General features: G+C 43.3%; 60 protein-coding genes (1 of these 60 running past the window's edge). 52 read left to right on the top strand and 8 right to left on the bottom strand.

Annotated features, from left to right (window positions below):
- Positions 1-622, bottom strand: partial view of a cardiolipin synthase gene (gene cls / locus Q4550_RS10430; protein ID WP_303532451.1) — the 5' portion only. It extends 566 nt beyond the left edge of the window; only the first 622 of its 1188 coding nucleotides appear in the window; its start codon is at positions 620-622; its stop codon lies beyond the left edge, outside the window.
- 241 nt (positions 623-863) lie between these two features.
- Between cls and Q4550_RS10425 the strand changes: the two genes are divergently transcribed.
- From Q4550_RS10425 to Q4550_RS10380, 10 genes are all read left to right on the top strand, one after another.
- Entirely contained in the window at positions 864-2972 is a 2109-nt protein-coding gene (locus Q4550_RS10425; protein WP_303532449.1) for a (Fe-S)-binding protein, read from the top strand.
- A gap of 146 nt (positions 2973-3118) precedes the next feature.
- Complete coding sequence (locus Q4550_RS10420) at positions 3119-4297, top strand: acetyl-CoA C-acetyltransferase (RefSeq protein ID WP_303532447.1); 1179 nt, start codon at positions 3119-3121, stop codon at positions 4295-4297.
- A gap of 14 nt (positions 4298-4311) precedes the next feature.
- Positions 4312-5166: a 3-hydroxybutyryl-CoA dehydrogenase gene (locus tag Q4550_RS10415; protein ID WP_303532444.1), complete on the top strand. Its 855-nt coding sequence runs from the start codon at positions 4312-4314 to the stop codon at positions 5164-5166.
- A gap of 20 nt (positions 5167-5186) precedes the next feature.
- On the top strand, positions 5187-6329 hold the full coding sequence (locus Q4550_RS10410; protein ID WP_303532442.1) for an acyl-CoA dehydrogenase: 1143 nt from the start codon (positions 5187-5189) through the stop codon (positions 6327-6329).
- 236 nt (positions 6330-6565) lie between these two features.
- Positions 6566-7708, top strand: coding sequence for an acyl-CoA dehydrogenase (locus tag Q4550_RS10405; protein ID WP_303532441.1), 1143 nt, complete (start codon positions 6566-6568; stop codon positions 7706-7708).
- A gap of 8 nt (positions 7709-7716) precedes the next feature.
- Positions 7717-8676: a methylmalonyl Co-A mutase-associated GTPase MeaB gene (meaB, locus tag Q4550_RS10400; RefSeq protein ID WP_303532440.1), complete on the top strand. Its 960-nt coding sequence runs from the start codon at positions 7717-7719 to the stop codon at positions 8674-8676.
- A 17-nt stretch (positions 8677-8693) separates the two neighbouring features.
- Positions 8694-9308: a TetR/AcrR family transcriptional regulator gene (locus tag Q4550_RS10395; RefSeq protein ID WP_303532831.1), complete on the top strand. Its 615-nt coding sequence runs from the start codon at positions 8694-8696 to the stop codon at positions 9306-9308.
- 13 nt (positions 9309-9321) lie between these two features.
- Positions 9322-12585 carry a fused isobutyryl-CoA mutase/GTPase IcmF gene (gene icmF / locus Q4550_RS10390; RefSeq protein ID WP_303532439.1) on the top strand — a complete coding sequence of 1088 codons (3264 nt, stop codon included), beginning with the start codon at positions 9322-9324 and terminating at the stop codon, positions 12583-12585.
- 295 nt (positions 12586-12880) lie between these two features.
- On the top strand, positions 12881-13372 hold the full coding sequence (rpoE, locus tag Q4550_RS10385; RefSeq protein ID WP_194218359.1) for a DNA-directed RNA polymerase subunit delta: 492 nt from the start codon (positions 12881-12883) through the stop codon (positions 13370-13372).
- 420 nt (positions 13373-13792) lie between these two features.
- Positions 13793-15406 carry a CTP synthase gene (locus Q4550_RS10380; protein ID WP_303532438.1) on the top strand — a complete coding sequence of 538 codons (1614 nt, stop codon included), beginning with the start codon at positions 13793-13795 and terminating at the stop codon, positions 15404-15406.
- Positions 15407-15461: 55 nt separating this feature from the next.
- Here the strand turns inward: Q4550_RS10380 and Q4550_RS10375 are convergent, their stop codons facing one another.
- Positions 15462-15992: a DUF2529 family protein gene (locus Q4550_RS10375; protein ID WP_303532436.1), complete on the bottom strand. Its 531-nt coding sequence runs from the start codon at positions 15990-15992 to the stop codon at positions 15462-15464.
- A 254-nt stretch (positions 15993-16246) separates the two neighbouring features.
- Between Q4550_RS10375 and Q4550_RS10370 the strand changes: the two genes are divergently transcribed.
- The 9 genes from Q4550_RS10370 (at position 16247) to Q4550_RS10330 (ending at position 24618) form a co-directional block, all read left to right on the top strand.
- Positions 16247-16615, top strand: a complete 369-nt coding sequence (locus Q4550_RS10370) for a response regulator (protein ID WP_194218362.1) — start codon at positions 16247-16249, stop codon at positions 16613-16615.
- A gap of 291 nt (positions 16616-16906) precedes the next feature.
- A complete protein-coding gene (gene fba, locus Q4550_RS10365) occupies positions 16907-17770 on the top strand; it encodes a class II fructose-1,6-bisphosphate aldolase (RefSeq protein WP_159786369.1) in 864 nt (287 codons plus the stop codon).
- A gap of 188 nt (positions 17771-17958) precedes the next feature.
- Complete coding sequence (gene fsa / locus Q4550_RS10360; protein ID WP_194218363.1) at positions 17959-18612, top strand: fructose-6-phosphate aldolase; 654 nt, start codon at positions 17959-17961, stop codon at positions 18610-18612.
- A gap of 113 nt (positions 18613-18725) precedes the next feature.
- Positions 18726-20015, top strand: coding sequence for a UDP-N-acetylglucosamine 1-carboxyvinyltransferase (locus Q4550_RS10355; protein WP_194218364.1), 1290 nt, complete (start codon positions 18726-18728; stop codon positions 20013-20015).
- A gap of 93 nt (positions 20016-20108) precedes the next feature.
- Positions 20109-21077: a class II fructose-bisphosphatase gene (gene glpX, locus Q4550_RS10350; RefSeq protein WP_303532430.1), complete on the top strand. Its 969-nt coding sequence runs from the start codon at positions 20109-20111 to the stop codon at positions 21075-21077.
- Between the two features lie 504 nt (positions 21078-21581).
- Positions 21582-22847, top strand: a complete 1266-nt coding sequence (rho, locus tag Q4550_RS10345; protein ID WP_194218366.1) for a transcription termination factor Rho — start codon at positions 21582-21584, stop codon at positions 22845-22847.
- A gap of 150 nt (positions 22848-22997) precedes the next feature.
- Complete coding sequence (gene rpmE, locus Q4550_RS10340; protein ID WP_303532428.1) at positions 22998-23204, top strand: 50S ribosomal protein L31; 207 nt, start codon at positions 22998-23000, stop codon at positions 23202-23204.
- A gap of 302 nt (positions 23205-23506) precedes the next feature.
- Entirely contained in the window at positions 23507-24124 is a 618-nt protein-coding gene (locus Q4550_RS10335; RefSeq protein ID WP_194218368.1) for a thymidine kinase, read from the top strand.
- A gap of 119 nt (positions 24125-24243) precedes the next feature.
- Positions 24244-24618, top strand: a complete 375-nt coding sequence (locus Q4550_RS10330) for a hypothetical protein (RefSeq protein ID WP_303532426.1) — start codon at positions 24244-24246, stop codon at positions 24616-24618.
- A 37-nt stretch (positions 24619-24655) separates the two neighbouring features.
- Here the strand turns inward: Q4550_RS10330 and Q4550_RS10325 are convergent, their stop codons facing one another.
- Positions 24656-25990 (bottom strand): CoA-disulfide reductase, encoded by a 1335-nt coding sequence (locus tag Q4550_RS10325; RefSeq protein ID WP_303532424.1) that lies wholly within the window; start codon positions 25988-25990, stop codon positions 24656-24658.
- 148 nt (positions 25991-26138) lie between these two features.
- On the opposite strand from Q4550_RS10325, the gene prfA reads away from it, so the two are divergent.
- The 5 genes from prfA (at position 26139) to Q4550_RS10300 (ending at position 30506) form a co-directional block, all read left to right on the top strand.
- Positions 26139-27209: a peptide chain release factor 1 gene (gene prfA, locus Q4550_RS10320; RefSeq protein ID WP_194218371.1), complete on the top strand. Its 1071-nt coding sequence runs from the start codon at positions 26139-26141 to the stop codon at positions 27207-27209.
- 7 nt (positions 27210-27216) lie between these two features.
- On the top strand, positions 27217-28062 hold the full coding sequence (gene prmC / locus Q4550_RS10315) for a peptide chain release factor N(5)-glutamine methyltransferase (protein ID WP_303532830.1): 846 nt from the start codon (positions 27217-27219) through the stop codon (positions 28060-28062).
- Between the two features lie 93 nt (positions 28063-28155).
- Positions 28156-28761, top strand: a complete 606-nt coding sequence (spoIIR, locus tag Q4550_RS10310) for a stage II sporulation protein R (protein ID WP_303532423.1) — start codon at positions 28156-28158, stop codon at positions 28759-28761.
- 84 nt (positions 28762-28845) lie between these two features.
- Positions 28846-29277, top strand: coding sequence for a GNAT family N-acetyltransferase (locus Q4550_RS10305; protein WP_303532422.1), 432 nt, complete (start codon positions 28846-28848; stop codon positions 29275-29277).
- A gap of 188 nt (positions 29278-29465) precedes the next feature.
- Positions 29466-30506, top strand: a complete 1041-nt coding sequence (locus Q4550_RS10300) for an L-threonylcarbamoyladenylate synthase (RefSeq protein WP_303532828.1) — start codon at positions 29466-29468, stop codon at positions 30504-30506.
- A 38-nt stretch (positions 30507-30544) separates the two neighbouring features.
- On the opposite strand, the gene Q4550_RS10295 is transcribed toward Q4550_RS10300, so the two are convergent.
- The gene (locus tag Q4550_RS10295) at positions 30545-30811 is read right to left on the bottom strand and encodes a DUF2533 family protein (protein ID WP_194218375.1); all 267 of its coding nucleotides are present in this window, start codon (positions 30809-30811) and stop codon (positions 30545-30547) included.
- A gap of 143 nt (positions 30812-30954) precedes the next feature.
- Here Q4550_RS10295 and Q4550_RS10290 point away from each other — a divergent pair, with 143 nt between their 5' ends.
- On the top strand, positions 30955-31512 hold the full coding sequence (locus Q4550_RS10290; protein ID WP_303532421.1) for a manganese efflux pump MntP: 558 nt from the start codon (positions 30955-30957) through the stop codon (positions 31510-31512).
- 110 nt (positions 31513-31622) lie between these two features.
- On the opposite strand, the gene hflC is transcribed toward Q4550_RS10290, so the two are convergent.
- Positions 31623-32552, bottom strand: a complete 930-nt coding sequence (hflC, locus tag Q4550_RS10285; protein ID WP_194218377.1) for a protease modulator HflC — start codon at positions 32550-32552, stop codon at positions 31623-31625.
- Complete coding sequence (gene hflK, locus Q4550_RS10280; RefSeq protein WP_194218378.1) at positions 32545-33510, bottom strand: FtsH protease activity modulator HflK; 966 nt, start codon at positions 33508-33510, stop codon at positions 32545-32547. Before hflK ends, hflC begins: the two co-directional genes overlap by 8 nt.
- Before the next feature lie 154 nt (positions 33511-33664).
- On the opposite strand from hflK, the gene Q4550_RS10275 reads away from it, so the two are divergent.
- The 15 genes from Q4550_RS10275 to Q4550_RS10205 all read left to right on the top strand — a co-directional run bounded on the left by Q4550_RS10275 (position 33665) and on the right by Q4550_RS10205 (position 45445).
- Entirely contained in the window at positions 33665-34294 is a 630-nt protein-coding gene (locus Q4550_RS10275) for a low molecular weight protein arginine phosphatase (RefSeq protein WP_303532827.1), read from the top strand.
- Positions 34295-34296: 2 nt separating this feature from the next.
- Complete coding sequence (rpiB, locus tag Q4550_RS10270; RefSeq protein ID WP_303532420.1) at positions 34297-34740, top strand: ribose 5-phosphate isomerase B; 444 nt, start codon at positions 34297-34299, stop codon at positions 34738-34740.
- A 13-nt stretch (positions 34741-34753) separates the two neighbouring features.
- A complete protein-coding gene (locus tag Q4550_RS10265; protein WP_303532419.1) occupies positions 34754-35326 on the top strand; it encodes a TIGR01440 family protein in 573 nt (190 codons plus the stop codon).
- 137 nt (positions 35327-35463) lie between these two features.
- The gene (glyA, locus tag Q4550_RS10260) at positions 35464-36711 is read left to right on the top strand and encodes a serine hydroxymethyltransferase (RefSeq protein ID WP_194218381.1); all 1248 of its coding nucleotides are present in this window, start codon (positions 35464-35466) and stop codon (positions 36709-36711) included.
- Between the two features lie 208 nt (positions 36712-36919).
- Positions 36920-37549, top strand: a complete 630-nt coding sequence (gene upp / locus Q4550_RS10255; RefSeq protein ID WP_303532418.1) for a uracil phosphoribosyltransferase — start codon at positions 36920-36922, stop codon at positions 37547-37549.
- A 377-nt stretch (positions 37550-37926) separates the two neighbouring features.
- Positions 37927-38157: an AtpZ/AtpI family protein gene (locus Q4550_RS10250; RefSeq protein ID WP_303532825.1), complete on the top strand. Its 231-nt coding sequence runs from the start codon at positions 37927-37929 to the stop codon at positions 38155-38157.
- On the top strand, positions 38158-38526 hold the full coding sequence (locus tag Q4550_RS10245) for an ATP synthase subunit I (protein ID WP_303532417.1): 369 nt from the start codon (positions 38158-38160) through the stop codon (positions 38524-38526).
- 19 nt (positions 38527-38545) lie between these two features.
- On the top strand, positions 38546-39256 hold the full coding sequence (gene atpB, locus Q4550_RS10240; RefSeq protein WP_303532416.1) for a F0F1 ATP synthase subunit A: 711 nt from the start codon (positions 38546-38548) through the stop codon (positions 39254-39256).
- A gap of 64 nt (positions 39257-39320) precedes the next feature.
- Positions 39321-39533: a F0F1 ATP synthase subunit C gene (gene atpE, locus Q4550_RS10235; protein ID WP_048311363.1), complete on the top strand. Its 213-nt coding sequence runs from the start codon at positions 39321-39323 to the stop codon at positions 39531-39533.
- Between the two features lie 103 nt (positions 39534-39636).
- Entirely contained in the window at positions 39637-40146 is a 510-nt protein-coding gene (gene atpF, locus Q4550_RS10230) for a F0F1 ATP synthase subunit B (protein ID WP_303532410.1), read from the top strand.
- Positions 40143-40697 (top strand): F0F1 ATP synthase subunit delta, encoded by a 555-nt coding sequence (locus Q4550_RS10225; RefSeq protein ID WP_303532407.1) that lies wholly within the window; start codon positions 40143-40145, stop codon positions 40695-40697. Before atpF ends, Q4550_RS10225 begins: the two co-directional genes overlap by 4 nt.
- A gap of 19 nt (positions 40698-40716) precedes the next feature.
- The gene (gene atpA / locus Q4550_RS10220) at positions 40717-42225 is read left to right on the top strand and encodes a F0F1 ATP synthase subunit alpha (protein WP_303532404.1); all 1509 of its coding nucleotides are present in this window, start codon (positions 40717-40719) and stop codon (positions 42223-42225) included.
- A 49-nt stretch (positions 42226-42274) separates the two neighbouring features.
- A complete protein-coding gene (locus Q4550_RS10215; RefSeq protein WP_303532401.1) occupies positions 42275-43138 on the top strand; it encodes a F0F1 ATP synthase subunit gamma in 864 nt (287 codons plus the stop codon).
- Between the two features lie 311 nt (positions 43139-43449).
- Complete coding sequence (atpD, locus tag Q4550_RS10210; protein WP_194218389.1) at positions 43450-44859, top strand: F0F1 ATP synthase subunit beta; 1410 nt, start codon at positions 43450-43452, stop codon at positions 44857-44859.
- Positions 44860-45043: 184 nt separating this feature from the next.
- A complete protein-coding gene (locus Q4550_RS10205; protein ID WP_303532396.1) occupies positions 45044-45445 on the top strand; it encodes a F0F1 ATP synthase subunit epsilon in 402 nt (133 codons plus the stop codon).
- 57 nt (positions 45446-45502) lie between these two features.
- On the opposite strand, the gene Q4550_RS10200 is transcribed toward Q4550_RS10205, so the two are convergent.
- Both Q4550_RS10200 and Q4550_RS10195 read right to left on the bottom strand, forming a co-directional pair.
- Positions 45503-46063 (bottom strand): DUF1697 domain-containing protein, encoded by a 561-nt coding sequence (locus Q4550_RS10200; protein WP_303532394.1) that lies wholly within the window; start codon positions 46061-46063, stop codon positions 45503-45505.
- Positions 46064-46166: 103 nt separating this feature from the next.
- Positions 46167-46640, bottom strand: coding sequence for a YbgA family protein (locus Q4550_RS10195; RefSeq protein WP_303532391.1), 474 nt, complete (start codon positions 46638-46640; stop codon positions 46167-46169).
- Positions 46641-46760: 120 nt separating this feature from the next.
- Between Q4550_RS10195 and Q4550_RS10190 the strand changes: the two genes are divergently transcribed.
- The 12 genes from Q4550_RS10190 to Q4550_RS10135 all read left to right on the top strand — a co-directional run bounded on the left by Q4550_RS10190 (position 46761) and on the right by Q4550_RS10135 (position 57472).
- Positions 46761-47138 (top strand): NADH-quinone oxidoreductase subunit A, encoded by a 378-nt coding sequence (locus Q4550_RS10190; protein ID WP_226615730.1) that lies wholly within the window; start codon positions 46761-46763, stop codon positions 47136-47138.
- On the top strand, positions 47129-47647 hold the full coding sequence (locus tag Q4550_RS10185) for a NuoB/complex I 20 kDa subunit family protein (protein WP_194218394.1): 519 nt from the start codon (positions 47129-47131) through the stop codon (positions 47645-47647). Before Q4550_RS10190 ends, Q4550_RS10185 begins: the two co-directional genes overlap by 10 nt.
- Positions 47644-48771 carry an NADH-quinone oxidoreductase subunit C gene (locus Q4550_RS10180; protein WP_303532384.1) on the top strand — a complete coding sequence of 376 codons (1128 nt, stop codon included), beginning with the start codon at positions 47644-47646 and terminating at the stop codon, positions 48769-48771. Before Q4550_RS10185 ends, Q4550_RS10180 begins: the two co-directional genes overlap by 4 nt.
- A gap of 2 nt (positions 48772-48773) precedes the next feature.
- Positions 48774-49874 (top strand): NADH-quinone oxidoreductase subunit D, encoded by a 1101-nt coding sequence (locus Q4550_RS10175; protein ID WP_303532380.1) that lies wholly within the window; start codon positions 48774-48776, stop codon positions 49872-49874.
- Positions 49874-50881 carry an NADH-quinone oxidoreductase subunit NuoH gene (gene nuoH, locus Q4550_RS10170; RefSeq protein WP_283153347.1) on the top strand — a complete coding sequence of 336 codons (1008 nt, stop codon included), beginning with the start codon at positions 49874-49876 and terminating at the stop codon, positions 50879-50881. The genes Q4550_RS10175 and nuoH overlap by 1 nt, the downstream gene beginning before the upstream one ends.
- Before the next feature lie 19 nt (positions 50882-50900).
- The gene (nuoI, locus tag Q4550_RS10165) at positions 50901-51320 is read left to right on the top strand and encodes an NADH-quinone oxidoreductase subunit NuoI (RefSeq protein WP_194218398.1); all 420 of its coding nucleotides are present in this window, start codon (positions 50901-50903) and stop codon (positions 51318-51320) included.
- Entirely contained in the window at positions 51317-51835 is a 519-nt protein-coding gene (locus Q4550_RS10160; protein WP_303532374.1) for an NADH-quinone oxidoreductase subunit J, read from the top strand. The genes nuoI and Q4550_RS10160 overlap by 4 nt, the downstream gene beginning before the upstream one ends.
- The gene (gene nuoK, locus Q4550_RS10155; protein WP_194218400.1) at positions 51832-52146 is read left to right on the top strand and encodes an NADH-quinone oxidoreductase subunit NuoK; all 315 of its coding nucleotides are present in this window, start codon (positions 51832-51834) and stop codon (positions 52144-52146) included. The genes Q4550_RS10160 and nuoK overlap by 4 nt, the downstream gene beginning before the upstream one ends.
- A gap of 16 nt (positions 52147-52162) precedes the next feature.
- Entirely contained in the window at positions 52163-54004 is a 1842-nt protein-coding gene (gene nuoL / locus Q4550_RS10150) for an NADH-quinone oxidoreductase subunit L (protein WP_303532369.1), read from the top strand.
- A complete protein-coding gene (locus Q4550_RS10145; protein ID WP_303532366.1) occupies positions 54004-55503 on the top strand; it encodes a complex I subunit 4 family protein in 1500 nt (499 codons plus the stop codon). Before nuoL ends, Q4550_RS10145 begins: the two co-directional genes overlap by 1 nt.
- A gap of 3 nt (positions 55504-55506) precedes the next feature.
- A complete protein-coding gene (gene nuoN, locus Q4550_RS10140; RefSeq protein WP_303532363.1) occupies positions 55507-57033 on the top strand; it encodes an NADH-quinone oxidoreductase subunit NuoN in 1527 nt (508 codons plus the stop codon).
- A gap of 205 nt (positions 57034-57238) precedes the next feature.
- Positions 57239-57472, top strand: coding sequence for a DUF1146 family protein (locus Q4550_RS10135; protein ID WP_098445370.1), 234 nt, complete (start codon positions 57239-57241; stop codon positions 57470-57472).
- The last annotated feature ends 199 nt before the right edge of the window (positions 57473-57671 follow it).

Below are 57671 nucleotides of genomic sequence, written 5' to 3'. Positions count from 1 at the left end.
TATCCTTATTAAGAGGGGAATGACTCTCTTCCCAATCAAGGAAAAATTGATCTTGAAGTCCTTGCACGGCTTCGCCAGTCACGCGAAGGTGATAATCTCGCCAATATCCAAACTTAGGATCCTTCCCTACATATTCGTTTCCAACGTTAAAGCCACCAACGTAGCCAATCTCTCCATCAATAACAGTGATTTTTCGATGATTACGCTCATTTATGGAAGTGAAAAATCGTGGGAAAGAAATTTTTCTGGAATAGGAAAAAATGATGCCACAGGAGGTCATTTTTCTTATGGTGGCTTTCTTTAAGCTGTGACTACCTCCATAGTCCACGAGTAAATAGACAGAGACGCCAGAGGTTGCTTTTTGACAAAGATGCTCGATAACCATATGTCCCGTGGGGTCATCTCGAAAAATATAAAACATCATATGAATTTGATAGACTGCAGCATCAATATCATTTATTAGTGCTCTAAAAAAATCATCTCCATCATTGATGAAAGTCAGGTTTCCCGTCATTTTTTGATGTGAAGAGGAAGGGGCGAATTTTCTTTTCTTATTGCCTGTATGAAGGTCGGTTATTAACCATAATATGAGTGCGAGTAGGACTGTTAAAAAGATCTCCACGATTTTCCCCTCCTTTCAATAGTTACTGTTGACTTAGTTTGTCCTAAACTTAAAAAAAGTAAAAAAAAATCTCTGACTGAATGCTCATTCAGTTATTTATGTGTTATACTGAAGTCAGAAAATTACTTTCATTCTGACTTAAAAGCGTTTTCGTAAATTGTTTGAACTGTCGGGGAGCATCTTTGTTCAAGCATCACGAAGCGGCTAAGAAGGAATGACACGAAAGGAGAGGTTTGCCAGCATGGATGTTTTATTGATCGCTAACTGGATTGCTTTCATTCTTGTAACCGCTTACGCGTTGTTTTTGTTTGGGTACGTTGTAAAGACTCGATATGAATACATTAAGCTTGGAAAGAAAGCCGAATTTGATCATTCCATGAAAGAACGACTAGAAGCAATTGTAGTCAAAGTGTTTGGGCAAAAGAAATTACTTAAAGATAAGAAGAGTGGAACCATCCATGTGATGATGTTCTACGGTTTCCTTCTCGTTCAATTCGGTGCAATCGATATGATTGTGAAAGGTCTATCACCGGGGTCGCATCTTCCTCTTGGACCGCTTTACCCAGCGTTTACGTTTTTCCAGGAGCTCGTGACGCTAATGATTTTAACAGCGGTTGTGTGGGCATTCTACCGTCGCTATATTGAGGCGATCGCTCGTTTAAAGAAAGGTTTTAAAGCGGGACTTGTACTATTGTTCATTGGACTTTTAATGATATCCGTTCTTTTTGCAGGCGGTATGGAAATTATCTGGCATGATGCTGGTTATTCATGGAGTGCGCCAGTTGCTTCGGGAATTGCTTTCTTATTCTCATGGATTAATGAAACAGCAGCAATTGCGCTATTCTTCTTTTTCTGGTGGATTCACCTGCTCGTGCTTCTTACGTTCATGGTGTATGTACCGCAATCCAAGCACGCTCACTTAATTGCAGGACCAGTCAACGTTTTCTTGGGTCGTACAAACAAAGTAGGACAGCTTGCATCTATTAACTTTGAAGATGAAAGTCAAGAAACTTACGGCGTGAATACGATTGAAGATTTCAATCAAAAGCAGCTTGTTGATTTGTATGCCTGTGTGGAATGTGGACGCTGTACGAATATGTGTCCGGCAACGGCAACAGGAAAAATCCTTTCTCCGATGGATTTGATCGTTAAGCTTCGTGATCACCTGACAGAAAAAGGCGCAGCCGTTACATCAAGAACACCGTGGGTTCCTGCATATGCATTTTCTAACACAGCAGGAAATCAAATTGCTTATCAATCACGTGCTCAGCAGGAAACAGCTGCAGCAGCTGAAGGGCTTGTGAGCGATGGATTAATTGGTAACGTGATTACAGAAGAAGAAATTTGGGCTTGTACAACGTGCCGTAACTGTGAAGATCAATGTCCAGTTGAGAACGAGCACGTTGATAAAATCATCGATATGCGTCGTCACCTTGTCTTAATGGAAGGGAAGATGGATAGCGATGTACAGCGTGCGATTACGAACATCGAACGTCAGGGCAACCCGTGGGGGATTAGCCGTAAAGAGCGTGAGAACTGGCGCGATATGCGTGATGATATCGTTGTTCCAACAGTAAAAGAAAAAGAAAAAGCAGGCGAAGAATTCGAATATCTCTTCTGGGTTGGCTCGATGGGCTCTTACGATAATCGTAGCCAGAAGATTGCCGCTTCCTTTGCGAAGATCATGAATGAAGCTGGCATTTCGTTCGCTATTCTTGGTAACAAAGAAAAGAACTCTGGCGATACACCACGACGTGTAGGAAACGAGTTCTTGTTCCAGGATCTTGCACAGAAAAATATTGAAACGTTCCAAAAGCATAATATTTCAAAAATCGTTACAATCGACCCTCATGCTTATAACTCACTTAAAAATGAGTATCCTGAGTTTGGACTTGAAGCAGAGGTTTATCACCATACCGAATTATTGTATGACTGGATCAAAGAAGGAAAACTGAAGCCGAAACACGAAGTAAACGAGAGAATCACGTATCATGATTCCTGTTACCTCGGACGTTACAACGAAGTATACGATCCGCCACGTGAAATTCTTCGCAGTATTCCTGGCGTTGAAGTGATCGAGATGGACCGCAACCGCGAAAATGGTATGTGCTGTGGCGCAGGGGGCGGTTTGATGTGGACGGAAGAAGATACAGGGTCTCGCATTAACGTAACGAGAACGGAACAGGCACTTAGCGTGAAGCCATCCGTTATCGGAAGTGCGTGTCCTTACTGCTTAACAATGATGAGTGATGGTACGAAAGCGAAGGAAGTAGAAGAAGAAGTAGCAACACTTGATATTGTAGAGATTTTAGAACGCTCCATTGTCCAAAAAGAAGCTGTTCTCCAATAGACTGTTTGGCAAAGGGTTAGCTTATGCTGTTTTTTACGACCGGCATGAGCTCTTTCCTTTGTTACTTTGTCGGCAAGGTGAGCGAGCGTTCAGTCGCATTTTAAGAAAAGATGGTAGCGTTTTCAAAAATGAGAGGAGAGATTTTTGTGGGCAAAACGGTCATTGTTAGCGGTGTGAGAACGCCGTTTGGAAAATTTGGTGGGGCTCTTAAATCAATCGAAGCATCTAAGCTTGGTGGAACAGCGATTAAAGAAGCTTTGGTTCGCGCTGGAATTGATCCTGCGGATGTAGGAGAAGTGATTATGGGGTCTGTCCTTCAAGGTGGTCAAGGTCAAATTCCATCTCGTCAGGCAGCAAGACACGCTGGTATTCCTTGGGAAGTAAAGACGGAAACGATTAACAAAGTATGCGCTTCAGGTCTTCGTAGTGTGACGCTAGCTGATCAAATCATTCGCTCTGGTGATGAAGAAGTCATTGTTGCCGGCGGAATGGAATCGATGAGCAATGCTCCATATATCATGAAGGATGCGCGTTGGGGCATGCGAATGGGCGACAAACAAGTGGTTGATCTCATGGTGCATGATGGCTTAACTTGCTCGTTTGATGGTTGTCACATGGGCGTTTATGGAAACACGACAGCGGAAGAGTATGAGATATCTAGAGAAGAGCAGGATCGCTGGGCGACAAGAAGTCAGGAGCGTGCTGTGAAAGCGATGGAAGCGGGGATTTTTGCAGAAGAAATTATCCCTGTTAACGTGCCACAGCGAAAAGGAGATCCTCTCGTCGTTGAACATGATGAAGCACCTAGAAAAGGCACAACAGAGGAGCAGTTAGGAAAGTTAAAGCCAGTCTTCGGTGCCGACGGAACGATTACAGCTGGGAATGCACCAGGTGTAAATGATGGAGCTGGGGCGCTTGTCCTTATGTCTGAAGAACGTGCTTCAAAAGAAGGCAAAGAAGTCATAGCTACAATTCTTTCTCATACAGCAATTGCTGTTGAAGCAAAGGATTTTCCTAAGACGCCGGGTCTCGTGATCAATGAGCTATTGAAGAAAACAGGAAAATCAATTGAAGAAATTGATCTATTTGAAATCAATGAAGCGTTCGCAGCTGTAGCGCTAACGAGCGGAAAAATTGCCTCACTCGATGAAGAAAAGGTCAATGTGCACGGTGGTGCAGTGGCGCTTGGGCATCCAATTGGAGCAAGCGGTGCACGCATTTTAATAACACTTATTCATGAATTGAAGCGACGCGGCGGTGGCATCGGAATAGCAGCGATCTGCAGCGGCGGTGGTCAAGGCGACGCTATTATGGTTCAGGTATAGAAGGGAGCATGATGATGGAAATCAAAACAATTATGGTGATTGGTGCAGGACAAATGGGAGCTGGAATTGCACAGGTGTGTGCAGCTTCTGGTTATACCGTGTATTTAAATGATTTGAAGCAGGAGTTTCTTGATAAAGGACTTGAAAGAATTGAGAAAAACCTCTCGAAACAAGTTTCCAAAGAGCGGATTATGCAGGAAGATCTAAGCGGAACGATGGAACGTTTGAGAGCGACGACAGATCTGCAGGATGCAAAGCATGTAGATATCGTCATTGAAGCAGCTGTTGAGAACATGGAAGTGAAGTGTAACCTTTTCGCACGGCTGGATGAAATTGTGCAAGATCATACGCTTCTTGCAACGAATACATCCTCTCTTCCAATTACGGAAATTGCAGCATCAACAAAGCGCCCTGAGAAAGTGATTGGTATGCACTTTATGAACCCGGTGCCTGTCATGAAGCTTGTTGAAATTATTCGCGGTCTAGCAACAACAGACGAAAGCTACCAGGCCGTTGAAAAGCTAGCTGTGGATCTCGGTAAGACAGCGGTTGAAGTAAACGACTTCCCAGGATTTGTTTCCAACCGAATTTTGATGCCAATGATCAACGAAGCGATCTACACCGTATATGAAGGTGTGGCATCCCCTGAGGATATCGATAGCGTGATGAAGCTCGGCATGAATCATCCAATGGGACCATTAACTCTCGCAGATTTTATCGGTCTTGATACGTGTCTTTATATTATGGAAACACTTCAAGAAGGATTCGGCGATGATAAATACCGCCCATGTCCGCTATTACGTAAATATGTAAAAGCTGGCTGGCTCGGACGTAAGACAGGAAGAGGCTTCTACCAATACCAGGATTAACACCACGAGGAGGAACGAGCATGGAGCTTGTATTTACGGAAGAGCAGAAGATGATGCAGAAAATGGTGCGTGATTTTGCGGAAAAAGAAATCGCGCCAATCGTTGAAGAAATGGAAGAGACGGATCGTTTTCCACGCGAAGTGATTAAACGAATGGGCGAGCTTGGTTTAATGGGGATTCCGATTCCAGAAGCTTATGGCGGAGCGGAAATGGATTATACGTCATACATCATTGCAATCCATGAGCTCTCAAAAGTGAGCGCCACGGTCGGCGTGATTCTATCGGTTCATACATCCGTTGGGACACTGCCGATACTAGCGTTTGGTACAGAAGAACAGAAAAAGCGCTACATTCCGAAGCTAGCAACCGGAGAATACCTTGGTGCGTTTGCGCTGACGGAACCGAGTTCAGGATCAGACGCAAGCAGCATGAAAACGCGCGCTGTCCGAGATGGAGATCACTACATTTTGAACGGCTCAAAGATTTTCATTACAAACGGCGGCGAGGCGGATACGTATGTTGCCTTCGCAAGAACAAATCCTGAGGAAAAAGGAAGCAAAGGCGTAACTGCTTTTATTATCGAACATGACATGCCTGGATTTAGCGTTGGGAAGAAAGAAAAGAAAATGGGGCTAAACGGCTCGAATACGGTTGAAATCATTTTCGAAGATTGCCGTGTGCCAGTTGAGAATCGTCTCGGCGAAGAAGGTCAGGGATTCAAAATTGCGATGGCAAACCTTGAGAGCGGCCGCATCGGGATCGCGGCACAGTCACTAGGAATTGCTGAAGCGGCGCTAAACTACGCGACGGCTTACGCGAAAGAGCGTCACCAGTTTGGTAAGCCGATCGGGCAAAATCAAGTTCTCGGTTTCAAGCTTGCCGATATGGCAACAGAAGTAGAGGCAGCGAAACTCCTAACCTATCGTGCGGCTGACCTGAAAAACCACGGGATCCCTTGCATGCAGGAAGTCTCGATGGCGAAGCTCTTTGCATCGAAAGCAGCCGTGAAAGCCTCGATTGAAGCGGTTCAAGTCTATGGCGGTTACGGTTACACGAAAGATTACCCAGTAGAACGCCTATTCCGAGACGCGAAAGTATGCGAAATCTACGAAGGAACGAGCGAAATCCAGAAAATCGTCATTAGTCGGAACTTGATGAAATAGAGAAAAGTGGAAGTGACCGTTTAGACCCGTTAGGCACTGGGGGCTTCCAAACCGAACACGGTTTTTGTGATCGAGTTGGAAGGTGAAGTGACAGAGGGTCTGGTCACAGCAACTGGATCAGAAAAGCCAGGGATATCCGTTTTATTGTCCAAAAAACCATTATATTGGCCAAACTTCATTTTTATTAGCCAAATTCGAGATATATTGTCCAAACCACCAAAAAGGAGAGAAACAGGATGAATTTTCAACTATCAGAAGAACATGAAATGCTACGGAAAATGGTGCGCGACTTTGCGAGGAAAGAAGTAGAACCAACAGCGGCTGAGCGCGACGAAGAAGAGCGTTTTGATCGTAAGCTTTTTGATCAAATGGCTGAGCTTGGTTTAACTGGCATCCCATGGTCAGAAGAATATGGTGGCATTGGCTCCGATTACTTAAGCTATGTGATTGCAGTGGAAGAGCTATCACGCGTTTGTGCATCTACAGGTGTAACACTTTCTGCACATACTTCTCTTGCAGGCTGGCCGTTGAATGCATTTGGTACAGAAGAGCAGAAGCAGAAATTCTTGCGTCCAATGGCAGAAGGTAAGCTAATGGGGGCTTACGGTCTTACAGAGCCAGGGTCAGGATCGGATGCGAGTGGGATGAAAACGACGGCGAAGCTTGATGGCGATCACTACATCTTAAATGGCTCGAAAATTTTCATTACAAATGGCGGCGAAGCGGAAATTTATATCGTGTTTGCTCAGACCGATAAAGAAAAGGGTCATAAAGGGATTACGGCGTTTATCGTTGAAAAAGGAACGCCTGGCTTCTCAATGGGTAAGAAAGAGAAAAAGCTCGGCATTCGCTCTTCTCCTACGCTCGAAATCATTTTTGAAGACTGCCGTGTACCTATTGAAAATCGTCTTGGCGATGAAGGACAAGGATTTAAAATCGCGATGAAGACGCTTGATGGTGGGCGTAACGGAATTGCGGCTCAAGCTGTTGGCATTGCACAAGGCGCGCTTGATGCAGCCACAGCTTATGCGAAGGAGCGTAAGCAGTTTGGCAAGCCGATCGGCGCAAATCAAGGTATAGGCTTTAAACTCGCTGATATGGCAACGAAAATTGAAGCAGCTAGACTATTAACTTATCAGGCTGCATGGAAAGAAAGTCAGGGTCTTCCTTACGGCAAGGAATCGGCGATGTCTAAGCTATACGCTGGAGATATCTCGATGGAAGTAACAACAGAAGCAGTGCAAGTCTTTGGTGGCTATGGCTATACGAAGGATTATCCAGTTGAGCGCTATATGCGTGATGCGAAAATTACGCAAATCTATGAAGGTACAAATGAAATTCAGCGTCTTGTTATTTCAAGAATGCTGATGGCTGATTAAGAAGCGCTATGCATCCACTCGCAGAACGACTTTCAAATCAGGATGAACGTGCGCTCGCAAAGGCGATCAGTCTTGTTGAAAATGATGCTGAAGACAAACTGGAATTACTGAAGGATATCCACCCGATGACGGGGCGTGCCCACTATATTGGGATGACCGGATCACCTGGTGCCGGTAAAAGTTCGCTCGTTAACAGGTTGATTACCCACCTTAGAAAGCAGGATGTCACTGTTGGTGTTGTGGCCGTTGATCCAACGAGTCCGTTTAGCGGGGGTGCCCTTCTAGGAGATCGTGTCAGGATGGCGGAGCATTTTACTGATCCTGGTGTCTTTATCCGAAGCATGGGAACGCGAGGGAGCCTTGGAGGGCTTTCTCGAACGACGAAGGAAACGGTTCGCTTAATGGACGCGTTTGGATTCGATGTCATATTAATTGAAACGGTTGGGGTTGGGCAATCAGAGCTAGATATTATGAAGATCGCGGATACGATTGCCGTAGTGTTGAACCCAGGTAGCGGGGACGTTGTGCAAGTCTTTAAAGCTGGCATCATGGAAATTGCGGATCTTTTTATCGTCAATAAAGCAGATTTACCGGGTGTCCCCAAGCTACTGGCTGAGCTTGAAAGCATGCTCGATCTGGTGAAGCATGATGCGCCGTGGCGTCCACCGATTGTGAAGGCGATCTCTGTTCAAAATCTAGGTCTTGAGAATGTTTGGAAACGAATACGGGAGCATTTTGAATACAGTAAGGAGTCTGGTGAGCGTGATGCTAGACGCAAAACCTCACTTGAACGAGAAGTGATCGAAGTGGTGCATGATGAAATGATGAAGCAGCTTATGGAGCGCGAAGCAGAGGATAAAGGCTGGATCGAGGAAGTGAAAAGTGGCGCCACCGACCCTTACTCAGCCGCTGTGAAGCTACTTCAGGATTATATGAGCAGCCTTGAGAGGAAGGGGATGGGAAGGTGAAGAAAAACGTTCCTTCGATGGTAAAGGATGAAAAGCTCATTCAGAAACGACGTGAGCAAATGATCAAAGCAGCAGTCTCCCTTTTTAAGGAAAAAGGGTTCCATCGTACGACAACGCGAGAAATTGCGCGCGTTGCTGGCTTTAGCATTGGTACGCTGTATGAATACATTCGCAAAAAAGAAGATGTGTTATATCTCGTTTGTGACAGCATTTATGATGAAGTGAGAGAGCGTCTAGAAGATCAGCTTAAGCCGAATATAACTGGAATCGAGCGTTTAAGGCAGGCCCTTCATGCGTTTTATCATGTGATGGACGATATGCAGGATGAAGTGCTTGTCATGTACCAGGAAGCAAAGTCCCTTCCGCGGGAAACGCTCCCTTATGTATTGAAAAAAGAGCTAGGCATGGCGGAAATTTTTGAGCGATTGATTGAAGAATGTGTAGCAGAAGGAAAACTTCGGCTTTCAGATGAGGAAATTTACGGAGCTGCTCATAACATTCTCGTGCAGGGACAGATGTGGGTGTTCAGGCGCTGGGCGCTTCGATCTCATTATTCCATTGAAGAGTATACAAGAATGCAGGAGGCTTTTTTAATTCAAGCTTTAAAACCTGTAGAAACTACGAACCGATAGAGGAGGAACTGCAGTGAGTGTAGTCGAAACGTATAAACCAGTGAATCATGTTCGTTTTGTAACCGCTTCAAGTTTGTTCGATGGTCATGATGCATCTATTAACATTATGCGCCGAATTCTACAGGCGAGCGGTGCAGAGGTTATTCATCTCGGACATAACCGCTCTGTTGAGGAAGTCGTGAACGCTGCCATACAGGAAGATGCGCAGGGAATTGCAATCTCGTCTTATCAAGGCGGTCATATGGAATACTTTAAATATATGTATGACCTTTTAAAAGAAAAAGGCGCTTCACACGTTAAGATTTATGGCGGTGGGGGCGGCGTTATTATTCCTAAGGAAATTAAAGAGCTGCATGCTTACGGAATTTCTCACATTTTTTCACCTGATGATGGAAGTGATCTTGGTCTGCAAGGCATGATCGATATGATGATCAAGGAATGTGATTTTCCGACGTTTAAACAAATTGATAACCAGATTGATCGCTTGCATGAGCGCGATCCGCAGGCTGTTTCGAGTCTCATTACCCTTGCTGAAAGCTATGGTGGAGAACGTACAGAAGAGACGGCGGCCGCTGCTGAGCAAGTGTTTGATAAGCTTAAGAATATGGCAACCGACTCTCCAGTTCTTGGGATTACTGGTACTGGTGGAGCTGGGAAAAGCTCCTTAACTGATGAGCTCGTACGCCGTTTCATTAATGAATTTGATGATAAGACGGTAGCGATCCTTTCCATTGATCCGACAAAACAAAAGACTGGCGGAGCACTGCTCGGTGACAGAATCCGTATGAACGCTATTCACAATGACCGCGTGTTTATGAGAAGTCTCGCAACGCGAAAATCAAAAACTGAACTTTCACTTTCAATACGTGAAGCGTTAACCGTTGTGAAAGCGGCTGGATATGACTTGATCATTATTGAAACAAGCGGAATCGGTCAGGGGGATGCCGAGATCGTTGAAATTTCTGATGTTTCGATGTATGTGATGACAAGTGAATTTGGTGCACCTTCACAGCTTGAGAAAATTGATATGATCGATTTTGCGGATTTGATTGTGATTAATAAATACGAGCGCAAAGGCTCTGAAGATGCTCTGCGTGACGTGAAGAAGCAATATCAGCGTAGTCACATGCTGTTTGAGCAAAATCTAGATAACATGCCTGTCTACGGCACGATCGCAAGTCAGTTTAATGATCCGGGCACGAATACGCTTTTTAAAGCATTGGTTGATACGATTCATCGTAAATGCCGAAATGACTGGGCAACAAACATTGAAACAAGTGACATTGTGGAAAAGCTGAATCTTATTATTCCACCGCAGCGTCAGCAATATTTACAGGACATCTCTGGTTCCGTTCGTCGTTACCATGAATATGTCGAAAAGCAGGTTCAGCTTGCAAGAAAAGCATTCCAGCTTCAAGGGACGATTGAAATGCTAGAGAGTGCGGAAGGCAATGACGACACGATTGCGATGCTCTCTAAGATGAAAGATGAAAACATGGATGATATGCATGGGGAAACGCGTAAGATTATCGAAAGCTGGCCTGAAGTGAAAGAGAAATATAGTGGGAAAGAATTCATTTCCGTTATCCGCGAGAAAGAAATTGTAACAGAACTAACGACAAAGAGTCTTTCTGGATTGGATATTCCAAAGGTATCTCTACCGAAGTATGAAGATTGGGGAGAAATTGTGCGCTGGGTATTGAAAGAGAACGTGCCGGGCTCATTCCCGTATACCGCTGGCGTCTTTCCATTCAAACGAAAAGGAGAGGACCCAAAGCGTCAATTTGCAGGCGAAGGGACACCTGAGCGAACCAATCGCCGTTTCCATTACCTCTCTGAGAACGAAGATGCGAAGCGCTTAAGCACCGCTTTCGATTCTGTGACGCTTTACGGAGAAGATCCTGACTATCGTCCTGATATTTACGGAAAAGTTGGCGAGAGTGGCGTAAGTATTTGTACACTCGACGATATGAAAAAGCTTTATGCAGGCTTTGATTTATGTGCGCCATCGACTTCAGTATCTATGACGATTAATGGCCCTGCGCCGATCATACTCGCAATGTTTATGAACACGGCGATTGAGCAGCAAATTCAAGTGTTTGAAGAAAAAGAAGGTCGTAAAGCAAACGAGCAGGAGCTTGTCGATATTAAGGCAAACACGCTTAGCACGGTTCGTGGTACCGTTCAGGCGGACATTTTAAAAGAAGATCAGGGTCAAAACACATGTATTTTCTCAACAGAATTTGCGCTTCGGATGATGGGGGATATTCAGGAGTACTTCATCAATGAGAATGTGCGTAACTATTATTCAGTGTCAATTTCCGGCTACCATATTGCCGAAGCGGGTGCGAATCCTATTTCTCAGCTGGCGTTCACGCTTGCGAATGGCTTTACGTATGTCGAGTATTATTTAAGTCGCGGGATGGATATCGATAAGTTTGCACCGAATCTTTCCTTCTTCTTTAGTAATGGTCTTGACCCAGAATATACCGTTATTGGAAGAGTGGCGCGCAGAATTTGGGCGACGGTGATGAGAGAGAAGTACGGTGCAAATGCTCGTAGTCAGAAGTTAAAGTATCATGTGCAAACGTCAGGACGTTCTTTGCACGCGCAAGAGATGGACTTTAATGATATACGTACAACATTGCAGGGCTTAATGGCGATTCATGACAACTGTAACTCGCTTCATACGAATGCTTACGATGAAGCTGTCACAACACCAACAGAGGAGTCAGTTCGTCGTGCTATGGCAATTCAAATGATTATTACGAAAGAGCATGGATTGACGAAGAACGAAAACCCGCTACAAGGTTCATTCATCATTGAAGAGTTAACAGACCTTGTGGAGGAAGCTGTTCTTAGTGAATTTGAGAAAATTAATGCGCGTGGCGGTGTATTGGGTGCAATGGAGACACAGTACCAGCGCGGTAAAATTCAAGAAGAGTCCATGCATTATGAGATGCTAAAGCATAGCGGTGAGCTTCCGATCGTTGGAGTGAACACGTATAAGAATCCAAATCCACCCGCAGAAGAAGAGTGGAACATGGAGCTTGCAAGAGCGAGCAAGGAAGAAAAGGAACAGCAAATTACAAACTTAAAGCAGTTCCAAGAAACGCATTCAGATACGACAGAAGATGCGCTGAATCGCTTAAAGAAAGCAGCGTTAAGTAAAGGAAATATTTTCGAAGAATTAATGGAGACGGTGAAAGTAGCAAGTCTAGGACAAATTACAACCGCACTCTATGAAGTTGGTGGGAAATACCGTCGAAATATGTAGACCGTTAAGAACTTGTCAAATGCAAGCGTTCATATTATTGTAGGAGGAAGGAGTAACCTTCCTCCTTTTCGTACGAGAAGGTACATTATTTGAAGGTGAAATCCTTCTATTTCAATAGATTTGTTTGAAAATCGTAGCATAGATTGCGTAATTTTGTTTATAATGAATGGTATGTTTTGTATTAGGATTTACAAGTAGCTTGAAATAAATGCTATCGTTTAAAATAGTGATAAGCTAGTTTCTCAAATTAGCAGCTATTATTCATAGGAGATAATTGAAAGGGAGTGCCGATATCGTGAGTAGCTTAAAGCAGCTGTCTGCTGAAGACATCCAAGAAACATCCATGATTGATATTATGTATTTCATCCTGCAGGACGAGAAAAAACCTGTTTCTTTCTACACGTTAATGGAACGAATTGGAAAGATGAAAGGTCTAACTTCTTCTCAGCTTCAGGACATGCTTGCAGAAGTTTATACAAACTTGAACACAGACGGTCGTTTCGTAACGCTTGGAGATAACCAGTGGGGCCTTAAGGGCTGGTATCCTGTTGAGCAATCTCAAGAAGAGCTTGCAACGACAATTAAACCAAAGAAACGCAAGAAATCAACTGACGATGAGCTTGGTTTCGATGAAGATGATGAAGACGATCTTGAAGATCTAGAAGTAGATGATCTTGACGACTTTGACGATGATGACTTCGATGATGATACAGAAGATTTGGACGATGAAGACATTGATGATGACGATGATGACGACGTGGAAGACGACGAAGAAGAAAAGAAATAATTTCTGTCGCTTCTTGACTTTCGGTAGTGAAATCGGTAGAATCATTTTTGGGCTTCACCAAAATACTAAACTAATTTATAGATACGATATGAAAACAAAAGTGCCCCCTCATTTATGGGACAGGTGCCACTTTTGTTTTTTTTGTTTTTTATACTTTAAGGATTTTAAGCTTTTTAAAGGGCTAAAGTATAAGAAGAACGATGGCTTCTGTTAGAACCTGAAGGCAAGTTCTTCTAATAAGCTCATTGATGAAATGCATTGAGAAGCTGGAATTTAGCCAGTACGAGTGGACCTTCCGATTAAGTTAAGAAAAATGTAACCATCTGCATTGATTTTATTAAAAAAGATAAAATCTCTCGTTTCAGATGAATCCCCTTCCTTTTTTGAAGGGCAGAATATAAACCATGAGGGGGCAGAAAGATGACAGCAAAACATAAGAAGTACATCTTTGTAACAGGCGGTGTTGTTTCTTCGCTTGGTAAAGGAATTACAGCAGCTTCACTAGGACGACTTTTGAAAAATCGTGGCGTGAGCGTAACGATCCAAAAGTTCGACCCGTACATTAACGTTGACCCAGGGACAATGAGTCCTTATCAGCACGGTGAAGTATTCGTAACAGATGATGGCGCTGAAACGGATCTTGACCTTGGACACTATGAGCGCTTTATTGACATTAACCTTTCTAAGAATTCAAACGTAACAACAGGTAAAGTCTACTCTACGGTTCTTCGTAAAGAGCGTCGTGGCGACTATCTTGGAGGAACAGTACAGGTGATTCCTCACATTACGAATGAAATCAAAGAGCGCATTTTTCGCGCAGGTAACGAAACAAGCGCTGATGTAGTTATTACTGAAATCGGTGGAACGGTTGGAGACATTGAGAGTCTTCCGTTCCTAGAAGCGATTCGTCAGATCAAGAGTGACATCGGCAAGGAAAACGTTATGTACATTCACTGTACGCTTCTTCCTTATCTTAAAGCAGCTGGTGAAATGAAAACAAAGCCAACACAGCATAGTGTGAAAGAGCTTCGCAGCCTTGGTATCCAGCCAAATGTTATTGTTGTTCGTGCGGAACAGCCAGTTCCACAAGAAATGAAAGACAAAATCGCTTTGTTCTGTGATATTGATGAGCATGCGGTAATTGAAGCGCAAGATGCTGATACGCTTTATAAAGTTCCTCTTGCTCTACAAGCACAAAAGCTAGATGAGATCACTTGTCAACATTTGAAATTGAACTGTCAAGAACCGGATATGACTGAATGGAATGAGCTTGTTGAGAAGGTTCAAAACCTCTCAGGCAAAACGAAAATTGCGCTTGTTGGGAAGTATGTCGCTCTTCAAGATGCTTATATTTCCGTTGTAGAGTCGCTCAAGCACGCAGGCTATGCATTTGATGCTGACATTGACATTAAGTGGATTAATTCTGAAACAGTTACGCAGGAAAACGTTGAGGAACTTCTTTCTGACGTAGATGGCATCCTCGTTCCAGGTGGATTCGGCGATCGTGGAATTGAAGGGAAAATCACTGCGATTCAGTACGCGCGTGAAAGCAAAGTACCTTTCTTAGGAATCTGTCTTGGTATGCAGCTTGCTTCTGTGGAATTTGCACGTAACGTTCTTAATCTGGAAGGTGCTCATTCAGCTGAAATTAAGCCAACAACGAAATATCCAGTCATTGATCTTCTCCCTGAACAGAAGGATGTTGAAGATCTTGGTGGTACACTCCGTCTCGGTCTTTATCCATGTAAGCTAACGGAAGGTACGAAAGCATATGCAGCTTATAACGATGAAGTAATTTATGAGCGTCACCGTCATCGCTATGAGTTCAGCAATCAGTATCGTACTGAAATGGAAGAAGCAGGCTTCATCTTCTCTGGAACTAGCCCTGATGGCCGTCTTGTAGAAGTCGTAGAAGTGAAAGATCACCCGTGGTTTGTTGCATCACAATTCCACCCTGAATTCACATCACGTCCAACTCGTCCACAGCCGTTATTCAAAGAATTTATTGGCGCTTCTATCGCTAACAGCAAATAATTACAAAAAGCCTCTTCTCCGTTCGGAGAAGAGGCTTTTTTAGAAGAAGATAGCATTAAAATTCGTAGCCATGCTCTTCTAATATTTCCCTTGTAGTTAAATAAAGGGCATGATAAATGTACAAAGAAGTGAGTAGAGAAGGGTAGCCGATTCGTTCCCCATCATCATTTGGAACGAGACCGGAAGTAAGGCCGGTGTTAATATGAAAATGAACGCTTTGCTCAAGAAGAGGATCCGTTTCTTTTTTCGTTGCTGATATGCCAACAACCTGAGCTCCTGTTGCTTTGAATTTCTCAGCATGCTCAGCCGCTAGTTTGTCATCGTTAAACCGTGAAAATAATATCACGCAGTCATTTTCAGTTAATGCGGCAGGGTCATGAAGAATCGCACTTGAAGGAAGCTTCTCAGATCCGTACACAGCTTCAAGAGCAGCACCCTGGAGCTCATGCTCGCCATAAAAATAAACCGTTCCGCCTCCTGTTATCGTCTGTGCGAACAATCGGGATATATCTTCAATCACCATCTCATGCTGATCCTGAATAATCTTAAACTTCCCCATTAGCTGAGTCGTAAAAATTTTAAGCATCTTATCACTGCCTTTCAAAGTTTTTATGAAAAATTGAGAACTGATTTTTGGCTGTATTTTGGATATAAATATATGAATGAACCTCATTATACCGAAAAAGAAGATGCACAATTTCTTTGCTCATTGCAGGTTCCTATTATAACGAAACTACATGATACTTGCGAATTCCAGCCCTCGAGGTATAATCAGGAAGGGATTCAACAATTTGAAGCGAACATAAACAGTAAGACTAACTGAAAAGAAGGTGCTCTCACATGAATGAAAAAATTTTAATCGTAGATGATCAATATGGAATCCGTATTCTTCTAAACGAAATCTTCCAAAAAGAAGGATATCAAACCTTCCAGGCAGCGAATGGCGTTCAAGCACTATCGATCGTAAAAAGTGAGGATCCCGACTTAGTCATTCTCGATATGAAGATACCAGGAATGGACGGACTTGAAATCCTAAAGAGAATCAAAAAAATGGAGGCAAGGGCGCTTGTCATTATTATGACTGCCTACGGTGAACTAGATATGATCCACGAAGCGATGGATCTAGGAGCAATTACCCATTTTGCGAAGCCTTTTGATATTGACGAGATACGAGCAGCAGTAAAAAAAGAATTAGCATCGCTTTCATAAAGAAAGGTAACGCTTACATAAACAAATCCCATTAAATCAAGCTTTTCCCCTTCTTTTATGAAAGTGATATGCTATAATAGAACCGTGTTTTTGGAGAAATTGTAGAGCAAATGAATTCAGTATAGCGGGAAATTCTTGGACGACGGCATACATAAAAACATCGCGTTTGTGCCATCTTGAAGAAGACAGTTTTTCTGGATACATCTGCAAGCTTCAATGACAAGTATTCGTTATTAAGATGTTCCAGGTATCATCCTGGCAATTTTTAAATTATATTGAGGAGGATTTACCATGCCTTTAGTTTCTATGAAAGAAATGCTCGAAAAAGGTAAAGCAGAAGGCTACGCAGTTGGCCAATTTAACCTTAACAACCTTGAGTTTACTCAAGCGATCCTACAAGCTGCACAAGAAGAACAATCACCAGTTATCCTTGGTGTTTCTGAAGGTGCTGCTCGTTACATGGGCGGATTCAAAACAATTGTTACAATTGTAGAAGCGCTTATGGAAGAGTACAAGGTTACAGTACCAGTTGCTATTCACCTTGACCACGGTTCTAGCTTCGAGAAGTGTATGCAAGCGATCAACGCTGGATTCACTTCTGTTATGATCGACGGTTCTCATTACCCACTAGACGAAAACATCGCTCTAACTACAAAAGTAGTAGAAGCTGCACATGCAGTTGGTGTTTCTGTTGAAGCTGAGCTTGGACGCATTGGCGGCCAAGAAGACGATCTTATCGTTGACGATGCTGAAGCTGCATACGCAATCCCTGAAGAGTGTGAGCGCCTTATCAACGAAACTGGTGTAGATTGCTTCGCACCTGCACTTGGTTCTGTTCACGGCCCTTACAAAGGCGAGCCTAACCTAGGATTCGACCGCATGGAAACAATCAGCAAAATGACTGGTGTTCCTCTAGTACTTCACGGTGGTACTGGTATTCCAACTGCTGACGTTAAAAAAGCGATCAAATTTGGACATGCTAAAATCAACGTGAACACTGAGAGCCAACTTTCTTCTGCTAAAGCAGTTCGTTCTGTACTTGAAGAAAAGCCAGATCTTTACGATCCTCGTAAATACATGGGGCCAGCACGTGACGCGATTAAAGAAACAGTAATCGGCAAAATGCGTGAGTTTGGTTCTTCTAACAAAGCGTAATAACTTCTTAAAATCGGACCATCAAAACCGCTCTATTATGAGCGGTTTCTGATTTCCGTTTTTTAATCCCCTAACTACTACCTTGCGACTATTTTTCATTTATTTACAATCAAATCAGCTAACTCAAAACAAAATATGTTAAAATCTTTCTCGTAACCGCTTTCTAAAATCAAAGGAGGACGAACATAATGAAAATTTTCATAGATTCTGCAAACCTGAATGATATTAAAGAAGCACACGATATGGGAGTAGTAGCTGGAGTAACTACGAATCCATCTCTTGTTATGAAAGAAAAAGTGAATTTCCATGATCGTCTTCGTGAAATTACAAGCCTAGTATCTGGCTCTGTTAGTGCAGAGGTTGTTTCAACAACTGCTGAAGAAATGATTGAAGAAGGAAAACAATTAGCTGAAATTGCACCAAACATTACCGTAAAGGTTCCAATGAATCGTGAAGGGATGAAGGCGGTCAAAGCATTCTATGAAGCAGGAATTAAAACAAACGTAACGCTTGTTTTCTCTGCTAACCAGGCTTTGCTTGCAGCACGTGCTGGTGCGTCTTACGTTTCGCCATTCCTTGGACGTCTTGATGATATTGGCCAAAATGGTCTTGATCTCATCTCTGAAATCTCCGAACTGTTTGCGGTACATGGAATTGAGACTGAAATTATTGCTGCATCCATTCGTCACCCAATGCACGTAACAGAAGCTGCTCTTCGTGGTGCTGACATTGGCACAATGCCACTTAAGGTCGTTCTTCAGATGCTAGAACACCCGCTAACTGATAAAGGGATTGATCAATTCCTTTCTGACTGGGAAGAAGCGAAGAAAGCAAATAAATAGTCATATTAAATTGGCATGAACTTCCTGTTTTTGCCCATACTATTCTTAAGAAGTATCAAAATTCGACAGAAACATGAACAGGAATGAGATGCGGACGAAGAAGGGAGACCGTTATGGAAAAGTTGATGATCGCTGGAGGCCACCGATTAAGCGGTACAGTTCAAGTGAGCGGCGCCAAAAATAGTGCGGTTGCATTAATTCCGGCGGCTATTCTAGCAGATTCCACTGTCACAATTGATCATTTGCCGAACATTTCTGACGTGGGAATTCTCCGTGATTTATTAGAGGAAATCGGAGGACAAGCTGAGCTTGATGGAAATACATTAACTGTGAATCCACAGGACATGATTGCCATGCCGCTGCCGAATGGAAAAGTAAAGAAGCTACGTGCTTCTTATTACTTGATGGGTGCGATGTTGGGTCGTTTTAATAAAGCGGTTATCGGACTTCCAGGCGGTTGTAACCTTGGACCGCGTCCGATTGATCAGCATATTAAAGGATTTGAAGCTCTTGGTGCAAAAGTAACAAATGAGCAAGGTGCAATTTACCTTCGTGCTGATGAACTGAGAGGGGCCCGTATTTACCTTGACGTTGTAAGTGTAGGAGCTACGATTAATATTATGCTTGCAGCCGTTCGTGCAAAAGGACGGACAGTCATTGAAAACGCAGCGAAAGAACCAGAAATTATTGATGTTGCCACACTGTTATCTAGTATGGGAGCGAAGATCAAAGGAGCAGGGACAGACGTCATTCGTATCGATGGTGTTGACGAGCTAAGTGGCTGTTACCACTCGATCATACCTGATCGCATAGAGGCGGGCACTTATATGATTATGGCAGCGGCGATGGGAGACGAAGTCGTCATCGATAATGTCATCTCACAACATCTTGAGTCACTTATCGCGAAACTGCGTGAGATGGGTGTAAAGGTAGAGACGAATGAGGACCAGGTTTATATTCGTTCACCTCGCGAAGGCTGGAAAGGCGTTGACCTGAAGACACTCGTCTATCCTGGCTTCCCAACAGACTTACAGCAGCCCTTTACATCGCTCTTAACGAACGCAGAGGGTAGTAGCATTGTGACCGATACAATTTATGGCGCAAGATTTAAGCACATTGATGAACTTCGCCGAATGGGTGCGAATGTGAAGGTGGAAGGACGTTCTGCCATCATTAATGGAGCTGTTAAGCTTCAAGGTGCGAAGGTGCGTGCTTCTGATCTGAGAGCTGGTGCTGCCCTTGTCGTTGCTGGATTAATGGCAGAAGGCGTTACAGAAGTTTCAGGACTTGAGCACATCGATCGTGGGTATGAACGGCTTGTAGAAAAGCTGAGCAATCTTGGCGCGAGAGTCTGGCGTGAGAAATTAGATCAAGAAGAGCTTAAAGAAGTGGAAAGCTCTTAAGAATGCAGAACAGGCGGTGAAAGCCGCCATTCTGTCATCTTTTCGTGTAAGCGTTTAAAAAATAGAGATCGTGTAAACTTGGGGGGAAGCATGATGGAAAGAAGTTTATCGATGGAACTTGTTAGAGTGACCGAGGCAGCTGCGCTTGCTTCAGCGCGTTGGATGGGAAGAGGCAAGAAAGAAGAAGCAGATGATGCTGCAACGACTGCTATGCGTGACGTTTTTGATACGGTTCCGATGAAAGGAACAGTTGTCATCGGAGAAGGCGAGATGGATGAAGCGCCAATGCTTTATATAGGTGAAAAGCTTGGAACTGGATATGGTCCGCGTGTCGATGTTGCTGTCGATCCTTTAGAAGGAACAAATATTGTTGCGGCAGGAACATGGAATGCCCTCGCTGTTCTAGCGGTAGCAGATCACGGAAATCTTCTTCATGCTCCTGATATGTATATGGACAAAATTGCAGTTGGACCAAAAGCAGTAGGGAAAATCGATATTAATGCCTCCGTACACGAGAATCTAAAAGCAGTAGCTGAAGCAAAAGGAAAAAATATTGAAGACTGCGTGGCGGTCATATTAGACCGTAAGCGCCACGAAAAGATTATAGAAGAAGTGCGTTCTGCCGGTGCTAGAATTAAGCTTATATCTGATGGAGATGTAGCAGCAGCAATTAACACAGCGTTTGACGATACGGGTGTCGATATTTTGTTTGGATCTGGTGGAGCACCAGAGGGTGTCCTTGCTGCAGTAGCATTGAAATGTCTTGGTGGAGAAATACAAGGTAAGCTGCTACCGCAAAATGAGGAAGAATTAAGCAGGTGTAAAGAAATGGGAATTGAAGACATCTCCCGCGTTCTTCATATGGAAGATCTTGTGAAAGGCGATGACGCCATTTTTGCAGCGACAGGTGTTACTGATGGTGAATTGTTAAAGGGAGTTAGGTTCCAGGGAACTTCTGGTACAACACAATCCGTTGTCATGCGTGCAAAGTCAGGAACAGTTCGTTTCATCGACGGAAAACATAGTTTACAAAAGAAGCCTGATCTGGTCATTCGACCTTAAATCACTATAAAGTAAGCGAGATCTCATGCAACATTGGCTTTTACATGTTGAATATTCCTAAGGAATCTGGTAAAACTATAAGGTGCTGTATTATTGTTATTACATTTAGTTACCGAAACTATAATGTGAACGAAATAGATAGTAAACTAATCCTGGCTCATTCGATCTGTGGAGAAGAGGTACTTATACTCGCTGTGCTTTCTTTTACAAGTTGATCATGAGCCAAAGATGACGCTCGAACAAGCCGAGAATTATCAGAGTAACGATTGCTAAGCAACACCTTCGTTGTGCACTTCCTCTACTCTCACTTAAGAGATGCCTGAATAGATAGCCTCTCACAGGATCTCAACAAACTCTTTCTCTCTTTACTTATTTTCTCAATCGTCAAATTGGTCAACTCTATACAACGTACATACGTTGTGAAAGCAAACCTCTTTGCGCACTCATATCATTTTCCAGCCGTTAGGGTCAAACCTATTATTATATAAAAAGTGTGGTGTCAACATGGCAGTAAATATATCAGAATTAGAACAAATGACGTTAAAAGATCTATATGAACAGGCAAGACTATACAAAGTCTCATATTATAGCAAGTTGAACAAGCGAGAACTTGTATTTGCCATATTGAAAGCGCAGGCTGAACAATCTGGCCTTCTTTTCATGGAAGGTATTCTAGAGATTATTTCCTCTGAAGGATTTGGATTCCTACGACCGATTAACTACTCAGCTAGTGCAGAAGACATTTATATTTCCGCTTCACAAATTCGTCGATTCGATTTACGTAACGGTGATCGCGTATCGGGTAAAGTACGACCGCCTAAAGAAAATGAGCGCTACTACGGTCTCTTACACGTAGCCGCAGTAAATGGAGAAGACCCTGATTCTTCTAAAGAACGCGTGCATTTCCCAGCGCTAACGCCGCTGTATCCTGAGAAAAGAATGAACTTTGAGAACAAATCAGGCAATCTTTCAACGCGTATCATTGATATGATCTCGCCTGTCGGCTTTGGACAGCGTGGTTTGATCGTAGCTCCCCCAAAAGCAGGGAAAACAATGTTGCTGAAAGAAATTGCTAACAGCATTACAACGAATCATCCTGACACAGAACTTATCGTGCTTCTCATTGATGAGCGTCCTGAGGAAGTAACCGATATCGAGCGTTCTGTTGATGGCGATGTTGTTCATTCAACTTTTGATGAAACGCCGGATAATCATATTAAAGTAGCTGAGCTTGTGCTAGAGCGAGCTATGCGTCTTGTTGAGCATAAGAAAGACGTTGTGATTCTTCTTGATAGTATTACACGTCTTGCTCGTGCTTATAACCTTGTAATTCCTCCAAGTGGACGTACACTTTCAGGTGGTATTGATCCTGCTGCTTTCCATCGTCCAAAACGATTCTTTGGTGCGGCAAGAAACATCGAAGAAGGCGGTAGCTTGACGATCTTAGCGACAGCTCTTGTGGAAACAGGTTCTCGTATGGATGACGTTATTTATGAAGAATTCAAAGGAACAGGCAACATGGAATTGCATCTTGATCGTCGTCTTGCAGAACGACGTGTCTTCCCGGCGATTGATATTCGTCGCTCTGGCACGCGTAAAGAAGAGTTACTTCTTCCAAAAGAACAGCTTGAAATGCTTTGGACAATCCGTAAGAGCATGGATGACTCATTTGAATTCGTTGATAATTTCTTGAAACGCCTCAAGAAAACAAAGGAAAATAAAGAATTTTTCGATCTATTTGAGAAAGAAAAAAGCGGTTCATCTCGCTAATTAGTGATCGTTTCGTCACAGGATGATCAATTGCATTGTCTCTACCTCCCTGCTATAATACTTCTATGTGTGCAGAAGCTAAAAGGTATTCCCTTTTAGCTTCATTTAACTCTGGTTCCTCAGGAATCAGGGCGGAAGGAGATGAAATTCATGAAACAAGCAATTCATCCTGGTTATGAAAACATCAAAGTTAGATGTGCTTGCGGTAACGAATTCGAAACTGGATCTACAAAACAGGATGGCGTCAGTGTAGAGGTTTGCTCTGAATGTCACCCGTTCTATACTGGACGTCAGAAGTTTAATGACGCTGGTGGACGCGTAGATAAGTTTAGAAGAAAATACAACCTAAAAGGTTAATGATAGAACAGGCAAGTTTTTACTCCTTGCCTGTTTTTTTACTCAATATTCTTAGTGGAAACAATGCTTTTGTTATAAGGTAGGGGAAGATTGTTGACTCACCTCAGCACTTATAGGAAGAAACGGCTCGAGCAAATACATTTGCTCACTCGTTTCTTCCTATAAGTGAGTAAGTGTGAGATCATACCCGATGAAATAATAAACATTTAAAATCAATAATTGGATGAAAGTATACGCAAAATAAAGACTGTGCTGATCAGTCATTTTTTAATGCTTATGCTGGAGAAAGGAGAAGCGGTTGAATGCATGTCATGAAGCACAGCGGCTGGATTGAGGTTGTTTGCGGAAGTATGTTTTCCGGAAAGTCGGAAGAATTGATTCGTCGAGTGAAGCGAGCGACTTATGCAAAGCAAAAAGTCCAGGTGTTCAAGCCTAAAATTGATGATAGATACAGCGAAGAATCTGTTGTGTCTCATAATGGAATGTCCGTTATCGCTGTCCCAGTTGATCATTCACAAGCGATCCTGGACCGCGTCTCAGAGGATACAGATATGGTTGCGGTAGATGAAGTACAGTTTTTTGATGAAGAAATCGTAGATGTGGCTCAGCAGCTTGCTGATGAAGGCGTTCGTGTAATCGTCGCAGGACTGGACCAGGATTTTCGCGGCGAAGCATTCGGGCAAGTTCCTAAGCTTCTTACGGTTGCTGAATCAGTTACGAAGCTACAAGCAATCTGTGTTGTATGTGGTTCTCCAGCAAGCCGTACCCAGCGTTTGATTGATGGGAAGCCCGCGCATTATGAGGATCCAATTATCCTTGTTGGTGCGTCAGAATCCTATGAACCACGCTGTCGTCATTGTCACAAAGTACCAGGGAAACCAACGGCTCGAGACAATAAAGAGCAGCAAATATCAAAATAAGTCCGGGAAACCGGGCTTTTTTAATGCGCGAAAACATCTGGTTTCATTTCGATAGAAGGAGAGAAGGAGAATCTAACCTGTCATCTTTGGGCACCTTAAAACGAGGAGGTGACTGACTGATGAGAAAGGCTTCAACTTTGATGATTGCATTCCTTTTACTTGTAGCTGCTTGTTCGCCATTAAAACCACCAGAGGCGGATGGACAAGCGGGAGAAGGTCAGAATTTAAACACAGATATTAACTTAAATCCTCAGTCTTATCGCAATATGAGTGTTGATAAGCCAACAATTAGTGACGATCAAGATAAGATTCGTGAAGTCGTCGAGACAGAAGGTTACGATGCTGGAGTCGTTTCAATTACAGGAAATCACGCGTGGGTAAATGTGAAATTTAGCAATAAAAATGAAGCGAGTTTAAATGAACAGAAAAAAAACCTCGCTGCTAAAATTTATCAAGCCGTACCCAGATACAAAATTCATGTGCGAGCAAGATAAACCCTCTCATACGAGAGGGTTGTTTTGTTTTATATGTTTAGTGCTGGGCACGTCGGGCTGCCTGTTGCAATGGATCCCATACGCTATTGTAAGGCGGAGCATAAGCGAGATCCAGATCTTCAATGTCATGAAGCGTCATCTGATGGTAAAGAGCCGTTGCAAGCACATCAACTCGCTTATCAACGCCGTACTTTCCTATAAACTGTCCGCCGATAATTCGTTCGTTATCATCTCGGAAGATAATTTTTACGCAAAGTTCACGAGCTTCTGGGTAGTAACCCGCAATGTCAGTTGCCTCCGTTGAACAGCTTGAGAATGGCAGGTTTAACTCTTTTGCTTCACTAGTTGAAAGGCCTGTACGGCCAAGAGTTAATCCGAAAAATTTAATAACAGATGTGCCAACAATCCCCTTAAACGTATTTGGTTGCCCAATCATGTTAAGGCCAGCAATGCGCCCTTGCTTATTTGCCGTTGTGCCAAGAGGAACAAAGTCATCTCGTTCTTTAATTCGATGATAATGGGTTGCACAGTCTCCGGCTGCATATACGTCCTCTTTACTTGTTTGCATGTAGCGATTCACCTGTATAGCTCCGTTAGAAGTCGTGTGAAGACCGCACTCTTTGAGGAAACCAGTATTCGGTTTGACGCCGACTGAGACGAGAACAAGGTCTGCATCATATTCTCCTTTGTCAGTCACGATTTTATTGACGCGCTTATCCCCTTTGAAAGACTGAACGCCTTCATTTGTATGAACCGAAACATTGTTTTGCTCGGCTTCTTCATGTATAAGTTCAGCCATATCGTCATCAAAAATACTGGCAAGGTGCGGTCCTAACTCAATGATGCGTACATTTTTACCGAGTTCACGGAACGTTTCGGCCATTTCGAGGCCAATATACCCACCGCCAATGACCGCCACATTTTGTACGGAATCATCAAGATCTTTTATCACTTTTTCAGCATCGGGAATGGTCTTTAATGTATGTATGCCGTTAAGGTCGATGCCTTCCCATTTTGGTTTAACAGGACTTACTCCTGTAGCGATCAGAAGCTTATCGTAATTTTCTTCAAAATGATCATTCGTTTTTAAATTGATTCCTTTTACGATTTTGTTTTCAGTATCAACGTTTGTAACCTCATGGTAGACACGTGCGTCAATTCCATACTTTTCTCGAAATGTATCGACGGATCTTGCAATCAGTTTATCCGTTGATTCTATTTTTCCGCTAATGACATAAGGCAGCCCGCATTGGCCATACGAATAAATATCTCCCTTTTCAAGCGTCACAACCTCAGCTTCCTCATCGTTTCGAATAATTTGCATTGCTGCACTCATACCAGCCGCATCTCCGCCAATAATAACAAACTTCATCTATAAACAGCCCCTTTCCTAATCGTTCAGTCTAGCTTACTTACAGTTTACCCTTAAAAAATGATGTTAAAGCTATTTTTGCTTTTGACTGGCGAAATGTCCTATACTATAATTAGAATGTTATGCAACGAAAACGAGGTGAAAGATCTTGTTAGACCGTTTAGAAATTGTAGAAGAACGTTATGATAAGTTAAATCAGTTGTTGAGTGATCCAGAAGTCATTAATGACACGACGAAACTCCGCGAATATTCCAAAGAGCAAGCTAGCCTTGAGGAAACCGTTCAGGTGTATCGTGAATATAAGGAAATTCTCGAAGGCATTCAAGACGCGAAGGCGATGCTTGAGGAAGAAAAAGATGCAGAAATGCGTGAAATGGTGAAGGCAGAGCTTTCAGAGCTTACACCACAAGAAGAAGAGTATGCAGAGCGCTTACGAGTGCTACTTCTTCCTAAAGATCCGAACGATGAGAAGAACGTAATTATCGAAGTTCGAGGAGCAGCGGGTGGAGACGAAGCCGCATTATTTGCTGGTGACTTATACAAAATGTACAGCCGCTTTGCTGAAATGCAAGGTTGGAAGTCTGAAGTCATCGAATATAGTTCAACGGAGCTAGGTGGTTATAAAGAAATTATCTTTATGATCAACGGTGCCGGCGCGTATTCCAAAATGAAGTACGAAAACGGCGCACACCGAGTGCAGCGTGTTCCTTCAACAGAATCAGGTGGACGTATTCACACGTCTACGGCAACAGTAGCCGTGCTTCCTGAAGCGGAAGAAGTGGAAGTTGAAATCCATGACAAAGACATTCGTGTTGATACATTTACTTCAAGTGGACCAGGTGGACAGAGTGTTAATACAACGATGTCAGCTGTTCGCTTAACCCATACGCCAACAGGTGTTGTTGTATCGTGTCAGGATGAGAAGTCACAGATTAAGAACAAAGAAAAAGCGATGAAGGTTCTTCGTGCTCGTGTGTATGATAAGTTCCAACAAGAAGCACAGAAAGAGTATGACGATAACCGTAAATCCGCTGTTGGAACGGGCGACCGTTCTGAACGAATCCGTACGTATAACTTCCCACAAAACCGCGTGACGGATCATAGAATTAACTTAACGATTCAGAAACTTGACCAGATTCTTCAAGGGAAGCTTGATGAGTTCATTGATGCGCTAATTACAGAAGAGCAAACGCGCTTAATGGCAGAAGCTGGAGAGTGACCCTATGATGACTGTATTCGAAGCCCTTAAATGGGCTTCTTCTTTTTTAGAGAAGCATGGACGTGAAGCGTCAGCAGCTGAATGGCTGATTAAGCATGAGTTAAATGTAACGAGAACGGATTTGCTCCTTCGAATGCAAGACGAAATGCCTGATTATGAAAGTTTTGAAGCGAAAATTCAGGAGCATGCGAGCGGCATTCCTGTTCAGCACATTGTCGAAAAGGAAGAGTTCTATGGTAGAACGTATCGGGTCAACCATCATGTTCTCGTTCCAAGACCTGAAACAGAAGAGCTTGTGGAAGGCATCCTTACAAGAGCGAAGGATCTATTTCTCGACCCGACACAGGCAACGATTGCTGACATTGGAACGGGAAGTGGGGCAATTGCAATTAGTCTAGCGCTTGAACTTCAAAATCGAGAAGTCACTGCGGTCGATATTTCTGAAGATGCTCTAGAAGTTGCGAAGGAAAATGCGCGACGGCTTGAGGCGCCAATCACGTTTCTTCATGGCGATCTACTTCAGCCGTTAGCAGGACGTAAGCTTGATATCGTTGTCTCAAATCCTCCGTATATTTCTGAAGAAGAATACGCAACTCTTGACCCGTTGGTTCGAGATTATGAACCTATTCAGGCACTCGTTGGAGGAGAAGATGGATATGAGCTTTATCGAAGACTTGCGGAAGGTCTCCCTAGTTTGATCTCGTCTCCAGGATTAATTGGATTTGAAGTAGGAGAAAAGCAGGCGAGAACCGTTGCTACAATGCTTGAATCCTCTTTTAGTGGGGACATTGAAGTGGAAGTGGTGAAAGATATTAGTGGGAAAGAACGGATGGTATTTGGTGTTGTAAAGTAACCCTGTCGATTCTACTCACATTCTGGTGAAGAGTTCTACGTTTAAAACGTTCGATTCTGGCCAGAATGAGAGCTAGAAGGGACGGGATACAAGATGAATCAAAGAGGACTTATTAATCTATTAATCTCATTTTTTATTCTTGCTTCAAGTCTCCAGAGTTCGGGAATAGTAACAGCAAATCAACAGGTTATTCCAGACGAAGCGATTCGTCTTCGCATTTTAGCAAATAGCAATAGTAATGAAGATCAAACAGTGAAACGCAGCATTCGTGATGAAGTCAATGATTCGATTAATGAATGGGTTGCTGATCTAACTTCTATTGAAGAATCTCGTCATGTGATTAAAAGTCGTCTGGCCGAGATTGAAGCTATCGTAAGCAAGCAATTAGAAATGATCGGTAGTCGTGAATCTTTTTCTGTTACGTTCGGGGAAGTGGCTTTTCCAACGAAGCTTTATGGCGACTTCGTTTATCCGGCAGGTGATTACGAAGCTGTGCTCATTACGATTGGTGAAGGGCTTGGGGATAACTGGTGGTGCGTATTGTTTCCACCGCTTTGCTTTCTTGATTTCTCAAATGGTGATGCCGTCCAAGCTGAAAATGATGTAGCGGAAGAACCATCTGAAGAAGTAGAAGTTGAATTCTTCCTCGTCAAAATAATTGATACGATTGTTGAATGGATTAAAGGGATATTCAGTTAAAAGGTCTATTTTCCTCCTTCGAAGCATAAGACCATAACAGAACGGTATTGTGCTCAAATAAGAATTTGAAGGAGGAAGATTCAATTGTTTCTAGTTAGAGAAGCAACTACTGAAGATGTCGCCGCCGTTTGGGATTTCGTGAAACGTTCTGGACTCGAGGTGGACGGGCTACCTAAGATTGAGTCCTTCCTTATCGCAGAATCAGAAGAGAAGGAGCTATTCGGTGTCATTGCCCTTGAAACGTTTGGAAATGCAGGTTTACTTAGAGCTCTCGTCTTAAACAGCTCCGAATCCACCTCAGAGCGTTTGCTACGTTTCTTTGATCAGGTGATTCAATTGGCGAAAAAAAACCAATTGGACGAGTTATATCTTACATCAAAAGAAGAATCCTTTTTCTTTCAAGTTTTCGGTTTCTCGACAATTCCTGTAGAAAATATCCCAACAACGTTGAAGACAAATGAGTTATTTACAAATCATTCAGATCAGCGAGTGATTATGAGAAAACGGTTAACGTAGGCGATCTCATCAACAAGGTTATACACAAAACAAGCATTCCTTATCCACACAATGTGGATATTGATGTAATAAGACGAAGGAAGCGTTTTTACGAATCGTGTAGAATCCTGTGGAAAGATCACATATCTCCCCGAAATAACCGGGCTTATTAGTATTTATGATATAAGAAGGTGTATAACATGGAAGGTATCCACACAAATGTTTGGTATGTGGATGGAAATGTGGATAGTGAAAAAAGTTATCCACAAATTATGGGAGCTGCAGAATATTTAAAACAAAATGAAGTCGTTGCTTTTCCTACTGAGACGGTCTATGGGCTTGGTGGGAATGCTTTATCTGAAGAAGCCGTCGCAAAAATCTTCCAAGCGAAGGGACGACCTGCAGATAATCCGCTTATTGTGCACGTTGCCTCTCGTCCACATGTGGAAAAGTTAGTAACGAGTATTCCGAAGCAAGCGGATGATCTGATGAATGCATTTTGGCCGGGACCACTAACAATTGTTTTACCTGGTGGACAGAGCGTGGCTAGAAATGTAACAGCGGGACTCGATACGGTAGCCATTCGCATGCCAAACCATCCTGTAGCACTGGCCATATTAAAAGCTGCGAACTTACCTCTTGCAGCGCCAAGCGCGAATCTATCAGGCAAACCAAGTCCGACGTCAGCTGATCATGTCATTCATGATTTGAGCGGAAGGATCGCTGGCATTGTGGATGGAGGGTCAACTGGTGTTGGTCTTGAGTCTACTGTTGTGGACTGTTCTGGAGATGTCGTGACAATTCTCCGTCCAGGGGGTGTCACGAAGGAGCAGTTAGAAGAAGTGGTCGGCGAAGTGAAGGTTGATCCAGCATTAAGTGATGATGGTCAAAAGCCAAAGTCTCCCGGTGTAAAGTATAAACACTATGCACCGACAGCTCCTGTTACGCTCGTGGATGGTTCAGAAAAGCATCTGCAAACGATTGTGGATAAGCGTAGAGCAGAAGGATTGAAAATAGGCATCCTGGCAACAGAGGAATCAAAGTCATTATATCAAGCAGATATCATCATTCCATGTGGATCAAGAGATGACCTTATTTCTGTAGCGAATCGTCTTTATGATGTATTGAGGCAGTTCGATGAATCCGATGTGGATGAAATCTATAGTGAAATATTCACACATGAGGGAGTAGGAGCAGCGGTTATGAACCGGCTATCAAAAGCTGCGAACAATCGTGTGATTAAAGAATAGTAAAAACCCGCTCATTTGAGCGGGTTTTTTCATCGAGGCTAATTATTATTGCGTTTCTTTTCTACAAACTCTTCTACCATTTTCGTTGTTACGTAAGTTCGTGTAGGGATACTTCCTTGTTTAGCAAGTTCATTAATTTGAAGTGAAAGTTCATTGATCCGTTCAGTTGTATAAGATTTGTTCGCTTCACATTGTTCAACAGCATGAGCAATCGCTGCTTCGCGCTCTTTATCTAACTGAATAAACAATTTAATTTCACGATTTTTTTCATTAAGCTGATTTGAAATACCTTTGTGAACGCTCATCTAATTAGTTCCTCCATTTCGGCTCATTCCATACTAGAACATTACCCTTAACGAGCCCTTCCTAACCTATTATTCCTCCTTTCCCTTCTATTTTCAAGAGGACGTGCATAAAAGTTGAATAGCACGTCCCGGGAGGAGATGGAATGTTTTCCACTGCATTAATTGGTGAGCTTGCAACGTTAAGTATAATGGCGTTTGCTCTCGGCATGGATGCTTTTTCAGTTGGACTAGGAATGGGTATGATCCCGCTCCGGCTTCGCCAAATTGCCAAAATCGGCGTTGTGATCGGACTATTTCATATGGGGATGCCACTTGCCGGTATGATCATCGGGCGCGTGCTTTCCGAGCATTTTGGCACGATTGCAACAATGATCGGCGGCGGTCTCTTGCTTGTACTAGGCATTCAAATGGGACTATCCTCACTCTCATCAAGTGATAAACCGTTTGTCACGCCAGTGGGGTTTGGTTTACTTATTTTTTCTTTAAGTGTTAGTCTTGATAGCTTTTCCGTTGGGTTAAGTCTTGGCATTTACGGTGCAAGAGTGGTTATCACAATCTTATTGTTTGGCCTTATTAGCATGCTCTTAACGTGGTCAGGCTTAATGATGGGTCGGAAATTTCAGAGCTGGATCGGCTCGTACAGCGAACTTCTCGGCGGTTGCATACTATTTGGGTTTGGGCTGAAGCTTTTGATTTTGTAATGTGCAGTTAAGTGTGTTTGGCTAATAAATCCAAATTTCAGCCAATAAAAAGCTCCAGGGAAGGCTAAGGTACTTGCGGACACCCTCCCTGAAGCTTAAGATAAGCTGAATTACTCCGTTATCCCCTGTAAAAGTCTCGCGTAAGGAGAGTTTGCTGGGAGCATGATCACTGTTTCGTCGTTCAAAGTCGTTTTATACGACTCGAGCGTGCGATAAAGCTCGTAGAATTCAGGATCTTTACTAAATGCTTTGTTGTAGATTTTAGCCGCTTCAGATTCTCCCTCTGCGCGAATTTCTTCCGCATCGGCATCTGCTTTAGCAATTATGGTATCGACCTCTTTATCTGTTTCCGCCTTGATTCGATCGGAATCCGCGTCACCTTGAGATAAATATTCCTGTGCTTTCGATTCACGCTCTGAAATCATTCGCTGGAATACGGACTGTTCGTTTGCGTCAGGGAGATCGGTGCGCTTCATGCGCACATCTGTTACCTGAATGCCGTACGCATCGCGATCGAGGAGTTCATTTACTCGCTCCCGAACGTTATCGTTGAAGCTACCCCGGTTAGATTTCTCTTCATTTATGATTTCCTCATATTCAAGCTGACCAAGTTCAGATCGGATGACTGAGAAAATAAACTCACCCATTTTCGCTTCGGCATTTTCAATAGTTCGTGCATTAGTGATCATATCTTGTGGATCGCTGACAGACCAAACGGCGTAATTATCCACAGTCATCCTCTTTTTATCTTTCGTTGTAATTTCTTCTGGATTGACATCGTAAAGCATTTGATACTTTGGAAGCGTCGTAACTGACTGAATGAACGGTACTTTAAATTTTAGGCCGGGTTCTGTTTCGATTTTAACGACGTCACCAAATTGACGAATGACCTTGTACTCGCCTTCCTTTACAACAAATAGTGTGCTGAAAAGCCCGCCAATCATAATGAGAAGGAGAACGATAAGTATTGCGGTTTTTACAATTTTTCTAGGACTCATCTTACGGCGGTGTTCATCCATATTAAAAACGTTCTCACTCATTCTTTTCACTCTCCTTTGGCTTTGGGGTTTCAGCTGTTTTTTCTTTTGCTGGCTGAATCGGTAAGTATTTGACGGTGTCTCCACCTTCGTCGGTAATGTAAATTTTCGTATCAGGAAGAACTTCTTCTAGCGTCTCTAACACAAGGCGCTGTCTTGTAATATCAGGATTGGTTTTATATTCATTATAAAGAGCATTGAAAGTAGCAACGTCACCACGGGCTTGCTCGATTCGCTGAGCCTTTTCACCCTCAGCTTTCGAAATACGAGCGTCCTTTTGACCTTCTACAACATTGAGCTCCTGGTTTTTGTATTTCTTCGCACCGTAGATTGTCGTTTCTTTTTGTTCACGGGCATCGACGACGTTTGTGAACGCTTTACGTACTTCATCATTTGGTAGTTCAACGTCTTGAAGCTTCACATCAAGAATGGAAATTCCAATTTCGTAACGATCAATTAATTGGGTGAGAATATCACGAACATTTCCTTCGATTTCCGCTTTACCTGACGTAAGGGCTTCGTCTATTTCTGAGCTACCGATCACACCCCTTAATGAAGCAGATGTAGCATTATAGAGAATTTCTTTCGGTTCATCAGAGTAGTACAAATATTGTTTAGGATTCGTAATCCGCCATTGCACAACTAGGTCGGCGAGTACGATGTTTTCATCTCCAGTTACCATTTTTGTTTCCTCTGGAAAATCCACAATTTCTCCATCTTCCTCATCATATCCAAACGTTAAGCTGAACGTCTCTCTTGGTAAAATATCCACCTGTTGGATCGGCCATGGCAGTTTAAAATGAAGACCAGCCTCGCTTATTTCTTCATCTACTTTCCCAAATGTCATAATGACAGCTTGCTCTGATTCATCCACTGTATACCAGCTTGTAACTAGAATGACCCCCAGGATAAGAAATAAAACAACCGCACCTGACAGGATGACAATTTTTCTTTGTGACATCTAACTTCCCCCCTCGATTTTCTTATAACAAGTATTACGTGCAGATAACAAAAAGGTTTCGTAATTCCCATATTTTTTCACAATAACGGTTGGGCGATAGAGGGTGGATTTATCCCCCTTCATCTCTCATAATAGGAGGAGAAGGGAAGTGGACATGTTGAGAGTTTTATTTGTATGCACAGGTAACACATGCCGCAGTCCAATGGCGGAAGTGATTCTAAAAAATAAAAGCAAAGAAGTTGAAGCGAAATCAGCAGGTGTTTTTGCAGCGAACGGTGCTCCTGCGAGTCGTCAGGTTGAAATTCTTCTAGAAGAGAAAGAGGTTCCATTTGCCCATACGGCAAAAATGCTAGATCGACAGTTAGCAGAATGGAGCGATCTCCTTCTTACGATGACTAGTAGTCACAAAGCACTTGTACTTCGTGATTTTCCAGAGCTAGCTGATAAGGTTTATACATTAAAAGAATATGCAGCAACAGAAGATGAGAAGAAATACGATTCTTATCAAGAGAAAGCGGCTGAGATTGAAATGAAGCGAGCGGCTTTTCAACATGAGATCCAAAACGTTACAGGAGAAGATGAACAGCAGAAGCGCAATCAATTCGAAGCGGAAATGAAAAAAGATCTTGGAGAATTGCAAGCGCTTGAAGAAGGTTTGCCTTCAATGGATATATCCGATCCATTTGGCGGTACAATAGAACAGTATCGAACAACTTATACAGAAATTGAGACAGCGATTGAGCAAATGATGGAACGGATCCGTCAAGAAGACATGGAGGGGTAAGAATGAAAGTAGCCATAGGTGCAGATCATGCGGGTGTTAATATTAAGGGTGACATCATCAAAGTAATTCAGGAGCTTGGTATGGAGGTCATCGATCTTGGGTGTGATTGTCACGATTCCGTGGACTACCCCGATTATGCAATTCCTGTTGCAGAAAAAGTAGCTTCAGGAGAAGCGGATCGCGGTGTATTAATTTGCGGAACAGGGATTGGAATGTCGATTGCAGCAAATAAAGTCAATGGTATCCGATGTGCGCTCGTACATGATCTTTTTAGTGCGAAAGCGACTAGACTACACAACGATTCCAATGTTCTTGCGATGGGCGAACGTATCATTGGCCCTGGCCTTGCCGTGGAGATTGCCAAGGTCTGGCTGGAAACCGACTATGAAGCAGGACGCCATGCTAGGAGAGTCGGCAAAATTACAGAATACGAAGTAAAAGAATAAGGGGGCGTTACCTGTGGATGAACAAACAGCGCGTCAAATTACTCGGCATACGCTTGAAGCGCTCTCGGACCTTCAGAAAGATGCCCGTCTGACAGATCGTCACTTGCTCGTTATTGGGATGAGCTCTAGCGAAGTGATCGGTCAGCGTATTGGGACTGCTGGGACCGTTTCGGCAGCGGAGGCTATTTATGAAAGTATTGATGTGTTTCAAAAAGAAACAGGTGTTCAGCTTGCTTTTCAATGTTGTGAGCATTTAAATCGAGCGCTTGTCATTGAGCGAGAAACGGCTTTTGACAAGGGGTATGAAATTGTAGCGGCTATCCCGACTGCGAGAGCAGGCGGTTCGATGGCGACGCATGCTTATGCTCAAATGAATGATCCAGTTCTCGTTGAGTTTATTTCAGCGGATGCGGGAATCGATATTGGCGATACGTTTATTGGTATGCACATCAGGCATGTGGCAGTACCAGTTCGAGGTAGGCACACGTCAATAGGTGAGGCTCATGTAACAATGGTTCGCTCAAGACCAAAGCTCATTGGGGGAGAACGCGCCTCATATCTTGGGAAAAATGAGCATTGCTTTTAGCCTCAAAACCGAACGATAAATTAGTTCGTTTAAGTAATATACGGATCCAAACTTCTGTGGTACAATGCAATCGAGATTGCATCACAACTGTTCGTGTTGACGAATGGAAATATGTGTGGGATGGAAAGGGGATATCAATGCAAAACCTAGCAAAGCAGGATCAAGAACTTTTACAGGCAATGAAAGACGAGCTTGGTAGACAGCGCAGCAAGATTGAACTTATCGCATCAGAGAATTTTGTATCAGAAGCCGTTATGGAGGCGCAAGGATCAGTACTAACGAACAAGTACGCGGAAGGCTATCCAGGTCGTCGTTACTATGGTGGCTGTGAATATGTCGATGTCGCTGAAAATATTGCAAGAGACCGTGCGAAGCAGCTTTTTGGCGCGGAGCATGTGAATGTTCAACCTCACTCAGGAGCACAGGCGAACATGGCCGTTTATTTCACGATTCTTGAGCAGGGAGATACTGTTCTCGGAATGAACCTTTCTCATGGTGGCCATCTTACACACGGAAGCCCAGTTAATTTCAGTGGGGTGCAATATAACTTCGTCGAGTATGGTGTAGATAAAGAATCACAGCGTATTGACTATGATGACGTTCTTGAGAAAGCCAAAACCCATCGTCCGAAATTAATTGTAGCAGGTGCAAGTGCTTATCCACGCGAAATTGATTTCAAACGTTTCCGTGAAATTGCGGATGAAGTGGATGCTTACCTTATGGTCGACATGGCTCATATCGCTGGTCTTGTGGCGACAGGTCATCATCCAAACCCTGTACCACATGCTCATTTCGTTACAACAACAACACATAAAACCCTTCGTGGACCTCGTGGAGGAATGATTCTTTGTAAAGAAGAATTCGCGAAGAAAATTGATAAGTCTATTTTCCCAGGAATTCAAGGCGGTCCGTTGATGCATGTGATTGCAGCGAAAGCCGTAGCATTTGGTGAAGCACTTTCTGAAGAGTTTAAAACTTACTCCGAAAAAGTGATTGCGAATGCGAAGAAACTCGCTTCAGCACTTGAAAAAGAGGGGATTAATCTTGTTTCTAATGGTACCGATAATCACCTTGTTCTTCTAGATCTACAGAGTCTTGATATGACAGGGAAAGTAGCTGAAAAAGCACTTGATGATATCGGGATTACAACAAACAAGAATACGATTCCTTTTGATCCACAAAGTCCTTTCGTAACGAGTGGTCTCCGTATTGGAACAGCAGCTGTTACCTCACGCGGCTTTGGTGAAGCAGAGATGGAAGAAATCGCTAGTATTATTGGTGACGTATTGAAGCATCATGAGAACGAAGACGAGCTTCAAAAAGCAGAGAAACGTGTTCAGGAACTTACGGATAAATTTCCAATGTACGAAAGTATTTCCTACTAATATCGATGTACACGCCGGGAGCCTATGAACTTCCGGCGTTTTTATAGAGAAAAACGACTAATCGACATCAAGATAGAGTCTTGCTAATTTAATAGGAAGAGCGTGAATATTTCATCATCTTATAAAGCCTTGAATCAAACCGCGTTTTTATGTAGAATTGCGAAGAAGATTTAGGAACGAAACCAAAACGAAAAGGGGAGTGCATACGATGGGTAAAGTATACGTGTTCGATCATCCGTTGATTCAGCATAAGCTTACATACATTCGTGATGAGAAAACAGGAACGAAGGAGTTCCGTGAACTTGTAGACGAAGTGGCAGCACTTATGGCTTATGAAATTACAAGAGAACTTCCGACTGAAGAAGTGATGGTGAAAACACCTGTAACAGAAGCGAAATCAAAAGTTCTCTCTGGTAAGAAGCTTGGACTTGTTCCAATTCTAAGAGCCGGTCTTGGCATGACAGACGGCATTCTGAAACTAATCCCAGCTGCAAAAGTTGGACACGTAGGGCTATATCGCGACCCTGAAACGCTTCAGCCTGTAGAATACTACGTGAAACTTCCTGCTGACATTGAAGAGCGCGAATTTATCGTGATCGACCCAATGCTTGCAACAGGCGGTTCAGCTGTTGAAGCCATCAACTCCATTAAAAAGCGCGGAGCTAAAAACATCAAAATGATGTGTCTGATCGCAGCACCTGAAGGCGTGGAACTTCTGAACGAAGCTCACCCTGACGTTGATATTTACATTGCTGGTCTTGATGAGAAACTAAACGAAAAAGGATACATTGTTCCAGGTCTTGGTGATGCAGGAGACCGCCTATACGGAACGAAATAAAGAATTCAAAAACCCCTTCCCTAATCGGAAGGGGTTTTTGATTAGAAGTAAGGAAATACGATTTAAGAGGAAAGTGTAATTGGTCAATAATGGTTCAATGATTCGGTGAAATAATGTGCGGATGCCGACAAATGTGAAAAAAAAGTGACAAATTCCGCTGTATTTAATAGGAAATGATTCCCTGTTTCGTCTAAATAACACATCTCTGCTAGTGTAAGCGTTACTATCCTTGGTATTACTGGGTTTTTTGAGTTTTTTTCTATTTGTGAATTTGATCACACCATTTCCCCTAAACGCATTGACATCAAGTACACCCTATTGTAGACTTACAAAGGGTATAGTGATAAGGTTTTCATTTGCTCAAATTATGCTTTTCAATGACTCACCTTTATAGCAAAGGGGCGCTTGATTTGAAGGCGATGGCACTCTATACAACAATCTTATCTTATCTAGTTGGATCAATCCTAACGGGGATATTCCTAGGCAGATGGATGGATAGCCTATTCGACACCTTTCCACTTTTTCTTATCATTGGCCTCCTGCTTGGTTTGGGCGGAGGGATTTATGGATTGGTTCGTCTTCTACATAAGTTTACAGGGGAAGATTAGATGACAGAATACACTCAAAGTTTTCGCCGCTACATGCAATTCACCCTGTATTTGCTCGCCATTTTCGTGATGGGTTGGGGGATTACCTCATATAAAGCATTATTCCTCGGGTTAATTCTTGGCACCATTTTCAGTATTTACAACCTATTCAACATGTTCCGTAAAATCGATCGTCTTGGTGAAGCTACAGTAAAAGGGACAAAGGCTAGATCACTTGGTTTGTTAACAAGACAGGCTGTTGCTGGACTCAGCGTACTGGTTGCATTAAGGTATCCAGAGTATTTTAATTTGCTAGGTGTGGTAATTGGGTTAATGACCACCTACATTATCATTCTCATAGATTCAATATCCAAAATACGCATTAAGTAGGAAGAGAGGTGAAAAGCTGTTGGAACATCATGCACCTACAACTGATTTTTTAGGAATGACGTTCAATCTATCTAATATTTTGATGATCACTATTGCTTCTGCCATTGTATTCATTCTTGCAGTAGTAACAACGCGCTCTTTAGCGATGCGCCCTACGGGATTGCAGAACTTCATTGAGTGGGTAATGGATTTTGTAAAAGGTCTTATTGGTTCAACGATGGATTGGAAGACCGGGGGACGTTTCTTGTTTCTAGGGATGACGTTACTCATGTATATTTTTGTATCGAATATGCTTGGGCTACCATTTGCCATTGCAATCGATTCGGAGCTTTGGTGGAAGTCTCCAACTGCAGATCCGACAATCACGCTAACTTTAGCAACGATGGTCGTGGTGTTAACACATTATTACGGTATTAAGATGAAAGGTGCGAAGGAGTATGGAAGAGGATTTGTTAGTCCGTTGAAATTCCTATTTCCTTTCAAAATTATTGAAGAATTCTCGAACACCTTGACGCTTGGCCTTCGTCTTTATGGTAATATCTACGCTGGTGAAATTCTGCTTGGACTTCTCGCGGGACTCGGTGGCGCAGGAATTGCTGGAGCGCTTGGAGCCTTTCTTCCTATGCTCTTATGGCAAGGATTCAGTATTTTTGTCGGTACAATTCAAGCGTTTATCTTTACAATGCTAACAATGGTCTACATGGCGCATAAAGTGGCAGACGACCATTAAAACAAGGTATCAATGAGTTTTTATTATATAAAAATATTTATGAATTATAAGGAGGAAATTTAGCATGGGTTTATTAGCAGCTGCAATTGCAGTAGGTTTAGCGGCAGTAGGTGCCGGTATTGGTAACGGTCTTATCGTAAAGAGTACAGTTGAGGGAATTGCTCGTCAGCCAGAACTTCGTGGTACGCTTCAAACAACAATGTTTATCGGTATTGCACTAGTTGAGGCACTTCCAATTATTGCCGTCGTTATTGCATTTATCGTAATGGGTCAATAATTCAATTAGATAAAGATACAGATTTGTTTCATGATGGCGGAGAAAGTTTCGAAATGAAACCTTCGCCATTCGTTTTGTATGACCTCTGAAGGGAGTGAACACGGTGTTCAATAGTTTAATTCTAGGAGCAGGATTTGCTGCAGGCGATATTCTTTTCCAACTTGTCGCATTTATTGTTCTTCTTGCACTACTTAAGAAGTTTGCATGGGGTCCGCTCATGGGCATCATGAAAGAACGTGAGCAGCACATTGCGAACGAAATCGACTCAGCTGAGAAGAACCGTAAAGAAGCTGAAGCATTCTTGAGTGAGCAGCGCGATGAAATGAAGCGTGTTCGTCAGGAAGCGAAAGCTATACTTGAGAATCAAAAACAAATGGCTGACCAACAAGGTCAGGAAATGATTGAAGCGGCTCGTCTTGAATCCGAGCGTTTGAAAGAAGCGGCTACTGCTGAAATCAAGCGTGAACGTGAAAATGCAGTTGCCTCTCTACGTGAACAGGTAGCTTCTTTATCTGTCATGATTGCTTCAAAAGTTGTTGAGAAAGAACTCGATGAGCGTGCACAAAAACAGCTGATCGATGAGTATCTTGACCAGGCAGGCGATCAGAAATGAGTAGAGAACATGCAGTAATCGCAAAACGTTATGCCGGTGCTCTTTTTGACATCGCTCGTGAGAACGATAACGTCGAGCAAATCAAGAATGAGCTAACTGTTGTTAAAGATGTCTTTCATCAAACGCCAGATTTAATGAATGTGTTGAAGCATCCAAAATTCACAACAGCTGAGAAGAAGAACATGATTCAGACTAGTTTTGGGTCGTCCCTTTCCACTCATGTGATGAATTTGCTTCTTACACTGATCGAACGTAAACGTACAGCAATCGTTTTCGAACTTGTTGATCAATATGAAACACTCGCTTATGAACAAAAACAAACAGCAGTAGCGAAAGTTTATTCTGTGAAGCCTCTAACGGAAGAGGAGCAGATGAAGGTCTCTGCAGTATTTGCGAAACAAGTAGGCAAAACAACGCTTCTGATTGAGAATGTGATCGACCCTACTTTAATCGGTGGTATTAAAGTACGTATTGGCAATCGCATCTTTGACGGTAGCATTAGCGGAAAACTTAAACGCATGGAACGAGAATTAGTTTCAGCGAAGAGCTAGAAGATAGGGGTGAATATGCATGAGCATCAATGCTGAAGAAATCAGTGCGCTGATCAAGCAACAAATCGCAAATTATCAAACTGATATTAAAGTTGATGATGTTGGTACCGTTATCCAAATTGGTGATGGTATTGCTCGTGCCCACGGTCTCGATAACGTGATGGCAGGAGAGCTTGTTGAATTTTCAAACGGTGTTATGGGTATGGCTCAGAACCTAGAGGAGAGTAACGTTGGTATCATTATCCTTGGACCATACACTGAAATTCGTGAAGGCGATGAAGTACGTCGTACTGGACGCATCATGGAAGTTCCAGTCGGTGAAGAACTTCTTGGCCGTGTTGTAAACCCTCTTGGACAACCTGTTGATGGACAGGGCCCACTAGGTACAACAAAAACTCGTCCGATCGAAAGCCCAGCACCAGGGGTTATGGATCGTAAATCAGTACATGAGCCACTTCAAACAGGAATCAAAGCAATTGACTCACTTATTCCAATCGGACGCGGACAGCGTGAGCTAATCATCGGTGACCGTCAGACTGGTAAGACTTCGATTGCAATCGATACAATCCTAAACCAAAAAGACGAAGATATGATCTGTATCTACGTTGCAATTGGTCAGAAAGAATCTACGGTGCGTGGCGTTGTTGAAACGCTTCGTAAGCAGGGTGCCCTTGATTACACAATCGTTGTAACGGCAGGCGCATCTCAGCCTTCTCCACTTCTTTTCCTTGCACCATATGCTGGTGTAACAATGGGTGAAGAATTCATGTATAACGGCAAGCACGTTCTTGTTGTATACGATGACTTAACAAAGCAGGCTTCTGCTTACCGTGAACTTTCCCTACTACTTCGTCGTCCTCCAGGTCGTGAAGCATATCCAGGGGATGTATTCTATCTTCACTCACGTCTTCTTGAGCGTGCAGCGAAGCTTAGTGATGCAAAAGGAGCAGGTTCACTAACTGCCCTTCCGTTTATCGAAACACAAGCTGGTGACGTATCAGCTTATATCCCAACTAACGTAATCTCCATCACAGATGGACAGATCTTCCTTCAATCTGATCTCTTCTTCTCAGGTGTACGTCCAGCGGTTAACGCCGGTCTTTCTGTATCCCGTGTAGGTGGTTCCGCTCAGATTAAAGCGATGAAGAAAGTTGCCGGTACACTGCGTCTTGACCTTGCATCATACCGTGAGCTAGAAGCATTTGCTCAGTTCGGATCTGATCTTGATAAAGCAACACAAGCGAAGCTGAACCGCGGTGCTCGTACGGTTGAAGTTCTTAAGCAGGGGTTAAACAAGCCACTTGCTGTTGAGAAGCAGGTTGCGATTCTTTACGCTCTAACTCGTGGATTCCTTGACGATATCCCGGTTAACGATATTACGCGTTTTGAAACTGAAATGATGACATGGATCGAACACAATAAGAAAGATATTTTCAATACAATTCGTGAAACAAAAGCTCTTCCTGATGAAAAAGAATTCAACGGTGCAATCGAAGAATTCAAAAAGAGCTTCGCAGTATCTGAATAAGAGGGATGCGGCGGAATCGCCGCGGCCAGCTTAAAAGGTGGTGAAATGAATGGCATCTTTACGCGATATTAAGTCGAGAATTACGTCGACGAAGAAAACAAAGCAGATTACAAAAGCAATGCAGATGGTTTCGGCTGCGAAATTGAACCGTGCTGAAATGAATGCCAAGTCATTCGTTCCATACATGGAGAAAATTCAAGAAGTTGTTGGAAGCATTGCAAATGGATCGAGCGGCGGAAGTCATCCGATGTTAGAAAGCCGTGAAGTGAAGAAAACGGGCTATGTGGTAATCACATCCGACCGTGGACTTGCTGGGGCATACAATAGCTCGGTACTACGTCATGTGTATAGAACAATTAATGAGCGTCACAACTCAACTGATGAGTACGCGATTATCGTAGCTGGTAAAGTGGGACTTTCCTTCTTTAAAAAGCGCGGAATGCCTGTTGTCGAAAGTATCGTTGGTCTTTCTGATCAGCCTGCTTTTGCAGACATTAAAGACATTGCGTCTCGAACAGTCGGTATGTTTGAAGACGGAGCTTTCGATGAGCTTTATCTTTATTACAACCACTATGTAAGTGCCATTCAGCAAGATTTAACGGAGAGAAAACTTCTTCCGTTAACCGAAATTGAGACAGGTGGAGGCAAATCACTCGCAAGCTACGAGTATGAGCCATCAGAAGAAGAAATTCTAGAGATCCTCCTTCCTCAATATGCTGAAAGCTTGATCTACGGAGCGCTTCTCGATGCGAAAGCAGCAGAGCATGCATCTCGTATGACAGCGATGAGAAGTGCGACAGACAATGCGGACGATCTTATCGGCGACCTTACACTTTCTTACAACCGTGCTCGTCAGGCTTCAATCACTCAGGAACTTACTGAGATTGTAAGTGGAGCGGCAGCGTTAGAATAGCGGAAGTGGCCGTTTAGGCCCGACAAGCGCTGGAGGCTTTTGGAATGAACACGCACTTTGTGTTCAATCGAAAAGGTGAAGCGACTCGAGGGCCTGGCCACTGTAGCTGGACAGACGAAAAGCGGAACGAGCCCGTTTAAATCCGCAGGTTGTTGGAAGCCATGAGAATGAGACGGTTTATGTCTCAATCGAATGGGTGAAACAGCCGGAGGATTTGGCTCGTGTAGCTGGACAATACTACGATAAACCATAAATGCTATTTGAAAGACTTACTTTCAAAGGCAGCTTAAAGCAAGTTAGGAGGGAACAGGATGAACAAGGGATACATTACCCAGGTTATGGGTCCGGTTGTAGACGTTAAGTTTGAGAGCGGAAAGCTTCCAGAAATCTACAACGCCCTTAAAGTTAACTATATCGCTCAAACCGGTGCCGAAGAGAGCATCGAATTGACGCTTGAAGTCGCGCTTCACCTTGGCGATAACTCTGTTCGTACCGTAGCAATGGGTTCAACAGACGGTCTTGTACGTGGAGTTGATGCTCTAGATACAGGTGCACCAATCTCCGTTCCAGTTGGGGATATTACACTAGGACGTGTATTTAACGTACTAGGTGAGAAAATTGACCTTAATGAAGAACTTGGCGAAGTTCGCCGCGATCCGATTCATCGTCTAGCACCAGTATTTGATGAACTTTCAACAACTACTGATATTCTTGAAACAGGAATCAAAGTAGTAGATCTTCTTGCACCATACGTTAAAGGTGGTAAGATCGGTCTATTTGGTGGTGCCGGTGTAGGTAAAACGGTACTTATCCAGGAACTGATCAACAACATCGCCCAAGAGCACGGCGGTATCTCGGTATTCGCAGGTGTTGGTGAACGTACGCGTGAAGGTAATGACCTTTACTACGAGATGACTGATTCTGGTGTTATTAAGAAAACAGCAATGGTATTCGGTCAGATGAACGAACCACCAGGTGCACGTATGCGTGTTGCCCTTTCTGGTCTTACAATGGCAGAGTACTTCCGTGATGAGCAAGGACAAGACGTTCTTCTCTTTATCGATAACATCTACCGCTTTACACAAGCTGGTTCAGAAGTATCGGCATTGCTTGGACGTATGCCATCAGCAGTAGGTTACCAGCCTACACTTGCTACTGAGATGGGTCAACTTCAAGAGCGTATTACTTCAACTAACAAAGGTTCTGTTACTTCAATTCAGGCAATCTACGTACCAGCCGATGACTATACTGACCCGGCTCCGGCAACGACGTTTGCTCACCTTGATGCAACAACTAACCTTGAACGTAAACTTTCTGAGCAAGGTATCTACCCTGCGGTGGATCCACTTGCTTCTACTTCCCGTGCGCTTTCTCCGGAAATCGTTGGGGACGAGCACTATAATACTGCGCGTGAAGTGCAACAAACACTTCAGCGCTACAAAGAACTTCAAGATATCATCGCTATCCTTGGTATGGATGAGCTTTCTGACGAAGATAAGCTTACTGTTTCTCGCGCTCGTCGCATTCAGTTCTTCCTTTCTCAGAACTTCCACGTAGCTGAACAGTTTACTGGACAAAAAGGCTCTTACGTACCAGTTAAAGAAACGATCAAAGGATTCAAAGAAATCCTTGATGGTAAACACGATGATATTCCAGAGGACGCATTCCGTCTTGTAGGAACAATTGAAGAAGTAGTGGAAAAAGCTAAGCAAATGGCATAATGAAAAGCGGAGGCGACTGCCAACGCTGTCGATGTCTAGCTCCAGCGCCTACCCCCTCGAGGTCTTAAGTCAATCATCATTGTGGCAAAGACCGCCACATTGATGCTCGCCTTAAGCTTGTCGGGGATGACCAAGGCGCTTACGCTTTTCTAAATTACCATCACCACACCCAGGGAGGGGTACAATGAATACATTGAAAGTCAGTGTAGTCACCCCTGACGGCCCGGTATACGAAGGGGAAGCTGAACTAGTCAGCGTAAAAGCAAAGAGCGGTGAGCTCGGTATTTTACCAGGACACATTCCGCTTGTTGCCCCTCTTACAATTAATGCGGTTCGTTTCAAAAATGGAGCGGATACACTATTACTGGCCGTTAGCGGTGGGTTTGTTGAAGTAAGACCAAAGCAGGTAACGATCCTTGCTGAGTCTGCAGAGCTACCTTCCGATATTGACGTGGAACGTGCACGTGCTGCGAAGGAACGAGCAGAAGAACGCTTAAATCAAGCGAAGCAGGATAATGTTGATTTCAAACGTGCTGAGCTAGCGCTTAAGCGTGCAATCAACCGTCTGGATTTGGCAGGTAAATAATGATGAAGCACCAGAGGAGAAGTTCCTCTGGTGCTTTTTTGCGCGGAAATATAGGTGTTAAGTTACATCATGAGGGAGCATGTCAGCTATCTTATTAATGGTTTTCCAATTTCGAATTGTTGCATACTCATTGACTCGAGTTAAGTAGGTCGCAAGCTTTGAATTTCGAATACTATCATGAAACAGAAGGAAAACGTCTCTTCCGATCAGCTCACATTCTTCTTTCTCAGAAGCATATGAAACAAGTTTTTCTTTAGCATCTGTCCGGAGTGGTTCCGCTAACATAGCTACATAAAGGCTTTCTCCAACAGCCTTTTCTTGCGCTTTTGCAATTTGTTCCTCGTGAAACGGACAACTCTCGATCATGCTTTGCCACTCTGTTGCAGATCTTATTAATACAGGCACTTTCAATCCGAACTCGGTGCTGATGATTTGTTCCACTCTTCTCCTTGAACCTTCTTCCGATTCTTCTGAATCAAAAAAGACATTTCCACTTTGTATATACGTTTTCACATGTAGAAAGCCTTCCTTTGTCAGAGCATTTCGTAACTCAGCCATCTTTAGTTTGTTTTTTCCACCAACGTTAACCCCTCTTAGTAATCCAATATAGCTCGTCATTCTTGTCCCACCCTTTATTCACTTTGATATGCCTCTGATTTGAAACTAGTCATGATTTAATTACGATGTGCTAAAGCGATAATCCTCCACAATTTCAATTATTTCATTCAGAATAATCAATTCTAGAAATTGTTTTTAGTTGTTTTTGATCATATACTTCATTCCACTTCCTGCTCGTTTGCACAAAGCTGCTTTGTAACAAGTAATCGGATGGGTACTTTTTAAGTAATACGGCAAGATGGCTACGAATGCTTTCAATGTCTTGATCGGTTAGGGGCGATGATGGTGTGATTCGTAGATTCAACTTTATAAAAAAATCTTCTTTTTCCTCACTTGTTGCCTGTTTTTTGAAATAGCCCCACATATGTTGGAGTGTTGTCCGCATACCTTTTTTAGTAAAGGGGAGAGTTAAGCTTTCACTGATGAGATCATAAACATCAACTAGCTCTTCAAGAGACTGAGCGTTTTTTAAGGCTTCTCCTACCTTTTGATAATGTTCATATCCCTTTGCCATCACGGTATATTTGTTTTTTGCCCACAGCTTCTCTGTAAGCGTTCTGATTCTTTTGTCTGGCATACGACCACCTCTGTTCGAAATTTTAAAAAAACTTACGAATAAAAGCAAGAATAAGAGTTGGGATGTTGAATTAGTATACAAGACTAGCAACTTTACAGCACGATGAGAGGAGAGACCTGAATGGGTGAATCGCTTAACGTGTACCAAAATAGTTATCTCTTCGTAATGATGTTTCTTTTCCTTGGCCTTCTCCTTCCAGCTGTTGCCCTAACAGCAGGAAGATTCCTTCGTCCTTCAAAACCAACACCTGAGAAACAAACAACCTATGAAAGCGGCATAGAGCCGTTTCACCAAAGCTGGATCCAGTATAACGTTCGCTATTATTTATTCGGACTGCTTTTTGTGATATTTGATGTCGAAACTGTTTTCTTATATCCGTGGGCGGTTGCTTATCAAAAGCTTGGTTTCTTTGCGTTCATCGAAATGATGATCTTTATTGTCATGCTCTTAATTGGCTTACTATACGCATGGAAAAAGAAGGTGCTGAAATGGATATAAACCTAGAGAATATTACACCGGAAGAATATGAAGAAATGAAGCAGAATGTGTTCCTGGCAACGCTTGAAAATGTAAAGGCCTGGGCAAGAAGCAATTCACTATGGCCGCTTACATTTGGTCTCGCATGCTGTGCAATTGAAATGATGGGTTCAGGGGCCTCCCATTACGACCTTGATCGCTTTGGAACATTTTTTCGAACATCGCCAAGACAGTCTGATGTCATGATTGTATCAGGAACCGTAACGAAGAAAATGGCTCCTGTGCTAAAGCGTCTCTATGACCAAATGCCTGAACCTAAATGGGTTATCGCCATGGGTTCGTGTGCCACAGCTGGTGGCCCTTATATTCATTCCTACGCGGTCGTCAAAGGGGTCGATCAAATTGTACCTGTCGACGTATATATACCTGGATGTCCACCTAATCCAGCAGCACTTATCTATGGAATTAATAAATTACAGGAAAAAATTCGCTATGAAGCTCGAACCGGAAAGCGGGTGACCAATCGATGACAGATGGCAAAACACCTGAAGAGCTAGCAGAAGAAAAGCGGATAGCGGTTGAAGAGGCAAAACGGAAAGCTGCTGAGTTACGACAAAAGCAGGCTGCTGAAGCTGAGAAACCTGCAGACGACCTAGAGCTTCAGAAGAAAAAAGCAGTGGCTGCTGCAAAGGCCAAAGCCGCTGCCCTTAAGAAGCAAAAAGAACTGGAAAAAAATGAATCAGTGAGTGAAGAGTCAGACGACCTAGCGTTAGCGAAAAAGAAAGCTGTCGCAGCAGCAAAAGCCAAAGCAGCGGCTCTCAAGAAGCAAAAAGAATTGAAGAAGGATGAAACAACTAGCGAAGATGGAGACGCTGTTCTAGCAAAAAAGAAAGCAGTAGCAGCCGCGAAGGCGAAAGCGGCGGCCATCAAAAAGCAAAAAGAAATGCAGCAGAATGAAGCAATAAATAAAGGTGGAGACGATGATCTAGCAAAAAAGAAAGCAGTAGCGGCTGCAAAGGCCAAAGCTGCAGCGCTTAAAAAGCAGAAAAAGGATGGAGCGTCTGATATTTCAGATGAGAAAGCGAAAGCGGTAGCGGCCGCAAAAGCAAAGGCGGCTGCAAAGACGAAAGCAAAAGCATCTGAAGAAAACGAAGAGCCTGTAGAAGAGACCCCTTCACCGAATCAACCTGTCCTTGAACGCTATCTTCACATCATTCAACAAAATCTTGGTGACGATCTTTTAGAAGACGCTTATATTAATCGCCTTGCAAAAGACGTTCCGACGCTCGTTGCTAAAAAACACACGTACTTGAAGCTCGCCCAATTTCTTAAACACAATGAGCTTCTCGCTTTTGACTATCTTTCAGAAACACATGGAACAGATTTTGAATCGCATATGGAAATTTACAATCATCTCTATTCCTATCAGAACAGTCAGAGCGTAGCGCTCAAGGTGAAGGTAGATCGAGATGAACCAGTTATAGATTCTCTTACGTCCCTCTGGCTGGGAGCGGACTGGCCTGAGCGTGAGGGATTTGATTTACTAGGCATCGTGTTTAAAGGACATCCCAATTTAACACGAATTATGATGCCTGATGACTGGGTGGGGCATCCCCTTCGAAAAGATTATGAGCCGTATGATGTGGAGGTGTAGCAATGATACGGACAGAGGAAATGCTTTTGAATGTAGGACCTCAGCATCCGAGCACTCATGGTGTCTTTCGCATTGTTCTCAAAATTGATGGAGAAATCATTAAGGAAGCTAAGCCGGTGATTGGTTATCTGCACAGGGGGACAGAAAAAATTGCGGAGAACCTCCAATATACGCAGATCATCCCATATACCGACCGGATGGACTATTTGGCTGCGATGACGAATAATTACATCCTCTGTCATGCCGTTGAGACGATGATGGCAATGGAGCTTCCAGAGCGGGCAGATTATCTTCGCATTATTGTCATGGAGCTTGGACGAGTAGCGAGTCATCTCGTTTGGTTCGGAACATACCTTCTCGATATTGGTGCGATGAGCCCATTTCTATATGCATTCAGAGAGAGAGAAGTCATCATTAACCTATTAACCGAAATTTCAGGTGGTCGTCTTACCTTTAATTATATGCGTGTAGGCGGAGTGAAGTGGGATGCGCCAGATGGATGGCTTGATAAAGTTCGTGCTTTTGTTCCTTATATGAGAGAACAGCTTGCTGGCTATCACGATCTTGTAACGGGGAATGAAATTTTTATGGCAAGAATCAAAGGAGTAGGTGCTTATTCGAAACAAAAAGCACTTTCGTATTCCTTGAGTGGGGCAAACCTGCGGTGTACCGGTGTGAAATGGGACCTTAGAAAAAACGAACCGTATTCGCTTTATAACCGATTTGAATTTGATGTTCCAGTCTTCCGTGAAGGCGATGCGCTAGCGCGCTACCATTGTCGCATGGCTGAGATCGAAGAAGCGTTGAAGATTGTAGAACAAGCGGTAGAGCAAATCCCATCTGAAGGACCTGTTATGGCAAAAGTACCGCGGATTATTAAACCGCCTGCAGGAGAGACTTACGTTCGAATTGAATCACCACGTGGCGAAATCGGTTGCTACATCGCATCAAAAGGAAAGAAAGAACCTTATCGCCTAAAGTTCCGCCGTCCCTCCTTTTATAACTTACAAATACTCCCTGAGTTGTTAGAAGGGGAAAACATCTCGAACTTGATTGCGATCCTCGGGGGCATTGATATTGTGCTCGGGGAGGTGGATGGGTAATGATTAACAACATGCTTGGATCTACACCGAGCTACTGGCAGACACTTGGATTTTTCCTCGTAGGTGCTGCGATGTTGATGGTCGTACTCGGTTTTGTAACGTACGCTATTTTGGCAGAGCGAAAAGTACTTGGCTTCATGCAGCTCCGCCATGGTCCAAACAGAGTAGGGGGAAGGTTCGGTTTACTGCAAACGGTAGCGGATGTGCTGAAGCTTTTACTTAAAGAAGATACCATCCCAAGAGACGCAGATCGTCCATTGTTTATCATTGCACCGGTTGTCGCGTTTGCCCCAGCCTTTATTGTGATTGTCGCCCTTCCATTAACAGAACGAGTTTCGTTTGCGAACATTGGCGTTGGTTTGCTTTATTATATTGCGATTTCTGGCATTTCTACGATCGGAATCCTGGCAGGGGGCTGGGCATCAAACAATAAGTACGCTCTTCTTGGTAGCATGCGCTCGGCGGCTCAAATGATTTCCTACGAAATTCCACTTGTCATGAGTGTGATCGGCATCGTGCTTTTGACAGGATCGCTTAATTTAAACACGATTATTGCCGAGCAGGAGAGCGTGGCATTTCTTTTTAAGCAACCGCTCGCCTTTGTGATTTTTCTAATCGCTTCTGTTGCTGAATTGAACCGTACGCCGTTTGATTTACCTGAGGCGGAATCCGAGCTCGTAGCCGGATATCATGTAGAATATTCTGGCTTCCGCTGGGCGTTCTTCATGCTTGCAGAATACGTATATTTATTCGCTATGGCTTCGCTAACGACGATTCTATTTCTTGGCGGCTGGCAGGCGATTCCTTACTTATCCTTTATTCCAGGACCAGTCTGGTTTGCACTGAAATTTATCCTAGTCGTCTTCGTGATGATCTGGATTCGCGGTACATTCCCTCGACTAAGAGCGGATCAGCTCATGTCCTTTGGCTGGAAGGTGCTATTGCCACTCGCACTATTGAACATATTTCTAACGACCGTTGTCATTGAAATCATACGTTCATTCTAGATAAGGGAGGAAGCACAACATGCGAGGACTTGCGAAAGGTTTAGCTTACACCCTCAAAAATATGACGAAAGAGAAAGTAACCTATAACTATCCGGATCAGCCACTAGCCTTACCAGATCGATTTCGTGGCATTCAGAAGTTTTATCCTGAAAAGTGTATTGTCTGTAATCAATGCGTCGCCATATGTCCAACTGACTGCATCACCTTATCAGGTAAGAAGCATCCAGACCCAAGCAAGAAAGGAAAAATCATCGACACGTATGATATTAACTTCGAAATTTGCATTCTTTGTGACCTTTGCACAGAGGTATGCCCGACCGAAGCGATCATTATGACGAATAATTTCGAGCTTGCCGAATATAGCCGGGATGATCTTTTTAAGAATTTAGAATGGCTCGATGAAAATGACACGAACCTTCGAAAGGAAAATAAAGTATGACCGGAGAGCTGTTCGTCTTTCTTTTCCTATTTCTTGTGACGATTACTGGCGGCTTGCTAATGCTTAATTTAACGAAAGTGATTCATATGATGATGGCGTTAGTGCTAACTTTTCTCGGCATTGCTGGACTTTACGTGATGCTTTCAGCAGAATTCGTGGCTGTTGTGCAAGTTCTGATTTATTCTGGCGCTATTACGATCATCATGCTATTTGGCATCATGCTCACGAAGCATTCTGAAGAAGAAACGAAAACAAGCTGGGCAAAGAAAGGGCTCGTATTAACTGGGATCACCGTATTCTTTCTGATCGTCTTTAAAGGCATTCGTACTGTTTCTCTCGGGCCGCAAGCAGAGAGCTTGCACGAAAATAATACGGAGCAAATAGGTATGATGTTGTTCACAGATTACGTTATTCCATTTGAACTTGTATCTGTGCTCCTACTCGTCGCTCTTGTCGGAGCGATCATTATTGCAAAGAAAGATGATCCCGATGATAAAGAAGGTGAGCAGTCATGAGCTCAATCCCGCTTTCGGCTTTTCTATTAACGGCGCTAATTCTTTTTTGTATCGGTCTCTACGGGGCATTAACGAAGCGGAATGCCGTCATTGTCCTTATCTCGATCGAGTTAATGCTGAATGCAGTGAACTTAAATCTTGTAGCTTTTGCAAAATATGGCGTAGGTGCTTCGATTCGGGGTCAGGTATTTTCTCTTTTTACCATTACAGTCGCTGCAGCGGAAGCCGCTGTCGGTCTTGCCATTCTTATGGCGCTTTATCGGAACAGGGCTACCGTCAATGTAGATGAAATGAATACACTCAAAAAGTAGCGAAGGGGGTATAAAAGTGGACTATGTCTGGCTTATACCAATGTTGCCGCTTCTATCGTTTCTCATCATTCTATTCACTAGGCCAATTCTTTATCGAAAGGCTGGAGTTGTGGGCACCGTTCTCGCTGGTGCTGCCTTTATTTGTTCCCTTCTCGTGCTTTACAGTCATTTCGTTCAAGGGAACTATCTCGTAGAACACAACTGGCTCTCCATCGATTTAGTGGTGATTACGGTGGGCCTTGAAGTGAATCCGCTAAATGCTTTGATGCTCGTGATCGTCACGCTTGTCAGCTTTCTCGTACATATGTATTCGATCGGTTATATGGCGAATGACGAGCGCTATGCAACGTTCTTTAGTTATCTTGGTTTGTTCACTTTTGCAATGACGGCTCTCGTTCTCTCACCAAACCTCCTTCAACTTTATGTTTTCTGGGAGCTTGTTGGTGTTTGTTCCTTTCTACTAGTAGGTTTTTATTTCTATAAACCAGAAGCAAAGGCAGCTGCAAAAAAAGCTTTTATCGTCACAAGGATTGGAGATATTGGTCTGCTTATTGCGATTTTTCTTCTCTTTTGGCAAACAGGAAGCTTTGAACTCGATGTCATTTTTGAAGCGGCTCAAGCAGGCGATATTGCCCCTTCAATGGTCACGCTCATAGCGATTCTTATTTTCGTAGGGGCGATAGGAAAATCTGGTCAGTTCCCGCTCCACACATGGCTTCCTGATGCAATGGAAGGTCCAACCCCAGTCTCGGCTTTAATCCATGCAGCGACAATGGTTGCTGCGGGTGTTTATCTCGTTGCTGTCATGTATCCACTCTTCGCAAGTTCAGAAACGGCTATGACAACCGTTGCCATAACAGGTGGATTCACCGCCATTTTTGCAGCGACAATCGCCCTTGTCCAGAAAGACATTAAACGCATACTTGCCTACTCAACCATTAGTCAACTAGGGTATATGATGCTTGCCCTTGGTGCAGCGGGCTACACAGCAGGAATTTTCCACCTGACAACTCATGCGTTCTTTAAAGCCTTACTCTTTCTTGCTGCAGGCAGTGTGATCCATGCGGTCCATGAACAAAACATTCATAAAATGGGGGGGCTTCGAAAAAAACTGCCTATCACAGCAGTTCTCTTCTTAATTGGTTGCTTATCCATTTCTGGATTTCCGCTATTTGCAGGTTTTTTCAGTAAGGATGAGATACTTGTCGCGACTTATGCGGATGGGCGCTACATTTTATTTGCGATTACTTTAGTAACCGCTTTTCTGACAGCGTTTTATATGTTTCGTCTTTATTTCCTCGTCTTTTCTGGCACAGGTTCGCGTGAAGCGAAAGAGTCTTCTCGGGTGATGTTGATTCCAATGATTGTCCTTTCGGCTTTGGCTATTGTTGCAGGGTATATTCAGACAACATGGTTCGGTTCGTTTCTTGGTGACTGGCTAGAAACGAGTCCTTATCCGATATTAGCCAATCATCATTCAGGACCATCGTGGATTCCGATCAGTGCGAGTTTGTTAGCCATTGCAGGAATTGGACTCGCCTGGTTCATGTATGTAAGAAAAGGCATGGCTCCAGGTGAAGGGAGCGAAGTGCATAAGCTGTTAACGCATCAATATTATATCGACGAAATATACAAAGCTACCTTTGTAAAAGGAACCCGCGTGATCGGTTATTTCTGGTTGTATTTTGATCGCTTTATTATTGAAGGAGTCGCTCAAGGCATAACGGGAATTGTAAAACACTTAGGAAAAGTAGGAGCAAGAATTCAATCCGGTCAGGTTCAAACATACGGCACCGTAGCATTCTCTGGTTTAGTGGTTGTGCTCCTATTAATTGCAGTATTTGGGGGGTATTTCTAATGGATGAGTCTTACTTGCTAACGATCTTGATTTTCTCCCCGCTACTTGGTGTCATCGTTCTTGCTATGATGCCCTCACAGCATCAATCAATCAAAACAGTTGGTATTCTTGGCACTGTGCTACCACTAACGTTAACGATTTTTGTATTTAGCTTATACGATCGAACAGTATCAGGGGTTCAATTTGCGGAAACACATCAATGGTTTGAGTTAATGACTGCGATTAGTCCCAACGAGCCTTACCCAGTGACTTATGATCTTGGGGTCACAGGGCTATCGCTCCTTTTTCTAATGCTATCTTCATTGATTACGTTTCTCGCCTCACTTGCAGCCCTTCGCATTCAAGAAGGTGTGAAAGGCTTTTATATCCTGTTTTTGATACTGGAACTTGGCATTCTCGGCGTTTTTTCAAGCGAAAACTTGTTTTTGTTTTTCTTATTCTTTGAAATAACTCTTGTTACGATGTTTCTACTTGTAGGGAAATGGGGCGGATATGAGCGGGAAAAAGCAGCCTTCTCTTTCTTAGTTTACAACGGGATAGGCTCGATCCTATTGTTGATTGTCATTATCGTTCTCTTTGTTGAGACGAGAACGACAAATATTAGTGAGCTAACTTCCCTCTTACAAGAGACAGAGTCCTATGAAATTATATCTGGAAACACTAGAATGTGGCTGTTTGCCCTGCTGTTACTGGCATTTGGTACAAAGCTTCCAATCGTACCGCTGCATACGTGGATGGTACGAGTACACGTGGAGGCTCCAATCGCCATTGTGATGATTCACGCCGGTGTATTACTTAAAATAGGTGCATATGGCCTCATACGTTTCGGAGCAGGTTTTTTCCCAGAGCAGCTAAAAGAAACGGCAGTTCTTCTAGCTATTCTTGGCGTCATTAATTTGCTGTATGGTGCTTTTATTGCCCTAGTTCAAACAGAACTTCGCGCTGTTCTAGCCTATTCCTCGATTTCGCATATGGGAATCGTCATTCTGGGCGTTGCTTCATTTAATATTGCGGGTCTTCAAGGGGCAGTGTTCCAAACAATTTCTCATGGTCTTATTGCAGCGCTGCTGTTCCTGCTTGTTGGTGTACTGATCGACCGTTTTCGCACGACAAAGCTTGGAGAATTAGGAGGCATCGCAAGTCAGACGCCCCTTTTTGCAGGGTTTTTCCTCGCAGCCGGGCTGGCATCACTTGGATTACCTGGAATGAGCGGTTTCATCAGTGAATTTCTAGCTTTTTTAGGCTTATTTGAAACGATGCCTGTAATCGGAAGCATAGGCGTGATTGGTCTCATTTTAACAGCGGTTTATATGCTTCGCGCCGTTCTTGCGGTTACTTTTGGTGAAAGACGCCCTGCGTTTGATAAGGAAAGAGATCTATCTGCCGTTGAGCTTGTTCCATCAGCTATTCTTCTCAGTATGATTATTTGGATTGGTGTCTATCCTGCAGTGTTATCTAACACACTTCAAATCGCTCGTACACTCGGGATCGGAGGTTAACGAATGGATATCGATACGTTGCTAGCGTACCAATGGAGCAGTATGATGCCAGAATTCACTATACTAGTAACAGCAGTTGCACTCTCGTTGATCGATCTCTTTATGGATAAAAGGCGAGATAGGTCTATTCTCGTTTGGCTCGCAATCGTCGGCATCGCACTAGCCATTGTCTTTCTTATTTTTCAGTTTGATAATGGGGTTGTCACGATTCTAAATCAAACTTATCGACTGGATTCTTTTGCGAAAGCGTTTAAGCTTCTTATGCTAATTGGGACTGGTTTCGTTATGCTTCTAGACTTGAAAACGAATGATCTAAGCGAAGTGAAAGGTGAGTACCACTACCTTCTTCTAACGGGTTTACTAGGTGGTATGATGATGGCTTCGAGTGCAGATCTGATTACGCTTTTTGTAGGTCTAGAATTATTAAGCCTATCTTCATATGTTCTAGTGGGAATTCGAAAGAAAGATAAGCTCGCAAATGAAGCGGCGTTTAAATATGTTGTTAATGGCGGTATAGCGACTGCGATTACGCTGTTTGGGATGAGCTATTTATTTGGACTTACTGGAGAGACGAATATATATGAAATTCAAGCGCTAATGGGAAGCGAAGTCGTGACGGAAAATCGTTATCTTGCCGTTTTTGCTTTTCTCATGATATTCGTTGGTCTAGCCTTTAAAATTACGGCTGCTCCGTTTCATATGTGGGCACCAGATGTATACCAGGGAGCCGAAACACCGATTACAGCTTATCTAAGTGTTGTTTCTAAAATAGCCGGATTCGCAATCACACTTAGACTGCTAATGGTACCGTTTGTCTTTGCACCTGGTACGGGAAAAGTGATTACACCAGAGGGGATCAGCTATGAAACGCTACTTGTATCGGTTCGACCTTATCTTGTTCTATTAGCTGTTCTAACAATTCTTATAGGAAATGTGATGGCACTAAGACAGCTGAATGCAAAACGACTTTTGGCTTATTCCAGCATTGCGCACGCAGGGTATCTTCTTGTACCGTTAGCCGCTCTTTCTGAGTTAGTCTTTGATGCGGTGTGGTTTTATCTCGCCGCTTATCTGTTGATGAATCTGGGGGCTTTCGCTGTCATCCATGCCTTGACGGAAAATGATGAGGAGGTCACGGTGGCTTCGTTTGCAGGACTATTTCAGCGAGCGCCGTATGTAACCATTGCTATGACCATCTATCTTCTATCTCTCGCTGGTATCCCGCTCACAGCAGGTTTCATCGGTAAGTTCGAGATTTTCATGAGTGCCCTTGGAACCGAACCGAAGCGATATTTTTTAGTGGTGGCTATGCTAGCGGGCACAGTGCTTTCCTATGTTTATTATTTTGGGCTGTTTATTCAAATGTACTTTCGACCTTCCCAAACAAAAAGGCCGGTTTTGGCATCAAATGGCATCGTCACCGTGCTAGCCATAACGGCAGCTGGAACCGTTTTACTTGGGGTTTTCCCTTCCATTGCGTTAACCTTTATACATGATCATTTTCAATTTCTAGAGATTTTTAATCCTTAGAACAGCAGATCATTCTGCTGTTTTTTTCATGAATGAGTGCATTCCTACCAGATTATGACGAAAATGACTTATTTTGAAATGAAATAATCCCTTTTATAGTGGGAAAGTAGGGTATTCATTTGGGTGGAAATCTTTTATAATAGGCTTTTAGATGGAATAATGTACGTTTGTCGAATGGTGCACTTGCAGATAGGGGGTAGAGAAGATGACAGAAGCACTGGCGCAACAATCGATTTTAACGATTGTCATTAACCTGGTTTTCATTATGATCACCTGGTGGGCGCTACAAACCGTTCGGTTCGATGTATTCTTTAAAAAACCGAACAGTCCACAGGCGAAAGTCCTCATGATCTTACTAACCCTAAGCATCGGCTCCCTCGCAAGCAGTTTCTTCCTAGATTACTACAACTGGTCACTCCGTCTACAATATTTCTTTTGAAAAATGAAAAGCGAATGTGCCCGTTTAAACCCGACAAGCGTTGGAGCCTTTTAGAATGAACACGTTCTTTGTGTTCAATCTAAAAGGTGAAACGATCGAGGGTTTGGGCGCAGTAGCTAGACAATGAAAAGCGAATGTGCCCGTTTAAACCCGACAAGCGTTGGAGCCTTTTAGAATGAACACGTTCTTTGTGTTCAAT

Origin of the sequence: Anaerobacillus sp. 1_MG-2023 (assembly GCF_030547345.1) — a bacterium.
In the GTDB taxonomy this organism is placed as follows: domain Bacteria; phylum Bacillota; class Bacilli; order Bacillales; family Guptibacillaceae; genus Guptibacillus; species Guptibacillus hwajinpoensis_B.
This window is presented reverse-complemented; position numbering and strand designations above follow the sequence as displayed.

What these genes read in the sequence shown, in the direction of transcription:
- Q4550_RS10425 (WP_303532449.1), top strand. Translation starts at nt 864, where the DNA reads ATGGATGTTTTATTGATCGCTAACTGGATTGCTTTCATTCTTGTAACC.
- Q4550_RS10415 (WP_303532444.1), top strand. Translation starts at nt 4,312, where the DNA reads ATGGAAATCAAAACAATTATGGTGATTGGTGCAGGACAAATGGGAGCT.
- Q4550_RS10410 (WP_303532442.1), top strand. Translation starts at nt 5,187, where the DNA reads ATGGAGCTTGTATTTACGGAAGAGCAGAAGATGATGCAGAAAATGGTG.
- Q4550_RS10405 (WP_303532441.1), top strand. Translation starts at nt 6,566, where the DNA reads ATGAATTTTCAACTATCAGAAGAACATGAAATGCTACGGAAAATGGTG.
- meaB (WP_303532440.1), top strand. Translation starts at nt 7,717, where the DNA reads ATGCATCCACTCGCAGAACGACTTTCAAATCAGGATGAACGTGCGCTC.
- Q4550_RS10395 (WP_303532831.1), top strand. Translation starts at nt 8,694, where the DNA reads ATGGTAAAGGATGAAAAGCTCATTCAGAAACGACGTGAGCAAATGATC.
- Q4550_RS10380 (WP_303532438.1), top strand. Translation starts at nt 13,793, where the DNA reads ATGACAGCAAAACATAAGAAGTACATCTTTGTAACAGGCGGTGTTGTT.
- Q4550_RS10375 (WP_303532436.1), bottom strand. Translation starts at nt 15,992, where the DNA reads ATGCTTAAAATTTTTACGACTCAGCTAATGGGGAAGTTTAAGATTATT.
- Q4550_RS10370 (WP_194218362.1), top strand. Translation starts at nt 16,247, where the DNA reads ATGAATGAAAAAATTTTAATCGTAGATGATCAATATGGAATCCGTATT.
- fba (WP_159786369.1), top strand. Translation starts at nt 16,907, where the DNA reads ATGCCTTTAGTTTCTATGAAAGAAATGCTCGAAAAAGGTAAAGCAGAA.
- fsa (WP_194218363.1), top strand. Translation starts at nt 17,959, where the DNA reads ATGAAAATTTTCATAGATTCTGCAAACCTGAATGATATTAAAGAAGCA.
- Q4550_RS10355 (WP_194218364.1), top strand. Translation starts at nt 18,726, where the DNA reads ATGGAAAAGTTGATGATCGCTGGAGGCCACCGATTAAGCGGTACAGTT.
- glpX (WP_303532430.1), top strand. Translation starts at nt 20,109, where the DNA reads ATGGAAAGAAGTTTATCGATGGAACTTGTTAGAGTGACCGAGGCAGCT.
- rho (WP_194218366.1), top strand. Translation starts at nt 21,582, where the DNA reads ATGGCAGTAAATATATCAGAATTAGAACAAATGACGTTAAAAGATCTA.
- rpmE (WP_303532428.1), top strand. Translation starts at nt 22,998, where the DNA reads ATGAAACAAGCAATTCATCCTGGTTATGAAAACATCAAAGTTAGATGT.
- Q4550_RS10335 (WP_194218368.1), top strand. Translation starts at nt 23,507, where the DNA reads ATGCATGTCATGAAGCACAGCGGCTGGATTGAGGTTGTTTGCGGAAGT.
- Q4550_RS10330 (WP_303532426.1), top strand. Translation starts at nt 24,244, where the DNA reads ATGAGAAAGGCTTCAACTTTGATGATTGCATTCCTTTTACTTGTAGCT.
- Q4550_RS10325 (WP_303532424.1), bottom strand. Translation starts at nt 25,990, where the DNA reads ATGAAGTTTGTTATTATTGGCGGAGATGCGGCTGGTATGAGTGCAGCA.
- prmC (WP_303532830.1), top strand. Translation starts at nt 27,217, where the DNA reads ATGACTGTATTCGAAGCCCTTAAATGGGCTTCTTCTTTTTTAGAGAAG.
- spoIIR (WP_303532423.1), top strand. Translation starts at nt 28,156, where the DNA reads ATGAATCAAAGAGGACTTATTAATCTATTAATCTCATTTTTTATTCTT.
- Q4550_RS10295 (WP_194218375.1), bottom strand. Translation starts at nt 30,811, where the DNA reads ATGAGCGTTCACAAAGGTATTTCAAATCAGCTTAATGAAAAAAATCGT.
- Q4550_RS10290 (WP_303532421.1), top strand. Translation starts at nt 30,955, where the DNA reads ATGTTTTCCACTGCATTAATTGGTGAGCTTGCAACGTTAAGTATAATG.
- hflC (WP_194218377.1), bottom strand. Translation starts at nt 32,552, where the DNA reads ATGAGTGAGAACGTTTTTAATATGGATGAACACCGCCGTAAGATGAGT.
- hflK (WP_194218378.1), bottom strand. Translation starts at nt 33,510, where the DNA reads ATGTCACAAAGAAAAATTGTCATCCTGTCAGGTGCGGTTGTTTTATTT.
- Q4550_RS10275 (WP_303532827.1), top strand. Translation starts at nt 33,665, where the DNA reads ATGTTGAGAGTTTTATTTGTATGCACAGGTAACACATGCCGCAGTCCA.
- rpiB (WP_303532420.1), top strand. Translation starts at nt 34,297, where the DNA reads ATGAAAGTAGCCATAGGTGCAGATCATGCGGGTGTTAATATTAAGGGT.
- glyA (WP_194218381.1), top strand. Translation starts at nt 35,464, where the DNA reads ATGCAAAACCTAGCAAAGCAGGATCAAGAACTTTTACAGGCAATGAAA.
- upp (WP_303532418.1), top strand. Translation starts at nt 36,920, where the DNA reads ATGGGTAAAGTATACGTGTTCGATCATCCGTTGATTCAGCATAAGCTT.
- Q4550_RS10250 (WP_303532825.1), top strand. Translation starts at nt 37,927, where the DNA reads ATGACTCACCTTTATAGCAAAGGGGCGCTTGATTTGAAGGCGATGGCA.
- Q4550_RS10245 (WP_303532417.1), top strand. Translation starts at nt 38,158, where the DNA reads ATGACAGAATACACTCAAAGTTTTCGCCGCTACATGCAATTCACCCTG.
- atpE (WP_048311363.1), top strand. Translation starts at nt 39,321, where the DNA reads ATGGGTTTATTAGCAGCTGCAATTGCAGTAGGTTTAGCGGCAGTAGGT.
- Q4550_RS10225 (WP_303532407.1), top strand. Translation starts at nt 40,143, where the DNA reads ATGAGTAGAGAACATGCAGTAATCGCAAAACGTTATGCCGGTGCTCTT.
- atpA (WP_303532404.1), top strand. Translation starts at nt 40,717, where the DNA reads ATGAGCATCAATGCTGAAGAAATCAGTGCGCTGATCAAGCAACAAATC.
- Q4550_RS10215 (WP_303532401.1), top strand. Translation starts at nt 42,275, where the DNA reads ATGGCATCTTTACGCGATATTAAGTCGAGAATTACGTCGACGAAGAAA.
- atpD (WP_194218389.1), top strand. Translation starts at nt 43,450, where the DNA reads ATGAACAAGGGATACATTACCCAGGTTATGGGTCCGGTTGTAGACGTT.
- Q4550_RS10205 (WP_303532396.1), top strand. Translation starts at nt 45,044, where the DNA reads ATGAATACATTGAAAGTCAGTGTAGTCACCCCTGACGGCCCGGTATAC.
- Q4550_RS10200 (WP_303532394.1), bottom strand. Translation starts at nt 46,063, where the DNA reads ATGACGAGCTATATTGGATTACTAAGAGGGGTTAACGTTGGTGGAAAA.
- Q4550_RS10195 (WP_303532391.1), bottom strand. Translation starts at nt 46,640, where the DNA reads ATGCCAGACAAAAGAATCAGAACGCTTACAGAGAAGCTGTGGGCAAAA.
- Q4550_RS10190 (WP_226615730.1), top strand. Translation starts at nt 46,761, where the DNA reads ATGGGTGAATCGCTTAACGTGTACCAAAATAGTTATCTCTTCGTAATG.
- Q4550_RS10185 (WP_194218394.1), top strand. Translation starts at nt 47,129, where the DNA reads ATGGATATAAACCTAGAGAATATTACACCGGAAGAATATGAAGAAATG.
- Q4550_RS10180 (WP_303532384.1), top strand. Translation starts at nt 47,644, where the DNA reads ATGACAGATGGCAAAACACCTGAAGAGCTAGCAGAAGAAAAGCGGATA.
- Q4550_RS10175 (WP_303532380.1), top strand. Translation starts at nt 48,774, where the DNA reads ATGATACGGACAGAGGAAATGCTTTTGAATGTAGGACCTCAGCATCCG.
- nuoH (WP_283153347.1), top strand. Translation starts at nt 49,874, where the DNA reads ATGATTAACAACATGCTTGGATCTACACCGAGCTACTGGCAGACACTT.
- nuoI (WP_194218398.1), top strand. Translation starts at nt 50,901, where the DNA reads ATGCGAGGACTTGCGAAAGGTTTAGCTTACACCCTCAAAAATATGACG.
- Q4550_RS10160 (WP_303532374.1), top strand. Translation starts at nt 51,317, where the DNA reads ATGACCGGAGAGCTGTTCGTCTTTCTTTTCCTATTTCTTGTGACGATT.
- nuoK (WP_194218400.1), top strand. Translation starts at nt 51,832, where the DNA reads ATGAGCTCAATCCCGCTTTCGGCTTTTCTATTAACGGCGCTAATTCTT.
- Q4550_RS10145 (WP_303532366.1), top strand. Translation starts at nt 54,004, where the DNA reads ATGGATGAGTCTTACTTGCTAACGATCTTGATTTTCTCCCCGCTACTT.
- nuoN (WP_303532363.1), top strand. Translation starts at nt 55,507, where the DNA reads ATGGATATCGATACGTTGCTAGCGTACCAATGGAGCAGTATGATGCCA.
- Q4550_RS10135 (WP_098445370.1), top strand. Translation starts at nt 57,239, where the DNA reads ATGACAGAAGCACTGGCGCAACAATCGATTTTAACGATTGTCATTAAC.